The 57016-nt window shown below is 60.0% G+C and carries 53 protein-coding genes, 1 tRNA gene, 2 rRNA genes and 2 pseudogenes; 28 read left to right on the top strand and 30 right to left on the bottom strand.

What is annotated here, in order from left to right:
* The first annotated feature begins 169 nt into the window (after positions 1 to 169).
* From ICY20_RS00280 to ICY20_RS00235, 11 genes are all read left to right on the top strand, one after another.
* Complete coding sequence (locus ICY20_RS00280; protein ID WP_159959020.1) at positions 170 to 1087, top strand: sigma 54-interacting transcriptional regulator; 918 nt, start codon at positions 170 to 172, stop codon at positions 1085 to 1087.
* A gap of 456 nt (positions 1088 to 1543) precedes the next feature.
* A complete protein-coding gene (locus tag ICY20_RS00275; RefSeq protein ID WP_159958877.1) occupies positions 1544 to 1717 on the top strand; it encodes a hypothetical protein in 174 nt (57 codons plus the stop codon).
* Positions 1718 to 1805: 88 nt separating this feature from the next.
* On the top strand, positions 1806 to 2168 hold the full coding sequence (locus ICY20_RS00270; protein ID WP_194936714.1) for a hypothetical protein: 363 nt from the start codon (positions 1806 to 1808) through the stop codon (positions 2166 to 2168).
* A gap of 4 nt (positions 2169 to 2172) precedes the next feature.
* Positions 2173 to 2958 carry a type III secretion system inner membrane ring lipoprotein SctJ gene (gene sctJ / locus ICY20_RS00265; RefSeq protein ID WP_159958873.1) on the top strand — a complete coding sequence of 262 codons (786 nt, stop codon included), beginning with the start codon at positions 2173 to 2175 and terminating at the stop codon, positions 2956 to 2958.
* A complete protein-coding gene (locus tag ICY20_RS00260; protein WP_200846379.1) occupies positions 2951 to 3499 on the top strand; it encodes a hypothetical protein in 549 nt (182 codons plus the stop codon). The genes sctJ and ICY20_RS00260 overlap by 8 nt, the downstream gene beginning before the upstream one ends.
* An 11-nt stretch (positions 3500 to 3510) precedes the next feature.
* Entirely contained in the window at positions 3511 to 4122 is a 612-nt protein-coding gene (gene sctL, locus ICY20_RS00255) for a type III secretion system stator protein SctL (RefSeq protein WP_194936713.1), read from the top strand.
* A gap of 75 nt (positions 4123 to 4197) precedes the next feature.
* Positions 4198 to 4434, top strand: coding sequence for a hypothetical protein (locus ICY20_RS00250; protein ID WP_194936712.1), 237 nt, complete (start codon positions 4198 to 4200; stop codon positions 4432 to 4434).
* Complete coding sequence (locus ICY20_RS00245) at positions 4412 to 4831, top strand: type III secretion protein (protein ID WP_159958867.1); 420 nt, start codon at positions 4412 to 4414, stop codon at positions 4829 to 4831. Before ICY20_RS00250 ends, ICY20_RS00245 begins: the two co-directional genes overlap by 23 nt.
* Before the next feature lie 15 nt (positions 4832 to 4846).
* Positions 4847 to 6982, top strand: a complete 2136-nt coding sequence (sctC, locus tag ICY20_RS00240; protein ID WP_194936711.1) for a type III secretion system outer membrane ring subunit SctC — start codon at positions 4847 to 4849, stop codon at positions 6980 to 6982.
* Complete coding sequence (hrpT, locus tag ICY20_RS28110; RefSeq protein WP_228758247.1) at positions 6979 to 7182, top strand: HrpT family type III secretion system protein; 204 nt, start codon at positions 6979 to 6981, stop codon at positions 7180 to 7182. The genes sctC and hrpT overlap by 4 nt, the downstream gene beginning before the upstream one ends.
* Entirely contained in the window at positions 7179 to 7514 is a 336-nt protein-coding gene (locus ICY20_RS00235) for a transcriptional regulator (protein ID WP_194936710.1), read from the top strand. The genes hrpT and ICY20_RS00235 overlap by 4 nt, the downstream gene beginning before the upstream one ends.
* Here ICY20_RS00235 and sctU read toward each other — a convergent pair.
* From sctU to sctW, 11 genes are read right to left on the bottom strand one after another with little or no spacing between them, the layout of a single operon-like run.
* A complete protein-coding gene (gene sctU, locus ICY20_RS00230; RefSeq protein ID WP_159958861.1) occupies positions 7505 to 8602 on the bottom strand; it encodes a type III secretion system export apparatus subunit SctU in 1098 nt (365 codons plus the stop codon). The genes ICY20_RS00235 and sctU overlap by 10 nt on opposite strands.
* Complete coding sequence (gene sctT / locus ICY20_RS00225; RefSeq protein ID WP_159958859.1) at positions 8599 to 9387, bottom strand: type III secretion system export apparatus subunit SctT; 789 nt, start codon at positions 9385 to 9387, stop codon at positions 8599 to 8601. The genes sctU and sctT overlap by 4 nt, the downstream gene beginning before the upstream one ends.
* A gap of 10 nt (positions 9388 to 9397) precedes the next feature.
* Positions 9398 to 9661 carry a type III secretion system export apparatus subunit SctS gene (sctS, locus tag ICY20_RS00220; RefSeq protein WP_159958857.1) on the bottom strand — a complete coding sequence of 88 codons (264 nt, stop codon included), beginning with the start codon at positions 9659 to 9661 and terminating at the stop codon, positions 9398 to 9400.
* Between the two features lie 7 nt (positions 9662 to 9668).
* The gene (gene sctR, locus ICY20_RS00215; RefSeq protein WP_159958855.1) at positions 9669 to 10322 is read right to left on the bottom strand and encodes a type III secretion system export apparatus subunit SctR; all 654 of its coding nucleotides are present in this window, start codon (positions 10320 to 10322) and stop codon (positions 9669 to 9671) included.
* Positions 10319 to 11350, bottom strand: a complete 1032-nt coding sequence (locus ICY20_RS00210) for a FliM/FliN family flagellar motor switch protein (RefSeq protein WP_194936709.1) — start codon at positions 11348 to 11350, stop codon at positions 10319 to 10321. Before ICY20_RS00210 ends, sctR begins: the two co-directional genes overlap by 4 nt.
* A complete protein-coding gene (locus ICY20_RS00205) occupies positions 11347 to 11805 on the bottom strand; it encodes a type III secretion system HrpP C-terminal domain-containing protein (RefSeq protein WP_194936708.1) in 459 nt (152 codons plus the stop codon). The genes ICY20_RS00210 and ICY20_RS00205 overlap by 4 nt, the downstream gene beginning before the upstream one ends.
* Positions 11802 to 12215 (bottom strand): type III secretion protein, encoded by a 414-nt coding sequence (locus tag ICY20_RS00200; protein ID WP_194936707.1) that lies wholly within the window; start codon positions 12213 to 12215, stop codon positions 11802 to 11804. The genes ICY20_RS00205 and ICY20_RS00200 overlap by 4 nt, the downstream gene beginning before the upstream one ends.
* A complete protein-coding gene (locus tag ICY20_RS00195) occupies positions 12202 to 13560 on the bottom strand; it encodes a FliI/YscN family ATPase (RefSeq protein WP_194936706.1) in 1359 nt (452 codons plus the stop codon). The genes ICY20_RS00200 and ICY20_RS00195 overlap by 14 nt, the downstream gene beginning before the upstream one ends.
* The gene (locus ICY20_RS00190; protein WP_194936705.1) at positions 13557 to 14450 is read right to left on the bottom strand and encodes an FHA domain-containing protein; all 894 of its coding nucleotides are present in this window, start codon (positions 14448 to 14450) and stop codon (positions 13557 to 13559) included. The genes ICY20_RS00195 and ICY20_RS00190 overlap by 4 nt, the downstream gene beginning before the upstream one ends.
* A gap of 48 nt (positions 14451 to 14498) precedes the next feature.
* The gene (gene sctV / locus ICY20_RS00185; RefSeq protein ID WP_194936704.1) at positions 14499 to 16592 is read right to left on the bottom strand and encodes a type III secretion system export apparatus subunit SctV; all 2094 of its coding nucleotides are present in this window, start codon (positions 16590 to 16592) and stop codon (positions 14499 to 14501) included.
* Positions 16589 to 17662 carry a type III secretion system gatekeeper subunit SctW gene (gene sctW, locus ICY20_RS00180; protein ID WP_194936703.1) on the bottom strand — a complete coding sequence of 358 codons (1074 nt, stop codon included), beginning with the start codon at positions 17660 to 17662 and terminating at the stop codon, positions 16589 to 16591. The genes sctV and sctW overlap by 4 nt, the downstream gene beginning before the upstream one ends.
* 261 nt (positions 17663 to 17923) lie before the next feature.
* Here sctW and ICY20_RS00175 point away from each other — a divergent pair, with 261 nt between their 5' ends.
* The 3 genes from ICY20_RS00175 to ggt all read left to right on the top strand — a co-directional run bounded on the left by ICY20_RS00175 (position 17924) and on the right by ggt (position 20743).
* Positions 17924 to 18475: an RNA polymerase sigma factor gene (locus ICY20_RS00175; protein ID WP_159958839.1), complete on the top strand. Its 552-nt coding sequence runs from the start codon at positions 17924 to 17926 to the stop codon at positions 18473 to 18475.
* A gap of 224 nt (positions 18476 to 18699) precedes the next feature.
* Positions 18700 to 18776, top strand: a tRNA-Met gene (locus ICY20_RS00170).
* A 137-nt stretch (positions 18777 to 18913) separates the two neighbouring features.
* Complete coding sequence (ggt, locus tag ICY20_RS00165; RefSeq protein WP_194936702.1) at positions 18914 to 20743, top strand: gamma-glutamyltransferase; 1830 nt, start codon at positions 18914 to 18916, stop codon at positions 20741 to 20743.
* 200 nt (positions 20744 to 20943) lie between these two features.
* On the opposite strand, the gene ddlA is transcribed toward ggt, so the two are convergent.
* Positions 20944 to 22038, bottom strand: coding sequence for a D-alanine--D-alanine ligase (gene ddlA / locus ICY20_RS00160; RefSeq protein ID WP_159958835.1), 1095 nt, complete (start codon positions 22036 to 22038; stop codon positions 20944 to 20946).
* Between the two features lie 44 nt (positions 22039 to 22082).
* Positions 22083 to 22721, bottom strand: coding sequence for a LysE family translocator (locus ICY20_RS00155; protein ID WP_194936701.1), 639 nt, complete (start codon positions 22719 to 22721; stop codon positions 22083 to 22085).
* Between the two features lie 139 nt (positions 22722 to 22860).
* Here ICY20_RS00155 and ICY20_RS00150 point away from each other — a divergent pair, with 139 nt between their 5' ends.
* A complete protein-coding gene (locus tag ICY20_RS00150; RefSeq protein ID WP_194936700.1) occupies positions 22861 to 23670 on the top strand; it encodes an AraC family transcriptional regulator in 810 nt (269 codons plus the stop codon).
* A 119-nt stretch (positions 23671 to 23789) separates the two neighbouring features.
* Here ICY20_RS00150 and ICY20_RS00145 read toward each other — a convergent pair whose 3' ends face one another.
* Positions 23790 to 25133 (bottom strand): MFS transporter, encoded by a 1344-nt coding sequence (locus ICY20_RS00145; RefSeq protein ID WP_194937083.1) that lies wholly within the window; start codon positions 25131 to 25133, stop codon positions 23790 to 23792.
* 122 nt (positions 25134 to 25255) lie between these two features.
* On the opposite strand from ICY20_RS00145, the gene ICY20_RS00140 reads away from it, so the two are divergent.
* On the top strand, positions 25256 to 26140 hold the full coding sequence (locus ICY20_RS00140) for a LysR family transcriptional regulator (RefSeq protein WP_159958829.1): 885 nt from the start codon (positions 25256 to 25258) through the stop codon (positions 26138 to 26140).
* A 4-nt stretch (positions 26141 to 26144) separates the two neighbouring features.
* Here the strand turns inward: ICY20_RS00140 and ICY20_RS00135 are convergent, their stop codons facing one another.
* The 4 genes and pseudogenes from ICY20_RS00135 to ICY20_RS00125 form a co-directional block, all read right to left on the bottom strand.
* On the bottom strand, positions 26145 to 26720 hold the full coding sequence (locus ICY20_RS00135; protein ID WP_194936699.1) for a flavin reductase family protein: 576 nt from the start codon (positions 26718 to 26720) through the stop codon (positions 26145 to 26147).
* A gap of 52 nt (positions 26721 to 26772) precedes the next feature.
* A pseudogene (locus ICY20_RS28335) lies at positions 26773 to 27204 on the bottom strand (methyl-accepting chemotaxis protein); the annotation flags it as partial.
* Positions 27205 to 27312: 108 nt separating this feature from the next.
* Positions 27313 to 27999: pseudogene (locus ICY20_RS28330) on the bottom strand (PAS domain-containing protein); the annotation flags it as partial.
* 195 nt (positions 28000 to 28194) lie between these two features.
* Entirely contained in the window at positions 28195 to 28527 is a 333-nt protein-coding gene (locus ICY20_RS00125) for a DUF2790 domain-containing protein (protein ID WP_159958823.1), read from the bottom strand.
* A 452-nt stretch (positions 28528 to 28979) separates the two neighbouring features.
* On the opposite strand from ICY20_RS00125, the gene ICY20_RS00120 reads away from it, so the two are divergent.
* On the top strand, positions 28980 to 29654 hold the full coding sequence (locus tag ICY20_RS00120) for a heavy metal response regulator transcription factor (protein WP_159958821.1): 675 nt from the start codon (positions 28980 to 28982) through the stop codon (positions 29652 to 29654).
* Complete coding sequence (locus ICY20_RS00115; RefSeq protein WP_194936697.1) at positions 29651 to 31096, top strand: heavy metal sensor histidine kinase; 1446 nt, start codon at positions 29651 to 29653, stop codon at positions 31094 to 31096. The genes ICY20_RS00120 and ICY20_RS00115 overlap by 4 nt, the downstream gene beginning before the upstream one ends.
* Here ICY20_RS00115 and ICY20_RS00110 read toward each other — a convergent pair.
* Genes ICY20_RS00110 through ICY20_RS00100 form a run of 3 tightly spaced genes read right to left on the bottom strand, consistent with a single transcriptional unit; the run spans position 31002 to position 36512 of the window.
* Positions 31002 to 34148 carry a CusA/CzcA family heavy metal efflux RND transporter gene (locus tag ICY20_RS00110; RefSeq protein WP_194936696.1) on the bottom strand — a complete coding sequence of 1049 codons (3147 nt, stop codon included), beginning with the start codon at positions 34146 to 34148 and terminating at the stop codon, positions 31002 to 31004. The two genes, ICY20_RS00115 and ICY20_RS00110, sit on opposite strands and share 95 nt — an antisense overlap.
* 18 nt (positions 34149 to 34166) lie before the next feature.
* Positions 34167 to 35273 carry an efflux RND transporter periplasmic adaptor subunit gene (locus tag ICY20_RS00105; protein ID WP_194936695.1) on the bottom strand — a complete coding sequence of 369 codons (1107 nt, stop codon included), beginning with the start codon at positions 35271 to 35273 and terminating at the stop codon, positions 34167 to 34169.
* 18 nt (positions 35274 to 35291) lie between these two features.
* Positions 35292 to 36512 carry a TolC family protein gene (locus tag ICY20_RS00100; RefSeq protein WP_194936694.1) on the bottom strand — a complete coding sequence of 407 codons (1221 nt, stop codon included), beginning with the start codon at positions 36510 to 36512 and terminating at the stop codon, positions 35292 to 35294.
* Positions 36513 to 36752: 240 nt separating this feature from the next.
* On the opposite strand from ICY20_RS00100, the gene ICY20_RS00095 reads away from it, so the two are divergent.
* A complete protein-coding gene (locus ICY20_RS00095) occupies positions 36753 to 38123 on the top strand; it encodes a GntT/GntP/DsdX family permease (protein ID WP_159958811.1) in 1371 nt (456 codons plus the stop codon).
* Between the two features lie 3 nt (positions 38124 to 38126).
* On the opposite strand, the gene ICY20_RS00090 is transcribed toward ICY20_RS00095, so the two are convergent.
* Positions 38127 to 39416 carry an MFS transporter gene (locus ICY20_RS00090; RefSeq protein ID WP_194936693.1) on the bottom strand — a complete coding sequence of 430 codons (1290 nt, stop codon included), beginning with the start codon at positions 39414 to 39416 and terminating at the stop codon, positions 38127 to 38129.
* A gap of 184 nt (positions 39417 to 39600) precedes the next feature.
* Between ICY20_RS00090 and ICY20_RS00085 the strand changes: the two genes are divergently transcribed.
* The 5 genes from ICY20_RS00085 to ICY20_RS00065 all read left to right on the top strand — a co-directional run bounded on the left by ICY20_RS00085 (position 39601) and on the right by ICY20_RS00065 (position 45260).
* Positions 39601 to 41019 carry a short-chain fatty acid transporter gene (locus ICY20_RS00085; protein ID WP_159958807.1) on the top strand — a complete coding sequence of 473 codons (1419 nt, stop codon included), beginning with the start codon at positions 39601 to 39603 and terminating at the stop codon, positions 41017 to 41019.
* 174 nt (positions 41020 to 41193) lie between these two features.
* Entirely contained in the window at positions 41194 to 41514 is a 321-nt protein-coding gene (locus ICY20_RS00080) for a hypothetical protein (protein WP_159958805.1), read from the top strand.
* A 92-nt stretch (positions 41515 to 41606) separates the two neighbouring features.
* On the top strand, positions 41607 to 43307 hold the full coding sequence (gene acpA / locus ICY20_RS00075) for an acid phosphatase (protein ID WP_194936692.1): 1701 nt from the start codon (positions 41607 to 41609) through the stop codon (positions 43305 to 43307).
* Between the two features lie 121 nt (positions 43308 to 43428).
* Positions 43429 to 44598 (top strand): hypothetical protein, encoded by a 1170-nt coding sequence (locus tag ICY20_RS00070; protein ID WP_194936691.1) that lies wholly within the window; start codon positions 43429 to 43431, stop codon positions 44596 to 44598.
* Between the two features lie 155 nt (positions 44599 to 44753).
* Positions 44754 to 45260, top strand: a complete 507-nt coding sequence (locus tag ICY20_RS00065) for an SET domain-containing protein-lysine N-methyltransferase (RefSeq protein ID WP_159958799.1) — start codon at positions 44754 to 44756, stop codon at positions 45258 to 45260.
* Here the strand turns inward: ICY20_RS00065 and can are convergent.
* Positions 45257 to 45901, bottom strand: a complete 645-nt coding sequence (gene can / locus ICY20_RS00060) for a carbonate dehydratase (protein WP_159958797.1) — start codon at positions 45899 to 45901, stop codon at positions 45257 to 45259. The two genes, ICY20_RS00065 and can, sit on opposite strands and share 4 nt — an antisense overlap.
* A gap of 139 nt (positions 45902 to 46040) precedes the next feature.
* Between can and ICY20_RS00055 the strand changes: the two genes are divergently transcribed.
* Positions 46041 to 46445, top strand: a complete 405-nt coding sequence (locus ICY20_RS00055) for a serine kinase/phosphatase (protein ID WP_122489479.1) — start codon at positions 46041 to 46043, stop codon at positions 46443 to 46445.
* Positions 46446 to 46579: 134 nt separating this feature from the next.
* Here ICY20_RS00055 and rimI read toward each other — a convergent pair whose 3' ends face one another.
* Together rimI and ICY20_RS00045 are read right to left on the bottom strand one after the other, a co-directional pair.
* Positions 46580 to 47032: a ribosomal protein S18-alanine N-acetyltransferase gene (gene rimI / locus ICY20_RS00050; RefSeq protein ID WP_005784514.1), complete on the bottom strand. Its 453-nt coding sequence runs from the start codon at positions 47030 to 47032 to the stop codon at positions 46580 to 46582.
* A complete protein-coding gene (locus ICY20_RS00045; RefSeq protein ID WP_159959016.1) occupies positions 47025 to 47771 on the bottom strand; it encodes an energy transducer TonB in 747 nt (248 codons plus the stop codon). The genes rimI and ICY20_RS00045 overlap by 8 nt, the downstream gene beginning before the upstream one ends.
* Before the next feature lie 187 nt (positions 47772 to 47958).
* Between ICY20_RS00045 and mksB the strand changes: the two genes are divergently transcribed.
* From mksB to mksF, 3 genes are read left to right on the top strand one after another with little or no spacing between them, the layout of a single operon-like run.
* Positions 47959 to 49236 carry an Mks condensin complex protein MksB gene (gene mksB, locus ICY20_RS00040; RefSeq protein WP_159958793.1) on the top strand — a complete coding sequence of 426 codons (1278 nt, stop codon included), beginning with the start codon at positions 47959 to 47961 and terminating at the stop codon, positions 49234 to 49236.
* On the top strand, positions 49226 to 49933 hold the full coding sequence (gene mksE, locus ICY20_RS00035; RefSeq protein WP_048724390.1) for an Mks condensin complex protein MksE: 708 nt from the start codon (positions 49226 to 49228) through the stop codon (positions 49931 to 49933). The genes mksB and mksE overlap by 11 nt, the downstream gene beginning before the upstream one ends.
* On the top strand, positions 49930 to 52770 hold the full coding sequence (mksF, locus tag ICY20_RS00030) for an Mks condensin complex protein MksF (RefSeq protein ID WP_194936690.1): 2841 nt from the start codon (positions 49930 to 49932) through the stop codon (positions 52768 to 52770). Before mksE ends, mksF begins: the two co-directional genes overlap by 4 nt.
* Positions 52771 to 52922: 152 nt before the next feature.
* Here mksF and ICY20_RS00025 read toward each other — a convergent pair whose 3' ends face one another.
* From ICY20_RS00025 to ICY20_RS00005, 5 genes are all read right to left on the bottom strand, one after another.
* Positions 52923 to 55226, bottom strand: a complete 2304-nt coding sequence (locus ICY20_RS00025) for a PqiB family protein (RefSeq protein WP_194936689.1) — start codon at positions 55224 to 55226, stop codon at positions 52923 to 52925.
* A complete protein-coding gene (locus ICY20_RS00020; protein WP_159958787.1) occupies positions 55219 to 55842 on the bottom strand; it encodes a paraquat-inducible protein A in 624 nt (207 codons plus the stop codon). The genes ICY20_RS00025 and ICY20_RS00020 overlap by 8 nt, the downstream gene beginning before the upstream one ends.
* Entirely contained in the window at positions 55829 to 56488 is a 660-nt protein-coding gene (locus ICY20_RS00015; RefSeq protein WP_159958785.1) for a paraquat-inducible protein A, read from the bottom strand. The genes ICY20_RS00020 and ICY20_RS00015 overlap by 14 nt, the downstream gene beginning before the upstream one ends.
* 151 nt (positions 56489 to 56639) lie before the next feature.
* Positions 56640 to 56755 (bottom strand): 5S ribosomal RNA (rrf, locus tag ICY20_RS00010).
* Between the two features lie 155 nt (positions 56756 to 56910).
* Positions 56911 to 57016: ribosomal RNA gene (locus tag ICY20_RS00005) — 23S ribosomal RNA — on the bottom strand; the annotation flags it as partial.

Below are 57016 nucleotides of genomic sequence, written 5' to 3'. Positions count from 1 at the left end.
TACGCTGGATAGCGCATTTACGCCAAAGCATCGCTTGCACTTATTTAAAGTTCCACAACTGAGGTTCATGAGTCTAAAACCCTCGCTGCAAACACGATGACAATGTTGATGTTTTTCGCTTTACTTGGTGCACCCTCTGTAGTGACACTCGTAGTTGAGCGATAACAACATGTCGGCCCTTAATCAAAATATACCCATTACCGATATATCCTTTATCGATTGCCCCTCCATCGAATCTACTGTCAACAATACGGCACCGCTCAATATTGACGTGCTGTTACTCGGAGAAACCGGTACGGGCAAGGACACCTTGGCGCAACGGATACATTGCTTATCCGGGCGCAAAGGAAACTTCGTCGCGGTCAACTGTGCCGCCATACCGGAAACCCTTGCCGAAAGCCAATTGTTCGGCGTCAACAGCGGCGCCTATACCGGCGCGATGCAATCGCGGGCCGGCTTTGTAGAAGCGGCCCACTTGGGCACTTTGTACCTCGATGAAATCGACAGCATGCCGCTGCCGCTGCAAGCCAAATTGTTAAGGGTGTTGGAGTGCCGCGGCATTGAGCGCCTGGGCTCGACGCGGTTTATCCAGGTGGACATGCGCGTCATCGCCTCCGCCCAGCACTCCTTGCACGATATGGTGGAACGGGGGGCCTTTCGGCGTGATCTGTATTTTCGTCTCAATGTTGTCAGCATCCAGCTTCCCCCCTTGCGGGAGCGCCAGGAGCGCATCATTCCGTTGTTCCTCGACATGATCAAACATGAAGCCGACGCCTTTAAATGCCCGGTGTCGAAACCTGCCAGCACGCTGTTGCAGCAACTGCTCTGTCATCGCTGGCATGGCAATGTCCGCGAGCTTCGCTCCGCTGCCAAGCGCTTCGTGCTGGGTTTGCCCCCACTGCCCTTAAGCCCTGCGCCCCATACGGAAATGAACCTGAAGGCGCGCCTACAACACTTAGAGAAAGCCTTGATTGAAGAGTCACTGCATCGCCATGCCTATAAAGTCGACAGTGCGGCAGCAGAGCTTGGCGTCGCCAAGCGCACTCTCTACTACCGGATGAAACAACTGGATATATCACTTGAGTAGCTCATGTGGAACGCGACACAAAAAATACACAACATAGCTTACGTAACAAACTATCTACGTACCCCGAGATCAACAAACGACAGGAAACACCATGTGTATTAAGTCTATCTGCAACCTTATCAGCGCATTCACCCAGGCCAAACAAACCCATCGCCAGCAAGATAACTCCGAACAACAATGCTGCCACAAAAAGCCACCAGAGAGGCCCTGTTACGAAACAACCGAGAGCGCTAAAAAAATAAACTACGAATTCGCCCGCACCGCAATATACAGCCAATAACACTCACCTAAACTCAAAAAAGAAACACTTCCATACAAACACCTTATATACAGGTGGAACGCTCTTCACGCCCATCACCACGCACAAAACGAGCAGCGTCAAGACCGCTCACAACGCTGTCGACGCCTGACAAGCGCTATCAGCATTTCAATCGAGACTTACGCAAAGGTGACCCTATGTCTTCTATCAATTCTTCCGGCGGTTCCAATGTAAGCGCCGCTTCCCAGGCACAACTGGACCAAATCAATGCTGCCAAAGAAAAGCGTGTTGTTGAAGAGGCGGCAAAAACCGCAGAACAAGAGCTCACCACAGCCAAAGCGGGCCGTGTGAAATCTCTGCGATTCGCCTAAGTAAAGCCGGCCTCCTCGGCAGATCAGCTTGAGGAGGTCGTCACGGTCATCAGGCGCAACAACCGACACTTGTTCGAGGAAGGTTCATATGTACATCACCCACACAGGGCTTGCGGAAAACGGGGCCATCGCTACCCAGGCTCAAGTGCCTGCAGCAAACAACGGGACTTCCGACATCAATTTCTTTAACGCGCAACTGAACCCCACCGGCCAGCAAGTCAATGGCGTCGCGCCCTCCACGGCCACGAATCTCTTCAACGTAGGCGCCACTGAGTCTGCAGCAGCCAGGCGCGTAAAAAGAGGGATGCGTGACACGATGCTGAACAAGCAGACCAAGGAAGCCCATGCACTGCCCGAATCACTGGCGGCCGCGAATCTTGATGTGGTTGCACGGGTCAAGATGCTGGGTTTGCTGGTCAAAGGCGTCGACAAAATCGCCACCATGGGATAGCCGCATGCACCGCTATCTATCCATCACACTCTTGTGTTTATCGACGTTGATGCTGGCGGGCTGCAGTGAAAACGTAGAACTCCATCGCCAACTGTCGGAGCAGGAAGCCAACGAAGTGATTGCCGAGCTGGCCGATAAGCAGATCCGCGCCCAAAAGATTCCGGCAAAGGACGGCGTGGTTGTGCGTGTTCGGGCCAATGACATTGGCCGAGCTGTTCGCACGCTGGAGGCCGTCGGCCTGCCCAAGGTGGCCCGCTCCACCTTGGGGGATATCTTTCGCAAGGAAGGGGTGATTTCCACACCGCTGGAAGAGCGTGCACGCTACATCTACGCACTGTCCCAAGAGCTGGAAGCCACCTTGTCGAACATCGATGGCGTCATCGTTGCACGTGTGCACGTTGTGCTGCCTGAGCGGGTGGCGCCTGGCGAGCCAGTGCAACCGGCATCCGCCTCTGTGTTTATCAAGCATGATCCGCGGCTGGACCCGGACAACATCCAACCCCGCGTACGCAGAATGGTAGCCAGCAGCATCCCCGGCATGGCTTCAGCGATCGAGAACACACAGAAGCTGACTGTCGTTTTCGTGCCCGCAACCGCCTATCAAGAGCAACAACAGCTCACTTACCTCGGGCCATTTCTGATACCCGGGCAAGACCTTCGGTTTTGGCGCACCGCGCTTATGGCCCCCCTGATCGCGCTCGTACTGGGCGGCACTGCCTGGTTGTTCTGGCGCCGACGGTCCATGAACACCCCGGCGGTAGAGCCCGCAGTCGTGCACGTCAATGAGTAAAGACCTCACCTGGGTACGATGGTGGGCTTCCCCATGGGAAAGCGCTCACCACGACTGGCGCACGCAAAAGGGCTTTGTGCAAACAGCAGCGCTTTCACGCGCTCATCATCAACAGGTGAGCCGTTTATTCGAGATTGAGCCAGAACTTCCTCCTCACCCATCGGCCCCGGTATTGCAACTGGTGCTGTCCTGTAGCCAACAACAAGATCTCGCTCTTCTGTTAGTCAAAGAGGTATGCAGCCCCAGCCACGACAGCCGCTTGAATGAGGAGCTGCGCCTCTGGTGCCTGCGCCTGACCAAGGCACTTGCTCCCGACCCGATGCTGGTGTTTGTCGACGACCCGCTGCATTGCCTGCGCGCCTGGGTCTCACCTGCGATCTGGCAGCGGTTGCGCTTGAGCTTTGACCGTCACCGAGTGCTTGAGGTTGAAACACACCCAAGGCTGCTCAATACCCATGGCCGCTTGGACACTTTGTGGCAGGCCGCGCTTTGGCGAGCGACATCAACGACCTTCAATGAAACTCCACGCCTGCCCTCGTGAGAACACCCAGCATGTTTTGCGCCCAGAAAATCGAGCTGCATAGCGTCACCGACAAGCCACCGACCACTCTGATTCCTCGGGAAATGCTCGCCGACTACACACAGGCCCGTCAGCTGATCGAGCATGCCCGAGGGCAGGCACGCACGCTCATGCTCCAAGCCGAAGCCCAGTGCGAGCGTGTCCTGGAAAACGCGGGCACTCATTTCTGGCAACGTGCCAACACCCAGTTGCAACACTGGGAGTCGGAGCGCCGGGCGATGCACGACAGCTTGGAACAGGTGGCCACTTCAGTAATCAACATCGCCCTGCGAAGCCTCCTGGACGAGACGCCGCCCGCTCAACGCATCACGGCACTGCTCAACCAACTGTTGGAGGCTCAACTGCCGCCCATCAAAGCGACCCTACTGTGTCACCCACAAGACCGAGAAGCCGTCGAGCAATGGCTCGTACGCCTCGGTGATGTGCCCTGGGTGCTTCGCGTCGAGAACGAAGTCAGTGCCCAATCATTGATGCTCGAAACAGAAGATGGGGGCTTTCATATCAATTGGGTTGAGGCTGTTGAACATCTGATGCCCGATCCGTCCTGCCCCCCTCAAATAACGCCCCCCGTCGCTAAGCATTAACAAATGCGTCAGCCGATGGAACCCGTTACACATCAGTGGCCACACATGAAGTAGCAACCGACTGGAGACAACCCGATGATTGGTGATGACCGCATACTTCCCAGGCTCTACCGGCAGATGGCCCAGGCCGAAAGACGCTTCGATGAGATCAGTGCCGGCGCTCAAGACGCGCATGACAGCGAAGACCGAGCCATGCTGTTTCAACAGATGATCGAGACAAAGTCCAGCCTCGTCTCTGATATGGCGTTGAGTTCTTCCTATCAGAGCTTCCTGCAAGAGACTGTCAAATTTGCACTCACAAACAGCGCCTAGCCGCTGGCTCGAACCGTTGGTCGACTGTCTCAATGGCCATGAACAGCAGGCCCGGCTATATGAAAGCGACGACGAGCTGAGCCTGCACCGCCATGAATTTCACCTGCTGCTGCGCATTCAATTGACGCATCCTGGCCTGCAAACCTACCCGTTGCAGGCCTGGCAACGTCTCGGACACGCCAGCCTGGCGCATTTCAAAGGCGCTCTGGCGCTTTGCCCCGTAACCGGTCATCTCTGGCTGGTGCAGAGCCTGCCACGGGACTGCAGCCAGGATCATCTGTTGAATGCGCTCGAAGCACTTCTCAACCAACGCGACACCTGGCGCTGCGTCATTGCTCGCCAGGCGAAGCCTGGGCGCAAGTTCCAGGCGATTGCGTTACGTCAGCTGCTGCACTGAAACAGAGAACCTGCCATGTATAACAAGACCCGCAAACGCTCGGGCTTGCCCGTTGCGACTACAAAACGTGCCCACTGGCACAGCCTGATCGCCCTACCGCTGTTGATACTGCCACTGCACAGCAGCCTGGCGGCCATCCCCGCCGAATGGAAAAATACCGCCTACGCCTATGAGGCTGAGCACAAGCCGCTGCGCGATGTTCTTGACGATTTCGCCCAGACCTTTGGTACGCAATTGCAGATCGAAGGCCTGCTCGATGGCAACGTCAATGGGAAAATCCGTGCAAGTACCCCGCAGTCGCTGCTCGATCGACTGGGGATGGAGCATCGTTTTCAGTGGTACCTGTACAACAACACGCTTTACATCAGTGCCCTGGACCAACAGGAGTCCGCGCGCCTGGAAGTATCGAGCGATACCGTGGCCGACCTCAAACAGGCCCTCACCGATATAGGCCTGCTCGATAGCCGCTTTGGCTGGGGGGAACTGCCCGAGGACGGTGTGGTGCTGGTCTCCGGCCCAAGGCGTTACATCGAGCAGATCAAGCAATTCAGCAGCCAGCGCCGCTCAGCCGACGAAAAGCAAAGCGTGCTGACCTACCCGCTGAAGTTCGCGAACGCGGCTGATCGGCAGATCGATTACCGGGGCGAAAAGATGCTTATCCCCGGCGTCGCCAGCATGCTGCAGGGGTTACTCGAACCCCGCTCGCCCTCGGCCACCGCATTGGCCACCAAGGGCCCGTCTTCAGGGGCCGCGGTAATTTCGCCCATGGCCCAAGGCTTTCCCCGGCTGGGCAACCCACTTCTGGGCCAGATGCTTAGCCCTCCGTCCGGCCAGGCCCAGCCGAGCGGTGGGATGTCGCTGACGCCCCGCGCCCCGGTATCGGCCGGTCGCATTCGGGTTGAAGCCGATGTGCGTAACAACGCAGTGATGATCTACGATTTGCCGGAACGCCACGGCATGTATCGCGACCTGATCGCCCAGCTCGACATTGCGCGCAAGCTGGTGGAAATCGACGCCATCATTCTTGATATCGAGCGCACTCAACTGCGCGAGTTCGGGGTCAACTGGGGCTTCCAGAATGGTGGTTTCCGCGCAGGTGTAAATAACATTGCACCAGGCACTTCATCACAATTGTCGATATCCAACAGGGACGGTTTTTTCGCCGATGTACGCGCGCTTGAACGCCGCGGCCTGGCGACCCTGGTGTCGAACCCATCGGTGCTGACCCTGGAAAACCAGCCAGCGGTGATTGACTTTAATCGCACGCAATACCTGACAGCGGGCAACGAAGTCGCGACTATCTTGCCGATTACCGTTGGCACCAGTTTCCAGGTGGTACCACGGGTGATCACCTCTCGCGGTAGCCACCAGATCCATCTGGCGGTGGATATCGAAGACGGCAATTTCGATGAGTCCAACCCCAACCGCATCGGCCCGGATGTACGCAAGGGGGCGGTCAGTACTCAGGCGGTCATGGCGGAAAAGCGCTCTCTGGTGGTGGGTGGTTTTCATGTCACGGAAAATGCCGACACGCTCAACAAGATCCCGCTTCTGGGTGACATCCCCTTGTTGGGCAAAGCCCTGTTTTCGTCCACCGAACGCAAAAACAATCGCCGTGAGCGCCTGTTTATCATCACCCCGCGCGTCATCGGTGATCAGGCCGACCCGTCGCGCTACCTACCGCAGGCCGATCAGGCAGAGTTGCAGGCAGCCCTCAAGCCACTGGCCAGGCGCATGGCCCCGCACGCCCCCGAGATCAAGCGTAACGACCTGATCCACGCGTTGGCCACACTGGTCAGCGGTCAGGTGCCCACGGCCTTTAAAACAGCGCCGATGCCACTGGGCCTTAACACCTTGTGTTCGACCCGCGACCTGCTTGCGCTCAACACCGAGCGTAGCCAGTGGTATGCCGGCCCGCAGTTCAATGTCGCGGTCGTGGTGCTGCGCAACCAACACAACCGCCATGTGCGTATCGATGAAAAAGAGTGCAGCAACTCACAAACCCTGGCCGTCACGGCCTGGCCACGCGCCTGGCTCAAGCCAGGTGAAGAAGCCGAAGTGTTTATCGCCATGCGGCCGGTGGTGAAAGACGAACACATCGGCGTTTCGCGCCCCTCCTTGATCGCCCCAACCGGGAAGAAACCAGAATGACCCGATTACTTTCAAGCCTCACACTGATATGCCTGATGCTGGCTATGGCTGGCTGCGCGCCAACCTGCCGGGGTGACTCCTGTTCACGCCCGCAATCTAGCGCCGACAAGATGGTGATCTGGTGGCCAGAACACATGCGCACGCAACCCGGCCCTTCCGGTGAGCGCTCGGACCACCAGACCATCTCGCTTGAACGATGACCTCTGAGCTGAACGATCTGGTGAGTGGCGTCACCACTCACCTGCCCCTGGCAAAAGGGATCGAGCTGCGCACCCTCAACGCCGGGGCGCAGTTGGGCCTGGCGCTGCAGATAAAGCGCGAAGCGTTGCAAGCCAGGCAAGTACAACGCGTGCTGGAACGACGCTTTGAACAGGCACTGGCGTACGACGGCTGCTATGTGTTTTGCAATGGCGACGATGCGCTGGTGCTTTGGCACAGCCTTGAACCCGCCGACGGGTCACTGGTTAAAGTCCAGAGCCGCTTGCTATCGCTGGCAGGGCTTGAGGCGCTGGATCGCGTCGATCAACGCTGATCCAGCTCAGGCATCTCCAGAGTCTCGCGCTTGGCCTCATCATCCAGTTCTCGCAAGGTGCGGTAAATGAAGGCAACCGCTTGCAGCGTATCGCGAGGAATATTCGAGCCCAGTTTATGCGTGTAGAGCGTGCGCGCCAGCCACACACACTGGATCACAGGGATATCTGCCCGTTTGGCTCGGGCGATCAATTCACGGGCCTGGGCATCGGTACCTTTTTCTACCAGCATCGGCAGAGGTGTCTTGCCGGGGCGGTAGTACAGGGCAACCGCGAAGTGAGTCGGGTTGACCACCAACATGTCGGCCTCTTCCAACTTGGGCAGCTTGACCTTAGGCTCCTCGTTGGCCATCTCGTAGGCCAACTGACGACGCTGGCCCTTGACGTGAGGGTCGCCCTCCATGTCTTTGTACTCCTTGACCACCTCCACCTGAGTCATGCGCATGCGCTTGGCAAAGAAGTACTTCTGCAAGGCCAGGTCGATCAACGCCAACACCAACAGCAACCCCAGGCACACATGCAGCAAGTGTCGAAACAACGCAATCAAAGCCCGCACATAGCTTTGTAGATCACTGCTGGCCAGGCTGATCAATGCGCCCAGTGACGGGCCTATCACCACATACAGAATCAGGCTCAGCAGCACAGCCTTGGCCAAACCCATCAGCAGGTTCATCACCGATTGGCCAGAAAACATCTGCTTGGCCTGTTTCAGCGGGTTCAATCGGTTGAAGTCAGGTTTTAAGGTTTCCGGTGCGAACAACAGCCCGAATTGCAGCCAACTGCTGATCAATTTGATCGCAATTGCCACCCCTGCCATCAACAGGGCAAACGAGAAAAAAACCAATAGGCTTTCCAGCAGGACTTCTTCCAATGCGCGCACAAAGGGTTGGTCCATACGCCTCATTGGCAGGGCCATCAACTGTTGAAACCGTTGCATGCTGGGCTCGGCCGTGAACAACGCAATTTCGCTCAGGGCTGTCAGGACCAGCAGCTTGCCAACGTCCTGGCTCTGCGCAACCTGGCCTTTTTTGCGCTGGTCACGCAGCTTTTTGGGGGTTGCCGCGTGTTTTTTCTCGCCGGAGTCACTCAAGGTTCCACACTCCGAAACATCAGGCCCAGGGTATGTTTGAGATCAGCCAGCAGGCTCATCCGGCCGACGATCAAGTCTTGCAGCAACGGCAGATACAGCAGTAGAAACGCCAACCCGGCCAGGCACTTGATTGGCATCGCCAACGACGACACTTGCAACTGCGGGCTGTATAGGCTCAACAGCGCCACGCCAAACTCCAGTAACAGCAACACCGCGATAAAGGGGGCGGCGTACAACATCATGTGGGTAAACGTATCGCCCAACAGCCCCAGGAACACGGTGAAACCATCGGCTGCAGGCAACGGCAACCAGGTGGTGGCCGGCCAGATCAGGTAGCTGTCCCAGATCACCTGGGTCAGCACACCCAGGCCCAGGGTCACCATCAGCAGGAAAATCGCCAACTGCTTGAACATATGCCCGATGGGCGTGGCGTCTGGCCCCAGGGAGGGGTTGATCTGCCCCCCCGTCAACGCGCCGCGCTGGTTGTCCAGCAAGGCCCCTACCGACTCGAACAACCAGAACGGCATGGCCAGCATCACGCCAAGCAGGATACCCAGGGCAGTCTCTTTCAACACCAGCCCGGCGATCATCACTACCGAATGCTCCTGACCCTGCAAGGCGGCATGAATACCCGGTGCAGGCATCAGGGCCATCACCATCACAATGATGTGTCGGGGCAGGCCTCGAATATGCTGAAAACAGAATGCCGGCACCAGAATCGCACAGGGGTAGATACGTGCCATGCCGATCACCAGGCTGGGCAGATACTCAAGATAAACCTGCAAGCGTGTTACCTCAGTTCAATGCCGAGCGGGCAATCATGTCGAAGGTCAGATTGATCAATTGCATCAACTCCACGCCAATCCAGCGACCGGTCAAGACCAAGGTAATGCCCACCGCCACCAGCTTGATACCGAAGGGTAGGGTTTGATCCTGAATCTGCATCAGCGCCTGCACCAGGGAGGTCAATACGCCAACGATCACCGCCACTATCAACGGTGGCGCCGATAGCACGACCACCAACAACATGCCCTGTTTGAACAGCACGATCGGGTCCATAAACGCCTCAGAGGTAAGACAGGAACAGGCTGTCGAGCAGCCGTGACCACCCTGAAACCAGCACGAAGAGCAGCAGCTTGAGGGGCAGTGAAATGGTCATGGGCGAGACCATCTGCATGCCCAGCGCCAGCAGCAGGTTGGAGACGATCAGGTCGATGACGATAAACGGGATATAGATCAGAAACCCAATTTCGAACCCCGACTGCAACTGCGACAGCACGTAGGCGGGAATCAGCAGGATCAGGTCGTCGCGATGGGTGGCCTGGGCCATTTCCGGCGGCCACATACGCACGCTGTTTTCGACCAGGTGCGTAAGAATGTCAGGGTCGGTATTGCGCGACATAAACACACGCAACGGTTGGATCGCATGGCTGCTGGTGTCCTGGAACGCCTGCACGCTGGTCACGTCCACCGGGGTGACCTTGACCACCTGCGCGATTTCATACCCCACCGGAGCCATGATGAACAGCGTAGCCGCCAGGGCAATGCCATTGATCGCCATGCTGGGAGGCACCTGCTGCACGCCAAGGGCATTGCGCGTAATCATCAGCACAATGACGATCTTCAGAAACGCGGTACACACGATCAGCAGCATCGGCATCAACGACACAGCGCCAAGAAACAGCGCCAGCAGAACGGGGTCGATCCCCTGCCAATTCATCGGGAAAAAATCACACGGGACAACTGCAGGCCAAGGCGCCCGTCCACATCCACAAGCTTGCCGTGACCGATGGGCCGGTCACCGTAATACAGGCCCGCCATCCCCGGCGCATACCCCGAGACTCCTACCACCGCACCGGGTGCAAGCTGACGCAACTCCCCCAGGGACAACTGCAGCGTGCCGCAACGCACGGTCAAGCTCATCGCCAACTCGTCGAACGGCTCATGCCCGAATACATCGATGGGTGCCTGATCCTCGGCGACCGAAGAGTCGCTCCAATCGTAGCCCTGGCTTTGGTCAGCTAACACCTCATTCACACACATGTCCTCAATAGAAAAAAGAGTAAAGCGCAAGGTCCCGTTGTCATCGTCAAGACGCCCGTGCAGCTGATGACTGCCCAGGCGCAAGTGCCCCTCACCTTCGGCGTTGAACATCGGTTTTGTCAGCATCAGTACGTCACCCGGCCGTATGCCGCTGACTTCGCTGATAGGCAGCTGCGAACGCCCAAGTAGCAGTGACAGTGACAGCGCAAACGCAGGGGGCAGCGGCGGTGCCAAGGGTTGCCAGGGGCCGGCAGCGCACAGGGTCAGGAAGGTTTCCGGGGTCAGCCTCAGGCAATCGACCACCCGTGACTCACCCAACGTCACCGTCAGTCGACAACTGAACGCGGCGGGTTTCGAGCCCGTCTTCAACCGCAAAAAACCGAGCAGCGATTGCACTTGCGGGCTGAGTTGATGCTGAAATAAAGCCCAGAACCAAGCGTCAGAATCGTTGCCCTGCGGGGCTAACGTCACCGGGCAATCGCCGAGCAAACTGAGCACCGGCCCAGGCTCTGAGAACGCCAGTACGCCCACTGCGGTTTCAAAGCCAACGGCGGTATCCCCGACAGGTGCATGGCCCGGTTCCATGATCAATTCGCCATGCTGACCAGCCACCTGATAAGACAGGCGTAAACCTTTTCCCAACCGACGCAAGGCGTCTACTGTAGCGCTGTCGACCGTAGGTAATATCAGGGGTGAAATCCTCATGGAGAGCCTGAGTCGGCAATGGTCAGATGGATAGGCCGCCCGAGGTCAGTGCTCAAGCGCGCCTGGCAGTGCTGTCGTACGCGGCCCAGCCACAAACGTGTGTCCTCTCTCTCGGCATCCAGCTCAATGTGCAAAGCCCCTTGCTCACGTCGTGCGCTGACGTCAACCCGGCCCAGGCGCGGCAAAAAAAACGCCGCCTGCAGTGGCCACTGGGTTGCCGTGTTGAAGCGTGGCACCAACTGTTCGGCAAAGGCCTCGACCTGTGTCAGGTCGGCGCTGGCCATCGATGGACACTTGGAGTGCTGCAAGCCCTTCCCTTCGCCCTCGCCTTCGCCGCGAAACAGTTGCGAAAAAAGGCGCCCCTGCTCCCACGGCAACACGATCCCTGCCGACGTTTCACGCTCGTCACGCGCGGGGCGTGGGCGTTCAGACTTGCTGGGTGGGACTTGAGTCATGGCATCTCCTGCGCCAACAGGGCTGAAAGCTCCTGGAGTTTTTCTACTTGGCGCAGGCATTGGCTGACCTGTTTTTGCGCGAGTTGCACCTCAATCACGTGTGCCTCCTTCTGCCCGTGCAGAGCCTGCAAACGACCATCGTCACGCAGGGTGTCGGCAGACAGGGTGTGCTCCTTGGCCGCCCAGGACCTGAGCGCCTGCAGCGAAACAACGTGCCCCTGGTGCTCGCTCAACAACTGCGCGCTTTGCAGGGCTTGCTGTTGACGCGACTGCTCCAGCGCGTCCTGAGCCTGGCCTATGTGCGACAACAAGGTTTGTTGTTGCCGCGCCGCCTCACGCAGCGTGCGCTCGGCACGGTCGGCACGGTGCCTGCGCAGGCGCCGCAGGGTTTCCAGCTCAGAAAGGGACATATGCCGTCAGCTCCGTCAGTTGTTCGAGGGTGGAGGCCAGTGGCGAAGGCTCGCGCAAGTCCTGGCGCAGAAAGCCATCCACTGCCTGGCGGCTCTGCACCGCCCGGTCGGTGAGCTCATCGTTGCCGGCCTGGTATTCCCCCAACTTGAGCATCAGCTCAATCTGCTGGTACGCCGACAACAGCCGCCGCAGCGCGGTGCCGGCCTTGATGTGCGCAGGCTCAGCCACATTGCTCAGGATTCGCGAAAGGCTGGCCAGCACGTCTACGGCGGGGTAATGCCCGCGTTCAGCAAGCTTGCGCGACAGTACGATGTGGCCGTCGAGCAGAGAGCGCACTTCATCGGCCACCGGGTCGCTCATGGAGTCTTGTTCGATCAGCACGGTGTAGATCGCGGTGATCGCTCCCTCTTGGGTCAAACCGGCGCGCTCCACCAGCCGTGGCAGCAAGCTATAGACCGACGGCGGCAAACCACCCCGGCCCAACGGCTCACCCGCCGCCAGGCCGATTTCACGCTGGGCGCGTGCAAAACGGGTCAGGGAGTCAATCAGCAGCAACACCTTCTTCCCCTTACGGCGGAACCCTTCAGCCAAGGCCGTGGCAGTGAATGCAGCACGCGCCCGCTCCATGCTGGAGCGGTCCGAGGTGGCACACACCAACACCGCCTTGGCGCGCAATTGGTCATCCAACTCATGATCAAGAAACTCACGCAGCTCGCGCCCGCGCTCACCAATCAGGCCGAACACGATCACATCGCACGCCACGTTACGGGCGATCTCGGCCAGCAAGGTGGTCTTGCCGCAACCCGCGCCGGCAAACAGCCCCACGCGCTGACCTTCACCCAGCGTCAGCAACCCATCAATCGAGCGCACGCCGGTGGCCAGTGCCTGACTGATGCGCGGGCGCTCGGTGGGCAGCGGCGCTTCACACAGTACGTTGGTCGCCTCCTGGGTGTCGGTATCGACAAACGCACCAGGCCCGTCCCCCACAATCGGCCGCCCGAAACCATCGAGCACCTGCCCCAGTAGGTCATCGCCTACGCACACGCGATGGGGCACGCCCAGGCGCTCAACGCTGGCACCCACCTGCACCCCTTCAAGGTTGCCCAAGGCACTGAGTACCGCGTCCTGGTGGTCGAAGCCAATGATCTCGGCGAGCATGCTGTCACCGCCGGTTTTGTCGACCTTGCACAAGTCACCGATGCGCGCCTGCGGTAACCGGCATTGCAGCAACATACCGTTGACGCGCTGGATACGACCGCGCACCCCCACTGGCGCAAAGGCTGCCAGATGACCGGCCTGGCGCTGTTGCCAAGCGTCGAGACGAGCCTGCAAGTCTTGAGTCACCAGCGCACCTCATAGCGGTGCAGGCCATCGAAAACCAGCCGACCGTTATCAATGGAAACCAGACGAACCCCATCCACCTCATCCCCAAGAAACAGACGCTGCCCGCCCTCCAGAACGACATGCCCGTTCGGGCCGCCGATGATCTGCACGATCTTGAACGGCGGCTGGCTGCTGCCTTCGCGCACCCGACTCATCACCGGCACCGAGCTGTCGAACTGTTCGGCAAAGCGCACGAGCATGCGCGACAGCAATGCCATCTGCTCTTGGGAGACCTCACCACTGAGCGACACCTGCCCATTAACCACTTGCAAGGTGACTCGCTGCGCCAAGTCGCGCTCATTGAGCATCTTGAGCAATTGCTGACGCACTTCGGGGGCAGAGACCAGCTCGATTTTTTGCGTTGAGGCCTGCAGCAGTGAGGCTTCGGGCTGGCTGTCTTCGCCGGTCATCATGCCCACCGCCATCACCAGAACGGCAACCATCAGCAGCCCCCCCATCCAGCGTTTCTGTGTCGATTTGGGCATCGTGCTCAGCGGGAGCTCTTGCGGTGTATCGTGGGGCACCTCCTGCTCCACCGGCTCAGGTTCAGTGGGCCACGGCTGATCCGCAAGGGACACGCAGAGTCGAATACCGCTGATGGAAAACGGCAGGTCCGCAGCCAGGTCGGCAATTTGCGCAACCAACGTCCCAAACGCATCCTGCATCAGCCCCGCTTCGGCCTGTACAGACCAGCGATCGCCCGCCCGGCGGACCCACACATGGCGTTGCGCAATGGCGGGATCGTAAAGCACCAGATCGGCTTCAGTGCTGGCGCCGACACACCATTGCTCACCAAACAGCGGCAAGGCAGCGCCCTGCTGTGAACCATTGAGCACCCGCAACTCAAACATCGTCAGCCCTCATCGGGGCTGACGCCCAGCGGGCGTGGCGCCGTGCATTCATGCCACAGCCTCATGCAGATGCCCGTCACCGTCCAGATCAAAACGCCCCAGCACTTTCACCTTTGAGGCACTGCCCAGTTCGGCAAACGACAGCACGGGCACATGGTTGAACTCTTCAATCAACAAGGTTCGCAATGGGCTGCGCAGGTCTTGCGCCACCAGCAGCACGCGCTTGCTTTTGGCGCGCAGTGGGAAGGCTTGTTTGAGCAGCTCGATCAGCACCGCGCTGCTGTCATTGTCGAGGGCGAAGAACACCCCCGTCTGAGTCTGGCGCAGGGCTTCACGCAGGACGTTTTCGGTCTGGGGCGACAGCAACCAGGCATGCAGGCCATCGACTTCGCTGTGCTGGTGAAAAATATGTGCCTTGAGGGCAATGCGTGCATAGTCGGCCAGCGCCTCCGGCTCACGTTCATGTTGGCCGTACTCAACCAGCGACTCGACAATCAAGCGCACGGCACGCAGCGGTACACCCTCACTCGCCAGGCGTTGCAATACGGCCGAAAAACGTGACAGCGGCATGATGCGTTGCACTTCTTGCACCAACTCGGGCTGGCTGGCCTCCAGCCAACTGAGGATCGACTTGCTCTCCTGCACGCCCAAGAACTGCGGGCCGCTGAGCATCATCGCCCGGCTCATGCGCTCAATAACCAAGGCCTGGGCCGTGAAGCGCTCCAGTTGCTCGTCATCGAGCAATGGATGATCCGGCGCCAGCCACACCCACGCCTCTTCTTCCCGTGCCACCCGGCCTTCTACGCCGTCCTCAACGTGCGCCGTCAGGCCGACACGTTCCACCGCCATCCAAGAACCGATAGTCGCCCTGAGCACTGGTATTTCATGGACGCAGAAGCGCAGCTCATCGTCCTCAAGCGTTGGCACAAACTCGACTTCAAATGCCGGGAGGGTCAAGCCCAGGTTGGCCACCAGCCCGTTACGGGTCTGGCGAATGCGTTGCATCAACTCCGTGGCGAAGAGACTGCTCTGCAAATGCGAAGGAAACTGCAGCAGGTAAGGGCGTGAAGGGTCGAACGCACGCAGGTCTTCATCGCCGTTGTCGTGCGCAGCGGTGATGTCGCTGTCGCCCCCCTCGGGCTGGCTTTGTCGCTTTCGCTCTTTCGCCAGGTAATACCCCAGAGAACCGGTTGCCAGCGCAATCAGGATAAATACCACCGTCGGCATTCCGGGCAACGCGGCAAACGCCAGCATGCCCACCGAGGCGATCATCCAGCTCTTGGGCTCGCTGGTCATTTGCCGGGCAATTTCGGCGCCCATGTTGGTCACGCCCCGGCGCGCATCCGGCGCAACGCGGGTAATGATCATGCCGGCGGTCAGAGAGATCAGCAGCGCGGGGATCTGTGCGATCAGGCCGTCACCGATGGTCAGCACCGAGTACAACGCCATGGAGTCGGCGGCGCTCATGCCGTGCTGGAACATACCGGTAGAGAAGCCGCCCAACAGGTTGATCAGCACGATCACCAGGCCCGCAATCGCATCGCCCTTGACGAATTTCATCGCCCCATCCATGGCGCCGAACAGCTGACTCTCGCGCGATAGCTGCTCGCGTTTGTCCCGCGCCTGCGCGCCGTCGATCAGGCCGGCACGCAGATCGCTGTCGATGGACATCTGCTTGCCGGGCATTGCATCCAGACTGAACCGCGCAGCGACCTCAGCGACCCTCTCCGAGCCTTTGGTGATCACCAGGAAGTTGACGATGGTGAGGATCATAAAGATCACCAGGCCCACCGCCAGGTTGCCGCCCACTACAAAATTGCCGAATGCCTCGACTATGTCACCGGCATCCTGCTCCAACAGAATCAAGCGCGTGGTGGCAATCGACAACGCGAGGCGAAACATGGTGGTCAGCAGCAAAATCGACGGGAACGAGGAGAACGCCAACGGCCCGGGCAGGTACAGCGCCAGCACGATCAACAAACAGGAAATACAGATATTCAGCGCGATCAGGATGTCGACCAGCCAGGTCGGCAGCGGCACTATGAAGATAAACACAATCGCCATGACCACTACAGCGCCCAGCACTTCGGCACGTTGCGCGACCTTGAGCAGTATCCGATTGACGCTCGCCAACGCAGTCACGTCAGGCCCCTCGAATCATCACTCGGGCGCGGGGGCAGTTTCTCCAGGCGCGTCAGCTCGTCCATCACCACCAGCACGTTATGCAAGCCCTCCTGACGCCCGCGGCTGTCGCGCCACAACGGCAGCGGCAAGCTTTTGAGCATCGGGTAAATCCCGTTCAACGTGGTCAACTGGCCGCCGGACGATGCCCCAGTCAAGTCCCCCGCCAGCCGCTGAACCTCGGCAGGCGCGATACCACCGCTGGCATACCCGAGCAAACGTTGAAGCAGCACCACCGCGTCGTGTTCAACCTTCAGGCGTTGGATCAACTGCACACAATGGCTCAACGTACCGCCCAATTGACCGCAGCTTTGCAGCCCGAGCAGGAGTGTGCGCAATTTGGCAGACGGGATTGATGACGCCTGCGCCGCAATATCATCTGCCAGCGCTCGGCGCATCACATTGAGGCCGGCCGCGAACTGCTCGCCGCCGTATATGCCCAGCAGAGACTGCATCATGGTCGCCAAGGATTGGCGCACCACCACGGTCGCGTAGTAAAGCGCACGCATTGCCTGGCGCTCTTGAGGATCGTCAGTGGCGACATGCAACGCCATCGCGATGTTCAGGCCGGCCTGGATTTCCCGCTGATAGCGCAGCTCCAGCTTGGCTAGCGCATCGCGCGCCAACGCCGCTTCGGTCTTGCGCACCTCAGCCTCTGCCTGGGCCGTCACCTGGCGCAGAACCACATAGGTACGGGCCGGATCATTGCCGGTGAGCTCCAGCAGCTTATCGATGCCAGGCTGTTGCAAGAGTTGCAGGCGCACGCGGCGCGAAATAGCAGCCAGATTCGCTTGGGCAGGGTGCCCCAACTGGTCATAAAGCTGCGACAGCTGCTCGACCGGGGTCACTCGAGCGCCCAACGCGCGCTGGTTCAAAGCCTTGCTGTTAAATGCCACTTCCTGACTGAAAAGATTGGCAAGGTCGTCCGCCGCCGGCGCTGCGACAGATGCCTGAGCATGCGCCGTGCTGACAGCAGCAGGCCTATCCAGGCTTTGAAGTGCTTGCACGTCGGGAATGGATTCAACTTTCATGGACAGGCCGGTGCAGAGAGTGTGTGCTTGTGTGGCAAACCTCCCCGGTTCGGTTCCATGGAATTCAACATCACCCCGTATTTTGAAAAGACCCGCACGCCCCTAGGCCGCTTTGTGCAAACAACTGCACGAAAACAGTCGATTTCAAGATATTTATCTATATAAATCAAATAGTTATGTGATTTTTCCGCTTGGCACATCCAGTGCTAAAGGGCTTTGCGTCGACTCCATTTCGATCGCGTCTACCCTGAGGAAAAAATCATGGATATCCCTATTGGTGCATTGGCTCACCTTGTTGGCGGCTCGCCTCAATTCATGCTCCACCTGACGGACGACCATCAGAAAAAACTCCGACGTTTTATTCACAAGCGTGTATTGAACCCCGAGGATGCCGACGACATCCTGCAACTGACCTACCTCGAAGCCTGGCGCAACCGGGACCGCTTCAGCGGCCAGGCCACTCTCAGCACCTGGATGTGCGGGATTGCACAGAACCTGATTCGCAACCACTTCCGGCGCCTGTACGCCAAACCGGTGCATTGCGAATTTGATGAAGCTCTGTGGCATGGACAAGAGGAGAACAACAACCTGGATTGGGAGTTCGAAATCAACCGGCGGCTGGAAAAAACCCTGATTGCCATCAAGGACCTGCCGGTGGAAATGCGCAAAACGCTATACGCATCCCTTGAGACCGACGGCAGCTACCAAGACACTGCCGACGCGCTGGATATCCCCATTGGCACTGTGAGGTCCCGCCTGTCGCGGGCTCGCGAACAACTGAAGCGCGTCACCCACAACCCGCTGTATCCGTAAGCCCGGCCAATTAGCCGTTGTTGGGCGGCAGGGATATCTGCCCAACTTTCGAGCGCCGCAGCCACCGCACGCCCACCTCAGGTCGCCCTCACCGCAACGCCCACGTACACCCCACCACTCGTCGCCGAATTAGCTGCTTTTTCTTAAACAGTTGAAAGCGTAGATAAAAATTCAAAATAAATGCTTGACGCATTGCCGTTCTGAGCGAATAATGCGCGCCACTTGGCTACATAGCTCAGTTGGTTAGAGCATAGCATTCATAATGCTGGGGTCCGGGGTTCAAGTCCCTGTGTAGCCACCAAGTACTAAAAACGGCTTACCGAAAGGTAGGCCGTTTTTTTATGCCCGCAAAAAAGTACCGACCACCCGCAGCTCTATCCGCAGGGTCCGACTTACCTGTAAAAAGTACAGCCCCAAGGACAACAGATCATTCTCAAAATGAACGGAGTTCAGCGCGTGCTTTTGATTTCCCGCCGGCAGCTGTTTGTGATTGCGACAGCCCTCACCCTGGCCGCCTGTCATACCCCAGTCAACGAACAACCACCGGCACCAGAGCTGGGGTCGGGCTACCGCACCGACCTCACTACCCGCCACGCCGAACGCCATATGGCCGCCGCCGCCAACCCACTGGCGGCCCAAGCCGGGCGTGAAATGTTGCGCCAGGGCGGCTCAGCGATTGATGCGGCGATTGCGATGCAGGCCGTGTTGACCTTGGTAGAACCGCAATCGTCGGGCATCGGTGGCGGTGCTTTCATCATGCTGTGGGACGGCAAAAACGTGCACGCGTACGACGGCCGCGAAACCGCACCGGCCGGTGCGACTGAGCGATTGTTCCTCAACGCGGACGGCACGCCGATGGCCTTTGCCCAGGCGCAGATCGGTGGGCGTTCGGTGGGTACACCGGGCGTGTTGCGGGCGCTGGAGATGGCTCATAAGCAAACCGGGCGCCTGCCATGGGCCAAGCTGTTTGAGCCGGCGATTCGCTTGTCGGAACAAGGCTTCGCGATTTCCCCACGCCTGCATGCGCTGATCGCCGCTGACCGATACATCCCAAATTCGCCAGACATGGCGGTGTACTTTTTAAACACCGATGGCACGCCCAAGGCCACGGGTACGTTGTTGAAAAACCCGGCGCTGGCCACGGTGTTCAAGCGCATCGCCAAAGAAGGGCCGGACGCGCTGTACCGCGGGCCGATTGCCGATGAAATTGCGCGCAAGGTTCAGGGCCATCGCAATCCGGGCAGCCTCTCCCAAGCCGATCTCGGCAGCTACACCGCCAAGCAGCGCACGCCGCTGTGCACCGACTACAAACGATGGAAAGTGTGCGGCATGCCGCCACCGTCATCGGGCGGGATTGCCATTGCGCAGATCCTGGGTACGTTGCAGGCGCTGGAAGCCCGCGACCCACAGCTCGCCATCGCGCCGATGAAACCCCGGAAAAGCGCATCGCCGGCAGGCCAGGAGCCGACGCCCGAAGCCGTCCACCTGCTCGCCGAAGCGGGTCGCCTGGCCTTCGCCGACCGTGCGTTGTACGTGGCCGATGCCGATTTTGTACCGGTGCCGGTCGCCGGTCTCGTCGCCCCGGACTATCTCGCCAAACGTGCTGCGTTGATTGGCGAGCGCAGCATGGGCACCGCCAAGCCGGGCACACCTGCGGGAGTCCAGTTGGCCTACGCGCCGGACCGTTCACCGCTGCGCATCTCCACCTCGCAAGTGGTGGCAGTGGATGACCTGGGTGGCGCCGTGTCGATGACCACCACGGTGGAGGCAGCATTCGGCGCCCATGTGATGGTTCAGGGCTTTTTGCTCAACAACCAGATGACCGACTTCTCGTTCATCCCCGAAGAAAACGGCCAGCCGGTGGCCAACCGCGTCGAGCCCGGCAAGCGCCCGCGCTCGGCCATGGCGCCGACACTGGTGTTTGACCGCAACAGCGGCGAGCTGCTTGCTACCGTGGGCTCGCCAGGCGGATCGCAAATTATCGAGTATGTGAGCAAGTCCCTAGTGGCGATGCTCGACTGGAACCTTGACCCGCAAGCCGCCATCAACCTGCCCAACTTCGGCAGCCGCAACGGCGCGACCGAGCTGGAACACGGGTTGTTCAGCCCGGCCTTGAAACAGACGCTCAAGGACAAGGGCCATGCGCTGAGCGAGATCGATATGACCAGCGGCGTCCAGGCCATCGTTCGCACGCGTGATGCCCAGGGCAAGGTGAGGCTGGAAGGTGGCGCAGACCCTCGGCGTGAGGGCGAAGCGGTCGGTGACTGACAACTTGGCTATCGCCGAAGCCCGCCCCTCTGCGAGGAGGGATTGTGGCGAGGGAGCTTGCTCCCGCTGGGCTGCGCAGCAGCCCCAAAACCGGCCGCAGCGTTTTTTACTCAAAGAACGCGTCAAGCTGACCAGGGGGGCTTCGCCCCCGACGGGAGCAAGCTCCCTCGCCACAGGGGTCACGTTCATACCGGGAAATCTCAGCGACTAATCTTGAGCGTCCTGCGCCCCGCATGCCGCTCCAGCGCCAACTCAATCAGCCGAGTGACCAGCTCGCTGTAGCTCATCCCCGCTGCCTGCCACAGCTTGGGGTACATGCTGATGCGGGTGAAGCCTGGCAGTGAGTTGATCTCGTTGATCAGCACTTGGCCGTCCTCGGTCAGAAACACATCGACCCGCGCCAGACCCGCGCAGCCCAGCACTTCAAACGCCTCGATGGCCAAGCCACGAATACGCTCGCTTGCCTCAGTGCTGATCGCCGCCGGCACCACCACCTGGGCCGCCTGGCCGTCGATGTATTTGCTGTCATAGGAATAGAAGCCGTTGCTCACCACGATCTCACCGCAGCCGCTGGCGATGGGGTCGTCATTGCCCAGTACGGCACATTCGATTTCACGGCCTTTGACGGCAGACTCCACCAGCACTTTTTCATCAAAGCCCAGAGCCAGTTCGATGGCAGCGTGGTATTCGACTTCATCGGCAACTCTGCTTACACCTACCGATGAGCCCTGGTTGGCCGGCTTGACGAACATTGGCAGGCCCAGCGTGCTCACCGCAGTCTCAAAGGAAGTGCGTGCGGCGTTGCGACGCGTAAGGGTGATGAACGGCGTAACGGCGATGCCCGCATCGCGCAGCAGGCGCTTGCTGATGTCCTTGTCCATGCACATCGCCGAGCCCAGCACGTCGGAGCCGACGAAGGGCAGGTCCGCCATGCGCAAAAGGCCTTGCAGGCAACCGTCTTCGCCGAGGGTGCCGTGGACGATGGGGAAGATCACATCGATGTGTTCCAGCAGGCCGCTGCCGGTGGTTTCCACCACTTGCTGGCTGGCCTTGCCGGGCACGACGGCCAGCTCACGGTTGGATTGATTGAGGGCGATCAGGGCCGGGTTTTCCTGGTTGATCAGGAAGTTGGAAGTGTCGTTGAGGTGCCAGTGACCGGCCTTGTCGATGCCGATCAGCACGGGCTCAAAACGCGTGCGGTCCAGCGCATCGACAATGTTGCGCGCCGACTGCAACGAGACTTCGTGCTCCGCCGAACGGCCACCAAAAATAATACCTACCCGCACCTTGCTCATGACCCTGCCTCACTGTTGAACGTAAGGCTTCTTACCACGACCCGTCAGCGATTCGCTACCAGATGTGCGCCGAACAGCACGTAGCAGCCGCCAGCGAAACGGTCGAGCCACTTGCGGGAACGGCTGTAGAGGCTGGCCATGCGCTCGCTGGAAAACACTAGGGCGACGCAGGTGTACCAACTGAAGGACAAGGTCGCCATGGTGATCACTGCCAGGGTCAACAGCATCGGCGACGGCGACGGCGGCATGGTGGAGGCGAAGATGGTGGCGACGAACAGCGCAGCCTTGGGGTTGGACAAGTTACCCAGCAGCCCCAGGCGCCACGCCGAGAACAGCGAGCGCCGAGGCTCGACCGGCAACAGGTTCTGGCCCAAGGCTGGCGCCGAGCGCTTGAACAGTTTCAGCCCCAGGTAGATGAGGTAACAGCCACCGATGATCTTGAAGGCCAGGTACAGCATCGGTGCGGCGGTAAACAGCGACTTGATCCCCAGGCCACCCGCCAGCCCCCACATGATCGTGCCAGTGGCCACGCCAGACGAGGCCACCACGCCGTGGCGGCGCGAGCAACTGGCCGCCAGTTGCGCGGTGTTGAAGAAGTTGGGGCCCGGCGTCACCACCGCCACGGTCCACAGCAGGGCCAACGAAACCAAGGGCGCCACGTAGGCGGGGTTTACGATATCCATGGGCGGCAGCTCCATCAGCGCAGGTCACGAATGGCGATCATAGGCCTCGCCTCCGCCCTGCACAATCGTACAAGACCTCGGCAGACAAGGGATGCAGACTGGGTTAACGTGTTTCCACCTCTTTTTGTGACAAGTCACCATGGGCAACCCCACCCGCACCCTCGACTGGCTGCACCGCGCCCCGCATGCCAGTGGCCTGGACCGTATCGAGGCGTACTTTGCTGGCTTCGCCTTCGACCCTCATCGCCATGACACCTATGCCATTGGCCGGACCTTGTCGGGCGTGCAGAGCTTTCATTATCGCGGTGAGATGATCCACAGCCTGCCAGGCACGACCATGGTGCTTCACCCCGATGAAACCCACGACGGCCATGCTGGCAGTGAGGAGGGCTTCAAGTACCGGATGATTTATGTGGAGCCGGCGCTGATCCAGCAGATCCTCGGCGGTAAACCGTTGCCGTTTATCCCCGGTGGCTTGTCCACAGACACACGGTTGTTCCGCGCCAGCGAAGTGCTGCTGCAAAATCTGGACTGCCCCATAGACCCGCTACAGGAACAGGATGCGATGTTCGACCTGGCCCTGGCACTGAGCAGCGCCTCGGGCGAAATCATCAGCCGCAAGACCTTCGATTATGTGGCCGCCGAACGCGCGCGGGAATTTATCCACAGCGCCTTGGGCCGCAGCATCACCCTGGATGAAATGGCCGACCACGCCGGGCGCGATCGCTGGGCGTTGTCGCGGGACTTTCGCCTGTTGTTTGGTACCAGCCCTTATCGCTACCTGACGATGCGCCGGTTGGACCTGGTGCGCAGCCTGCTGGATCAGGGTCAGTCACTAGTGGACGCCGCGATGATTGCCGGGTTCACCGACCAGAGCCACATGACCCGGCAATTTCGCAGCACTTACGGCATGCCGCCGTCGCGTTGGGTGAAGATGCTGGGGCGCTGATTCCCCAGCATTGAAATGCAGTCAATGTGGGAGGTGGCTTGCCTGCGATGGCGGCGGGTCAGCTACAAAAGTGATGACTGATACACCGTTATCGCAGGTAAGCCAGCTCCCACATTTTTTTATGTTGTTTCCAAAATCGAGTTCGGCTTAACGCCGCTCTCCTTCAGCCTCAGCGCAACCACCGCCCCCAACAACGCCACCGCCGCACTCCACCACAACGCCAACTCAATCCCCCCGGCACTCGCCACCGACACCAGCACCGCCAACCCCAACGCCCCACCAATCTGCTGACTGGTAGATGCCATCCCCGCTGCCACACCCTGCTCTCCCGGCCGGATACCCAGGCCCGCAGCCACCCACATCGCCGTCCAAGTCATGCCCTGGCCGATACTCAGGATAAAAATCCCCGGCAACAACGACCAGAACCCTACCCCTGTGGGCAACGCCCAACACACCAGCGCAATACCCACGGCGCCCGCCAGTTGCCCGCTGACCAGCGTGTTGCGCAGCCCGATCCGGGCCAACGAACGCTCCGCCAGCCAGATGCCGAATGTGCACACCAAGGTCGCCGGCAAAAACGCCAACCCTGCCTGCAACACGCTGTAGCCGTAGACCTGTTGGTAATACAGCGCAAGGAAGTAGTACTGCACGCCAAAGCTGCTCATAAACACGGCCGTAAGCACCATGGCCATGCGCAGCTCGGGGTAGGCAAGCAAGCGCAGCGGCATCAGCGGGTCGCGGCCGCGATGTTCGATCCAGGCGAACAACCCCAGCAAGGCTACTGCCAAGGCAATGCAGCCCAGGGTCGGCGGTGCCGTCCAACCCCATTCCGGGCCCTGTACCAGCGCGAACACCAGCAAAGTGCCGCCGACGGTCACGGTCAATGCACCGCTGATATCGAAGTTGCGCCCGCGCGCCCGCTCGCCATCGGCCGGAATCCAATAACGCGCCGCCCACGCACACCCGCCCGCCAACGGCACATTCACCAGAAACACCGCTTCCCAGCCCCACACTTGGGTCAATACACCCCCGAGCAACGCGCCCAATGCCAGGCCGGCCGCCGACGCCGCGCTCCACACTGCAAACGCACGGTTACGTTCAGGCCCTTCGGCGTAGTGGGTGTTAATGAGCGCCAAGGTCGCCGGAAACAACAACGCCCCGCCCACACCCTGCACCGCCCGCGCCAGCACCAGCAATACCGCGCTGCCACCGAGCACCGCCGCCAGGGACGCCAGTGCATACAGCGACTGCCCTACCCGATACAACCGTCGCTTGCCGAGCAAGTCCGTAGCCCTGCCGCCCAGCAGCAGGAAGCCGCCAAAGGCCACGCTGTAGGCGCTCACCACCCACTGCAATTGTTGCGAAGAAAAATCCAGGTGAGTGCCGATCTGCGGCAGGGCGACAAACACGATGGTCGCATCAAGGGCGATGATCAGTTGGGCAGTGGCCAGCAGCGCCAGCATCCAGCCTGAAGGTCGTGAGGAAGGCATCACAGCGTCCTGTCCGAAAATGAAGTCCGGCCAGTGTCTTTTATGCGCGTCAGATGATAAATACCGCTATCACTCTTTCAGTAATGACTTTAATCATGGATCTGAACGCTGTTCGCCTGTTGGTCCGCGTTGCCGAAACCCGCAGCTTTACCCGTGCCGCTGGCGATCTGGGGCTGACTCAATCCGGCCTTTCACGGGCAATTTCGCGCTTGGAGAGCGAGTTGGGCGTGCGCCTGCTGCAGCGCAACACCCGCAGCGTCAGCCTCACGCCGGATGGGCAAATGCTGTACGAGCGCAGCGCACCCTTGCTGGCGGAACTCGCCGAAGCCGAAAAGCTTTTGATCGACCGCCGCAGCACCCCGTCCGGCCTGTTGAAAATCAGCACGCCGTCACTGTTCGGGCGCAAGGTGGTGATGCCAGTGATTGGCGAACTCACGTTACGCTACCCCGAGCTGCGCATCGAAGCGGTGATGACCGACCGCTTGGTGGATATCGTCGACGAAGGCTTCGACGCCCTGCTGCGCACCGGTGAGATTCAGGACCAACGCCTGATCGCCCGTGCATTGACGCCATTGCGTTGGGTCACCGTGGCCTCGCCCGCCTACCTCGCCCGTTTCGGCACGCCGCACAGCGTCGATGACTTGAAGCACCACCACTGCCTCACCGTGCGTAACCTGCGCAGCGGGCGCATGGTGGATTGGCAGTTCATGCTCGATGGCAAAGTGCAGGACGTGAGCGTCGAAGGGCGACTGATCTTCGATATCGGCGATGCGCTGGTGGACGGCGCCGTGGGCGGGTTTGGTATCGCACAGGTGATGGACTTCGCGGTGCGCGACGACCTGGCTGCCGGGCGCCTGGTGCCGGTGCTGGACGCCTTCGCCGGGCGCAGTCGGGCGATCGCGTTGGTGTACCCACCGTCGCGCCAATATTCACCGAAGCTGATGGCGTTTGCCGAAGCCTTGGCAAACGCCCGCTGGTAGCGGCTTAGAGCTGACGCCCGGTAATCGGCTCGCCGATGGTCAGGAAGTTACCGCCGGCAATGTGGTGCAAGGTGCGCAGTTGATCCTGACCTTCGAAGTGCCAATGCCCTTCGCTGAACACGCGCTCGTCGGCATAGGCCGCGACCACTTCGCCCAAAAACAAATCGTAGGTTTGCTGGTTGTGGGGTTCGGGCAACAGGCGGCATTCAAGCCAGGCTACGCAACCTTCGAGCAGCGGTGCTTCGGTGTGTTCACCGTTGAAGGTTTGCAGGCCGTAAGTGGCAAATTTGTCCATCTCGGCGCCGCTGGTGTTGCCAAGCGTTTGCACCAGATCGGCCTGGGCCACGCACGGCACTTGCAGCACGAAGGTGCCGCTGCCTTCCAGCAGTTGGCGGGTCCACGTGGCCTTGTCCAGCACCACTGCGACTTTCGGCGGCTCGAAATCCAGGGGCATGGCCCAGGCAGCGGCCATGATATTGCGTCGACCGTTGTGTGCAGCGCTCACCAGCACGGTAGGCCCGTGATTGAGCAAGCGGTAGGCCTTGGACAACGGAACGGGGCGACGGTGAATAGGGCTCATGGACGGTCGGCTCTTCAAGCAAGAAAGCGCCTACGATACCTGAGCCCCCGGCTCAGCTCGACAGTTGGTTGGCGAACTGTCCGACGGCGCTGACCACTTTTTGCGCACCGTCCTGAATCTCCACGATCACCGTGCCCGCCTCTGCCGCCAGGGCCAGGCCTTGCTCGGCTTGCAGGCGCCCGTCGGTCATCAGGGCGACCGCATCGCGGGCCATGTCCTGGTTCTGACGCACCACGCCGACAATCTCCTCGGTGGCCTTGCTGGTGCGCGATGCCAACTGGCGTACCTCATCGGCCACTACCGCAAAGCCCCGGCCCTGCTCGCCCGCACGCGCCGCTTCAATGGCTGCGTTGAGCGCCAGCAGGTTGGTTTGTTCGGCGATGCCGCTGATGGTCTTGACGATGCTGCCGATCACTTGGGATTGGGCGTTCAGCGCCTCGATGCCCTCACCGGCTTGCTGCATGTGGGTAGCGAGGTCGCGCATCACGTCCACAGCCTGGGTCACCACCGTAGTGCCACGTTGGGCACTGTTGTCGGTTTGCAGGGAAGTGCTGTAGGCAATGTTGGCGGCCTCGGCGACGGCCTGCTCCCGGTTGACCTGGTCGGTAATCACCGTGGCGAACTTGACCACTTTGTACAGGCGGTCGGTGGCGTCCAGCACTGGGTTGTAGGTGGCTTCCAGCCACACCACGCGGCCATGGCTGTCCACTCGCTTGAAGCGCGCCGCCACGAACTCACCGTTGTTCAGGCGTTTCCAGAAGTCCTGGTACTCGGCGCTGTTGTGCTCCTGCGGTTCGCAGAACATACGGTGATGTTTGCCCTGGATCTGCGCCAGGCTGTAACCCATGCCGCCGAGGAAGCGGTCATTGGCGGTCAGCACGTGCCCGCCCAGGTCGAACTCGATCACGGCCGTGGAGCGCACGAGAGCGGTGATCAGGTTTTCATGCTCGCGGGAGCCCTCGATGGTGCGGGTGAGGTCGCTGGAGTAAATCGAGAAATGCTTGATACGCCCGTCCGGGCCACGTACTGGCTGCACAATCGAGCGCAACCACGCTTCCTGCCCGTTGCCGCGCATCAAGCGCACGGTGCCCGCAAAATGCTCACCACGCACCAGCGCATTCTTGAAGCGCAACTGAAACTCATCCTTGCGCGCATGCGCCGGTACCAGCTCTTCAATAGCACGCCCCTGCAACTGGGTGCCCTGATAGACCAACTCCTGCAAAAAGTTGGTATTGGCCCATTCAACCCGGCCTTCGGCATCCAGCGTCAGACACAGCATTTCACTTTCCAGGCTCTCCTTAACCTGTTGCAAGCTGGACAATTCTTCGCGAAGAGCCGACAGCTCCTGCTTCAAACGGGTGTTGAACATTGGGCACCGATGGTCAATTGGAGAGAATGATCTGACCTGCATCGGCCCTGCGAGCGTTTTCTGAAGAGGACTTTAGCGCTGCACCCAACTCTTTTTTTGGATCCATTAACCCTCCTTGCTTCGGCAGACGCCCATCACCTGATACTCCAAGGTATTGAGCTTGCCGCTGGAGTCTTCATAGGTCATGCGCGACGGCACCGGATTGCATGAGCGAATCGGTGGGGTGACGTTGACCACCTTGGCAATGTCCAGCTTCATACCGTAGCGAAACACCTGGACTTCGGGTGCCGGTTTTCCGTTCTTTTCGGCATACACAACCATCGCTTGTTGATTACGCTCCATCATCAGCGCAAACGTGCGGTCCCCACCGCGTTCGGCCAATGCATCGAATGACAGGACTGCTGCTAATACACCCAGGGTCAGTTTATAAAAGTTCATCGCCGTTTCCTCGACTGAAAGATCAGTACCGAGATTAACCAACCAACCCTGACGCAATGTTCACCAGAACATTACGTATTTGTTAGGCGACCAGGGCATGGCGGTGCGTTGAGTCATTACATTCAATCGCGTTTAACTAACACCTGTTCACAACTAGTTATTTATCAAAACCGTAATCTGGGCCTCAGCTTCTCGTTACGTTGAACTTTGTACGCTGGCTTTAACGTACAACACCGAGCACATTCATCTCTGAAGCTTTTGTGTAGCTCCTTTGGAAAGAGATGATTTTTTAACGCCCCCTTGGGGCGTTTTTTTTGTGCGCGCGTTAATTGCGGCCGATGGTCGCAGTTGACTCTGAAGCCACTTCATATCTCAGAATTTTCCTACATCCCTTTCACAAGCCTCCATAAGGAAATGGATTCCCCCTTTCTTTTCAAAAAAGGTAAATCCCCATGCGTATCCTTGTGGTCGAGGACGAGCAAAAAACCGCCGCCTACCTGCAACAAGGCCTCAGTGAAAGCGGCTACGTGGTCGACTGTGCCGCCAACGGCATCGACGGCCTGCACCTGTCCATGCAACACGCCTATGAGTTGGTGATCCTCGACGTCAACCTGCCCGGCAAAGATGGCTGGGAGGTACTGGAGCACTTGCGCCGCAACGGCACCCAGCGGGTGATGATGCTCACGGCACGCGGCCGACTGGACGACAAGATCAAGGGCTTGGACATGGGCGCCGACGATTACTTGGTCAAACCTTTCGAGTTTCCCGAATTGCTCGCAAGGGTGCGCACCCTGTTGCGACGCAGCGAGCATATCCCGCAACCGGAGGTGTTCCGTGTCTCGGACCTGGAGCTCGACCCGCGCCGCCATCGCGCCTATCGCGGCAGCCGGCGTATCGACCTGACCACCAAGGAATTCGCCCTGCTCCTGGTGTTGATGCGCCAAACCGGTGATGTGATGACCCGCACGCAAATCATTTCCCTGGTGTGGGACATGAATTTCGATTGCGACACCAATGTGGTGGAAGTCTCCATAAGCCGCCTACGGGCCAAGGTGGATGACCAGAGCGAGGTCAAGTTGATCCACACCATTCGCGGCGTGGGTTATGTGCTGGAGGCCCGCCCATGAAAACCGGCAGTTTGTCGATGCGCCTGGGGCTGACCGTCAGCCTGATGGGCGCCGGCCTGGTGGTGTTGCTGGCGACCTTGGCCTATCTGGCGCTGACCTTTGAGCTGGAAAAACTGGCGCGCAAGGGCCTGGAAAGCAAAATGGAGCAGATCCAGCACAGCTTGGCGCAAGGCTTGGACACCCGCACTATTCGCGACCGCCCCCATTCGCTGATGGACCTGGTGATGGGCCATGACAATTTCTACCTGACCATCATCGCCACCGCACCCGATAACCGGGTATTGCTGAGCATCGGTGCAAAACCCCAAGAGCCATTACTTACCCACTATGCCCACCGGGAAACCCTGGGCTACCTCAACTGGCAGGACAGTTTCGGCAACCAGGTGCTCAGCGCGTCCAGCCTGATGCGCCTGGCCAGTGGCGAGCGGGTACGCGTGTTGCTGTCCCTGGACCGTATGGACGACCAAGCATTGCTCAGTGCTTACCTGCGGGCCACGGTGATCGCGTTGCCGATGCTGCTGATCCTGATCGGCATGGGCGCCTGGTGGCTGGTGCAGCGCGGCTTGGCACCGTTGAAACAGTTCAGCCAAGTGGCGGCCAAAGTCACCACCCAGGACCTGACCCATCGTTTGACCCTCGACAACCTGCCCTTTGAGCTCGGCGAGTTGGCGCAGGCTTTCAACGTGATGCTCACTCGCCTCGATGCGGGGGTGCAGCAGCTCTCGCAGTTTTCCGACGACCTCGCCCATGAATTGCGCGCCCCCCTGACCAACCTGATGGGCAAGGCCCAGGTGACGCTGTCGCGCCAGCGCCCGCCAGACGAATACAAGGCCGTGCTGGAGTCCAACACCGAGGAGCTGGAGCGCCTGGCGCGCATCGTCAGCGACATGCTGTTTCTGGCTCAGGTCAGCCACCCGGCGGCGCGAGCGTCGTTTACGACGGTGTCACTGGCGGATGAAGCGCATCGGGTGATGGAGCTGTTCGCCCTGAGCGCCGAAGACAAACACCTGAACCTGACCCTCAGCGGCGAGGCCCAGGTACAAGGTGACCGCCTGATGATCCAGAGAGCCCTCTCCAACCTGCTGTCCAATGCCATCCGTCACAGCCCACCGGGCGCACATATTTCGCTGTTGGTGGAGACCTATGGAGACAAAGCATCGGTATCGGTAAGCAACCCCGGCGCGGGTATCGAGGCGCAACACCTGCAGCATCTGTTCGAGCGCTTCTACCGTGTAGACAGCAGCCGCGCCCGCACCGAAGGCGGCACCGGCCTGGGGCTGGCCATCGTGCGGTCGATCATGACCTTGCACCAGGGGCAAGCCGAAGTAGTCAGCCTGCCCGGCGGGTTCACACGGTTTCGGTTGGTGTTTGCTCTTCCTTGCGATGTGCCCATTGATACAGCGCCGGCAACACCAGCAAGGTCAGTAACGTCGAAGAAATAATCCCGCCGATCACCACTGTCGCCAACGGCCGTTGTACCTCGGCGCCAGTGCCGGTGGCGAGCGCCATGGGGATGAACCCCAGGGAGGCCACCAGTGCCGTCATCAGCACCGGACGCAGTCGCGTCAGTGCGCCTTCGTTGATCGCTTGCGCCAAAGAACGCCCTTCTTCGCGCAGGTTGCGGATAAAGGCGATCATCACCAGCCCGTTGAGCACCGCCACGCCGGACAAGGCAATAAACCCAACCCCCGCCGAGATCGACAGTGGAATATCCCGCAACCACAGCGCCATGATCCCACCGGTCAACGCGAATGGAATCCCGGTAAACACCAGCAGCCCATCCTTGAGGTTGTTGAACATCATGAACAACAGCCCGAACACCAGCAGCAATGCCACCGGCACCACGATGCGCAGGCGCTCGGAGGCTTCCTTCAACTGCTCGAACTGGCCACCCCAGGTGGTCCAGTAACCGGCCGGCACGTTCACCTGGGCGATGATGGCGGCCTCGGCCTCCTCCACGAACGAGCCGATGTCACGCCCACGCACGTTGGCGCTGACGATCACCAAGCGCTTGCCGTTTTCGCGGCTGATCTGGTTCGGGCCGAGCACCAAGTCGAGGCTGGCTACTTGCGACAAGGCGATAAAGCCCAACTGGTCGGACGCGTTACCCGGCACCGGGATCAAAAGACGCGACAGCCCTTCGATATCGGTACGCAATGCGTCAGACAAACGCACGACCATATCGAAACGCCGGTCGCCTTCATACAACGTGCCCGCCTGGCGCCCCCCCACCGCGACGGCAATGGTGTCCTGCACATCGCCCACATTCAGCCCAAAGCGTGCGGCCTTGTCGCGATCGATATTGATGGTCAGCACCGGCAGGCCGGAAGTCTGCTCCACCTTCACTTCCGACGCGCCGTTGAGCTTTTTAAGGGTCTCGGCGATCTCCCCGGCAGTCGTGTTGAGCACCGCCATGTCATCGCCGAACACCTTCACCGCCACATCGCTGCGCACCCCGGAAATCAGCTCATTGAAGCGCAGCTGGATCGGTTGCGACAGCTCGTACGCGCTGCCCGGCACAATCGCACTGACGCGCTGGATATCGGCGATCAACGTCTCACGAGATTTGTTCGGATCAGGCCATTGGCCCGTCGGTTTGAGCATCACGTAGCTGTCGGAGATATTGGGCGGCATGGGGTCGGACGCAATCTCCGCGGTGCCAGTACGGGCGAACACCCGTTGGATTTCCGGCACCTGGGCCATCAAGGTTTTTTCCAACTGCTGCTGCATCTGCACCGATTGCGTCAGGCTGGTGCCGGGTACGCGTAACGCCTGCTGAGCGAAGTCACCTTCACTCAGGCTCGGGATAAATTCGCTGCCCATGCGGCTGGCGACCACACCCGAGCCGAGGATGGTCAAGAGTGCCAGCCCAAACACTAGCGCTCGCCGCGCCATCACCCAATCCAGCACCGGCGCATAGGCCCGACGTGCCGTGCGCATCACCAGGTTTTCTTCCTCCTTGACCCTGCCGGTCACAAACAGCGCAATGGCCGCCGGCACAAAGGTGACCGACAAGATCATCGCCCCGAGCAAGGCAATCACCACGGTGAACGCCATCGGGTGGAACATCTTCCCGGCGACCCCGGTGAGGGCGAAGATCGGCAGGTACACCACCATGATGATCAGTTGCCCGAAAATCAGCGCCCGTCGTGCCTCCTTGGCGGCCGAGAACACTTCGTGCAAGCGCTCGCTGCGGGTTAACAATCGACCGTGACGCTGTTGCGCATGGGCCAGGCGGCGAATAGCGTTCTCGACGATCACCACGGCGCCGTCAACGATAATGCCGAAGTCCAGCGCGCCCAGACTCATCAGGTTGGCGCTGACCTTATTGGTGAACATGCCGGTAAAGGTGAACAGCATCGCCAGCGGAATCACCATCGCCGTGATCAATGCCGCGCGGATATTGCCAAGGAACAGGAACAGCACCGCGACCACCAGCAATGCGCCTTCAAAGAGGTTTTTCTTGACGGTGGCGATGGCTTTTTCAACCAGATTGGTGCGGTCGTAAACCGTGACCGCCACCACGCCCATGGGCAGCGTGCGGTTGATCTCCTCAAGTTTTTTCGCCACGGCCTGAGACACGCTGCGGCTGTTTTCACCGATCAACATGAAGACGGTCCCCAGCACCACTTCACGGCCGTTTTCCGTGGCCGCGCCGGTACGCAACTCACGCCCGATCTCGACCTGGGCAACATTGCGAACACGGATCGGCGTACCGTCCGAGGTGGTGATGACAATATTGGCGATGTCGTCGATAGACGCCACCTGCCCCGGTGCGCGGATCAGCAACTGTTCACCACTGCGCTCGATATAACCGGCACCCACGTTGGCATTGTTACGCTCCAGCGCCGTGACCAAGTCATTCAACGTCAGCTTGTAGGCCGCAAGACGCTTGGGGTCTGGGGCTATCTGGTATTCCTTGGCAAAGCCGCCGATGGTGTTGATTTCGGCCACGCCCGGCACGTTGCGTAGCTGCGGCTTGATGATCCAGTCCTGAATCACACGCAGGTCGGTGGGCGTGTAGGGCGTGCCGTCCTCCTTGAGCGCGCCGTCTTCGGCCTCGACGACCCACAAGAAAATTTCCCCAAGGCCGGTGGAGATCGGTCCCATCGCGGTTTCGATACCGGCGGGTAATTGTTCACGGGCGCCTTGCAGGCGTTCGTTAACCAATTGGCGGGCGAAGAACAGGTCGGTGCCGTCCTTGAAGATCACCGTCACCTGGGACAACCCGGAGCGTGACAACGATCGGGTCTGCTGCAGCCCCGGCAGCCCGGCCATTGCGGTTTCGATGGGAAAGGTGATGCGCTGCTCGGTTTCCAGCGGCGAAAAACCGGCCGCTGCCGAGTTGATCTGTACCTGCACATTGGTGATGTCGGGCACCGCATCGATAGGCAGTTTCTGATAGCTGGCGATGCCGATTGCAGCCATCAACAGCACCGCCAGCAGCACGATGATGCGCTGCTCGATGGCGAATTGGATAAGGCGCTCAAACATGGGGAATCACTCGCAGGATCAATGGGCGTGCTCGGCCGAGCCTTTGCCCAGCTCGGACTTGAGGATGAAGCTGCCAACCGTCGCCACCTGCGCGCCGGCGTCGAGACCTTTGCGCACTTCGACATAGCCGTCCTGGCTAATGCCCAATTCAAGGTGACGCGTGACAAAGCCGTGCTCCGTGCGCTCGAACACCGAAGGCTTGTCCTCGACGGTCTGAATCGCTTCCTGGGGCACGGTGACCTTGGCCGTGTAGGTCTCGGTGGCCAACTGAACGCTGACAAACAAACCTGGGCGCCAGGCATCATCAGGGTTGGGTACCGTCACACGCACAGTGGCGGTGCGCGTCTGCTCACCCAGCAGGCTGCCGACGTAGGCGACGTTACCGAGCACTTCGTTGCCCATTTCGGTGGAGCTGACGTTTACCGGTGTGCCGACTCGAACCTTGTTCAAGTCCTTGGGAAACACACCGAAGGTCACCCACACCTGGGACAGGTCCGAGAGGGTGAAAGCGTTGCTGGTTTCGCTGACCACTTCACCCACGCCGAGGTGTTTTTCCACCACCACACCGGCGAACGGCGCACGCAGCTCGTAGCGGTTGCCGCCGGCCAATACCGCGCTGCCACTCAGTGCGGTCATCTTTTGACGGGCGTTGTTTCGCGCGATTTCGGCCTCTTGCAAGGTTTGGCGCGCTAGCAGGTAATCCTGCTCGGCAGAGATTTTGTCCTGCCACAATTGGCGCTCGCGCTGCAATGTGGTGCGGGCCAGTTCGACGCGGCGTTCGCTGGCAGCCAGCTCACTGCGCTGGTCGGAAATCTGCTGGCTGGCGATCACCGCCAACAGCTCACCTTTTTTTACCGACTGGCCGAGGTTGACCTTCACCGACTCCACCACGCCCGCGGTACGCGGGACGATGTGCGAGGTGCGGTCTTCGTCGAAACGCACCTCAGCCGGCAACGTCAACAGGGTGCTGAGCGAACGTGACTGGGCCTGTGCCAATTGAATACCGGCCACCTGGATTTGCTGCTCGGTAAGTTCGAGGGCACCTTCTTCTTCGTCGGCTTTTGCTAAACCGGACAGCATCAGGCCCAAGGCGACGGCAAGCGCCAAGCCGTATTGTTTGTTCATCGGTCACTCCTGGAGAAATCAAAACCGGGCGAGGTCGCCGTAGATCCGTTCGATGCGCACCCAGGCGTCGGTGGCCTGGGCGGTCGCCGCTAGGTACTGGGTACGTGCTGCGATCAGGGTGCGCTGGGCGTCGAGCACTTCGAGGAAGTTGAATTTGCCCATCTCGAAGCCACGGGTGGCGCTGTCCACCGCGTTTTGTGCGGCGGGCAAAATCTGCTCGTTGAACCCGCGCACTTCGGTATTGGCGGTTTGCCACAGGTCCAAAGCCTGCCGGGTTTCAGTGCGCAGGCGCAGCTCGACGGCGTTGCGCAGGTCGCGAGCCTGGTCCGCGCGACGGCTAGCGGCGAGTACGTTGCCCTGATTGCGGTTGAACAACGGGATAGGCATCGATACCCCCAACACGTTCACGCGCTCGCGTGCACTGGCGTCGTATTGGCTGCCGATAGACACATCGAGATCGGGAACCCGCTGGGCTTTCTCCAACCCCGCGCTGGCCTCGCTTTGCAGGATTTGCAGTTCGGCCAGGCGCAACTCGGCCGTTTGCTCAAGGCGCGCCAGTAACTGTGTCGCTGATGGCAGGGGTGGAGCCGATTGGCTTTGTGCGGCAACTGCCTGGAAGTCCGGCGTGGCGCTACCGGTACTGGTGGCCAGGCGACGGTAGGCATCGGTAAGGCCAATCTGCGCGCGATTCAACTCCAGCCGTATTTCCGAAAGCTGCACCTGAGCGCGAGTGGCCTCCACGGGCGATGATTTACCTGCGCTAACCCGACCGTTGGCGACGATCAGGCCGCGCTCGGCCAACGTTAGAGAGCGTTGCGCCAGATCGAGGCGCTCTTGGGCACGCAGGGCCGCATAGTAACGGTCGATCACATCGGCGCGCAGACCGTTGCGGCGCTGTTCCAGAGTCAGCGCGGCCGCCTCCTGAGCGCGTGTGGCGACGTCGATACGCGCCCCCCGTTTGCCGCCCAGTTCAAGCGTCTGACTGAGTTTGATCGTGGTAGTACGGGTATCGCGGCGGGTGTCTTCGGCATCCCAGGAAGCAACCGGGTTGGGGATCAAACCGGCCTGTTGGCGACCGCCCTCGGCGATATCGATTTCCCACCGGGCAGCCGCCAAATCGGGGTTGTTGGCAAATGCGCTTTGCAGGGCGGAATCGAAGTTAAGGGTTTGTGCCGAGACGGCACTTGCGGTCGCCCACAACAGCGTCGCCCCCAAGAGGTTTTTAACGGAAATTGCCATAACGAGAGTTCCACGCCCATGAAGTCAAAGCTGCAGCAATGTAGCGCTCGCGACTTATCAGGGCGGTGGAGGGAAAATTACAAATACGACAGCAATGGCTCTACAGCGGGCGTTGACGACGACTACCACTGATCGCACCAAAACAGTACACCAGCACTTGGCCAGCGCGGCATCAGGTATGCTTTTCGGACAGAAACAAAAAGTAACAATTTCTCAATCTGTTCGATAAGGAGTCCCGTTTTGGAGTTATCGACTGCCGCGTGGATGGTTCACGACACCCGCCTGATGTTTTGCGTGCTGCTGGCCATCGCCAGCATCATTGTGCTGATCAGCGCCACCAAGCTACCGCCCTTCCTGTCGATCCTGATCGGCACCTTCATCGCCGGGGTCGGCGCCGGGTTGCCACCGGAAGAAGTGGCCAAGGCGTTCAGCAAGGGTGCCGGGGCGATTCTTGGCGAAGCCGGGATCATCATTGCCTTGGGTTCGATGCTGGGCGCGCTGATGGCTGAGTCCGGCGCGGCAGACCGAATTGCCACCACCCTGCTCGGGCTGGGCAAGGGCAAGTCTCTGCCCTGGGTGATGGCGCTGGTCGCGATGGTGATCGGCTTGCCGCTGTTCTTCGAGGTAGGCCTGGTGATGATGGTGCCGATCATCTTCGTGATGGCCAAACGTTCGAACCAGCCGCTGCTGAAAATCGCTATTCCGGCGCTCGCGGGCATGACCACCTTACACGCCCTGATGCCACCGCATCCGGGGCCGCTGATTGCGGTGGGCGCGCTGCACGCCGACCTGGGGCTGACCATGTTGCTGGGGTTTTGCCTGGCGGTGCCGGCGGTGATCCTCGCGGGCCCGATCTACGGCAACTGGCTGTCCAAGCGCCTGCACGTGGATGAGCCGGCGGATATCGGCGCGCTCTTCAGCGCACCGCCCAAGGCACCGCGCCAGCCGAGCTTTGCGGTGTCATTGCTGATCATTTTGTTGCCGGTGATTTTGATGCTAGGCAGCACCTTGGCCAAAGTCGCGCTGCCGGCAGAGAGCACCATCGGCCTGACCCTGAAATTCATGGGTGAACCGCTGATCGCCCTCGGTTTGGCCGTGATCGCCGCCGTGATCTGCCTGGGCTGGGCCGCCGGCATGCCGCGAGCTGAAGTCGGTAACACCCTGCGCAAAGCCCTCGCCCCCATCGCCGTGTTACTGCTGACCATCGGCGCCGGCGGCGGCCTCAAGCAAACCCTGCTGGACGCCGGCGTCAGCCAGACCATCAGCAAGGTCGCCGAAGGCGCCCACATGCCATACCTGCTACTCGCGTGGTTGATCGCCGTGGCATTGCGCCAGGCCACCGGCTCGGCGACCGTTGCCACCACCACGACGGCCGGCATCCTGGCGCCGATGATGGCGGGGTTGGCGGCGACACAAAGCTCGTTGGTAGCGTTGGCGATTGGCGCCGGCTCAGTGTTCTTCTGCCACGTCAACGACGCCGGGTTCTGGATGGTGCGCGAGTACTTTGGCTTGCAGTTGAAGCAGACGATCTGGGTGTGGTCGGTGTTGCAGACGATTGTGTCGGTGGTCGGGCTGGTAGGTACGCTGTTGCTCTGGCACTTCCTGACCTGACGCTCAGGTCGCCAAGGTGTGGCGCTTGCCAAACAGCGCCACACTCACCACCCCCACCGCACCCATCACCACGCAATAGCCCACGCAAATCCACGGGCTCGTTGGCATCAACGCAATCAGCATCAACGGCGTCGTACTCGCCCACAACGCGTAGGCAATGTTGTAGGTAAACGAAATCCCCGACACCCGTACCTGGGCCGGAAACAAACCGACCATCACCGACGGTACCGCACCGACCACGCCGCAACTCAGGCCCGCCACGGCGTACGCCGCGCCCAGCCAGATACCGCCGTTGATCAAACTGGCATACAGCAGCGCAATCCCCACCGGCAGCAGCAGGCTGTAGACCAACACCGCGCGCCAAGCGCCGATGCGGTCTACCAACAGGCCGGCCAGCACACAGCCGATGTTCAAGAAGACGATGCCCAGCGCACTCAACGCAAAGGTGTGGCTAGGGGTCATGCCAAAGGTTTTTTGCATCATCGTCGGGGTGATAACGACGAGGACCACCACGGCCGACGTGAGTACGCACGTGAGGATCATCGCCGGTAGCAACACCGCCCGATGGTCACGCAATACGGTGCGTAGGGGCAGCTCAGCGCCAGCCTGGCGGCGGGCCTGCATTTCGAGGAACACTGGGGTTTCGCTGAGCCAGCGGCGCAGCCAAACACCGATCACACCGAAGACCCCACCCAATAGGAAGGGGAAACGCCAGGCGTAGTCGAGGATCTCGGCCGGGGTAAAAACCTGCGCCAGCAAGGTCGCGGTGAGTGCGCCGAGCAGGTAGCCAAAGGTCAGGCCCGCCTGCAGGAACCCCAAGGCGTAGCCGCGATGATTCGTCGGTGCGTGTTCGGCGACAAAGGTCCACGCGCTAGGCACCTCGCCCCCCACGGCCGCGCCTTGAAGCACCCGCAGCACCAGCAGGATCAGCGGTGCGAAATAACCGATTTGCGCGTAGGTCGGCATGATGCCGATCAGCAGGCAGGGCAATGCCATCATCAGGATGCTCAGGCTGAATACGCGCTTGCGCCCCAGGTGATCGGCGAAGTGCGCCATGAGGATGCCGCCCAGCGGGCGTGCCAGATAGCCGGTGACGAAGATGCCAAAGCTTTGCAGCAGGCGCAGCCATTCAGGCATTTCCGGGGGGAAGAACAATTGGCTGAGGGTCAGCGCAAAGAACACGAAAATGATGAAGTCGTAGATTTCCAACGCGCCACCCAAGGCGGCCAGGCCCAGGGTTTTGTAGTCGGAGCGGGAAAAACGCTGCGCCTGTGGAGAGAAGGTGGCAGTCATGATGAGGCTCGGCAGACAAACAAAATGGCGTGCAGGTTATGAGTTGAGCCGGATGATGGCAATCGCGACAGATATATTTGTTTTCCTCATGGATCGATGAAGATAACTGCATTCCCATATCAATGGCCGTAGCGGAACATGCCGAAAAATTGCCTCCCCATAATAAGTACAAGAGGAATGACTCGTGGCCGATGCTATCGAAGAAAGCCGCTATGCCCGCTTTGCCCTGCGCTGTTCCAGCTTCGCCGAGCGCTGGTTCCCCGACTCGTGGGTGTTTGCCGCCCTCGCCGTGATCATCGTTGCGGTGGCGACCCTGGGCATGGGCGCGGCACCGACCGAGGCGGCCAAGGCGTTTGGTGACGGCTTCTGGAGCTTGATCCCGTTCACCATGCAGATGGCCTTTGTGGTGATCGGCGGTTATGTGGTGGCCAGTTCGCCGCCTGCGGTGAAGTTGATCGACCGCCTGGCGCGTATTCCAAAAAACGGCCGCTCAGCCGTGGCCTGGGTGGCGTTGATCTCTATGGTTGCATCCTTGTTGAACTGGGGCCTGTCCCTGGTGTTCGGCGGTTTGCTGGTGCGGGCGCTGGCGCGTCGTACGGATTTGCGCATGGATTACCGCGCGGCCGGTGCGGCGGCTTATCTGGGGCTTGGCGCCGTGTGGGCGCTGGGGCTGTCGTCGTCGGCGGCGCAGTTGCAGGCCAACCCGGCCAGTTTGCCGCCGTCGATTTTGTCGATCACCGGGGTGATTCCGTTCACCGACACGATCTTCTTGTGGCAATCGGGTGTGCTCTTGCTGGCGCTGATCGTGGTGTCGCTGATCATCGCCTACGCCACTGCGCCCGGCCCGAACAGTGCGCGTGATGCCAAGGCGTGTGGCGTTGACCCGGCGTTCAACCTGCCCAAGATCCAAGCACCGACCCGCCCGGGAGAGTGGCTGGAACACAGCCCGTTGCTGACGATCCTGCTGGCGTTGCTGGCGGCCGGCTGGCTGTTTCATGAGTTCTCGACCAAGCCGGCGATCAGCGCGATTTCAGGGCTGAACACCTATAACTTCCTGTTCATCATGGCCGGCGCACTCTTGCACTGGCGCCCACGCAGTTTCCTCGATGCGGTGGCCCGTGCGGTGCCAACCACCACCGGTGTGTTGATCCAGTTTCCGCTGTATGGCTCGATTGCCGCGCTGATGACGGTGGTCAAGGGCGGCGACGGCCAGACCCTGGCGCACCATATCTCTACCTTCTTCACCTCCATCGCCTCCCACGACACCTATGCGCTGTTGATGGGCGTGTACTCGGCGGTGCTGGGCTTCTTTATCCCGTCGGGCGGCGGCAAGTGGATCATCGAAGCGCCTTACGTGATGCAAGTGGCCAATGACCTGCAATACCACCTCGGCTGGGCGGTGCAGATCTACAACGCGGCCGAAGCGCTGCCCAACCTGATCAACCCGTTCTATATGCTGCCGCTGCTGGGGGTGCTGGGGTTGAAGGCGCGGGATTTGATTGGGTTTTCGTTTGTGCAGTTGCTGGTGCACACGCCGCTGGTGTTGTTTCTGTTATGGGCGCTGGGGACGACGCTGAAGTATTTACCGCCGGTAATGCCTTAAAAACAGCAGCGCGCTTTAAGTGGCCAGCAGCACGCTTGCCACTTAAGGCCGCCTTTTCTGGTGAAGTGCGCGGCCTTGTCCCACCCACGACAAAGGTTAGCCCTGACTTCGCGCGCCAACGTCTTTGATTAACCTGATTCGGATTACCGCTCACACACCGCCAAGGACAATCCGATGACGCCGCTATCCAAATCACTGGAAGAGTTGATCAATGCAATCTACAAGGACGATACCGTGTCGTTCGTCGAGTACAGGGCCTTGCGAGACGATGCCGATCGCCGCATGGCAGCCGTTATCAGGGAGTTCGGGCTGCATAACAATGTGACAGCCTTCCAGAAAGCCGTGGACGTGGTCATGCAACTCTTGCAGACCAGCGTCATCGATGCAAAAAAAGCCAAGCTGACTGACTTGGGTGAGGCCATCGTCAAAGATGCACTGACGGCCCAGGTGGAATACCTGCGCGCCGGCAGCCAGATGGCACTGCGCCTGCTATGACTTGCTGATTCAAATCTCTGTCTTCGTTCCGTCACACTGCATTGCTACCGTCCTGCGAAATATCTTGCAACATCTCGCTTGGGATTCCCGCAATGACCGATGAGCACGAAGACCGCCCTTCTCCCGATTCCATCACTCAAGCGCCGGTCGACACCAGCCGCCGGCGCTTCCTGGGGGGCGCGGCCGTTTTGGGAGTCGGTGCGACCTTGAGCGCCTGCGGCAATACCAGCGAAACACCCGTCAAGCCGGTGGCGAAGCCGCTCACGCCCCAAGAGTTGGACAAGGCCCTGCAAGATCAGGTGAAAACCGTGGTGGTGATCTATGCCGAGAACCGCAGCTTCAACAATCTATTTGCGGATTTCCCTGGCGTAGAGAAACCACTGTCGGCACTTTCTGCCGCAGACACTCAACAACGCGACCGCGACGGCAGCCTGCTGACCACCCTGCCCCCGGCCTGGGGCGGCGTACTGCAAGTCGGCCCGCAAAGCGTGGACGGCGTGACCTACCCCAGCGAAGTGCAATTCCAGCAAAACCTGCCAAACGCGCCGTTCGCCCTCAAAGGCCCGAACGCCGAAGACCTGCCCTTGAGCCTGGTCACCCGCGACTTGTGGCACGTGTTCTATCAAAACCAAATGCAGATCAACGGCGGCAAGAATGACAATTTCGTCGCGTGGGCCGATTCAGGCGGCCTGGTGATGGGTTATTACGCTCAGAGCCGTTATGCCCTGCGCCTGTGGGATGTGGCCAAGGAGTTTGTGCTCTGCGATAACTTCTTCCAGGGCGCTTTCGGTGGCTCGTTTCTCAACCACCAGTACCTGATCAGCGCCACCGCGCCGTTTTACCCGAATGCCGCGCAGTCGGTGGCCAAGGCGCAGATCGCCACCCTGCAAAGTGATGACCCTACCGACCCGCGCCTCAAGCCGCTGGAAAAGTCCCCGGCCAGCGCCATGACCGGCGCGCCGCAGTTCGGCCCCAGTGCCCTGACGCCGGACGGTTTCGCCGTAAACACCCTCGCCCCGCCCTACTGGCCGACCTGGATTCGCGACCCGCAAAACCCCGATTACTCCAAGCCCGACCTGCCCAACGTGCTGGTGCCGCAAACCCACGAGCATATTGGCGACAAGCTGTCGAAAAAGAACGTCGACTGGGCCTGGTATGCCGGCGCCTGGCAAGCCACGTTGGATCAATTCAAGGATTCGGGTGGCATTCCGAAAATCCCGAACTTCCAGTACCACCACCAACCCTTCAACTACTTCAAGCAACAGGGCCCCGAGAACCGCGCCGAGCGTGATAAACGCCTGCGCGATGGCGGTTTGGGCGATGAGTCCAGTACCAACCGGTTTTTCGCCGATGCCCAGGCCGGTAAGTTGCCTGCGGTGAGCTTCTACAAGCCCCAAGGCAACCTGAACATGCACGCCGGTTACGCCGACGTGGCCTCGGGCGACCGCCATATCGCCCGCGCCTTGAAGGTGCTGCAAGAGAGCCCGCAGTGGAAAAACATGGTGGTCGTGGTGACCGTCGATGAAAACGGCGGCTGGTGGGACCACGTGGCACCGCCCAAAGGCGACCGCTGGGGCCCTGGCACGCGGATTCCCGCGCTGGTGGTGTCGCCCTTTGCGCGCAAAGGCACGGTGGACCATACGGTGTATGACACCGCATCGATCCTGCGCTTGATCACGCGGGTATTTCAGTTGGAAAAACTCGACGGCCTCAAGCAGCGCGATGACGCAATGATCGCCCGTGGCCAGAAACCCATGGGCGACCTGAGCAATGCCTTGCAGTTCGACGTGTAGGTTTTCTTATCCAATAGCGACACGCCGGGTGATTTAACACGCGGCCTTGCTGGTCAGCCGCTACTGTGAGGGAAGGGTTTTCACCCCGCGCAGACGGGCTTTCGCTGACAAGGAACCACGCATGTTTAGACCTACCAGGCTGTCCTACACCTTGGCCGCACTGATGGCCAGTGCGGTCGTACAGGCCGATATCGAGGTGCCACTGGGGAGCACGCAACGTGTCACCCAGTTGTTCGCGTTCCCCAATAACTGCAATGTGATCTGCTTTCGGCCATGGACGCTGGAACAGACTGCCGAGCATTATCTGGTTCAAAGCCTGCAACGGGACGGCTACAACCGCGCCAAGGTCAGTGTGAAGAGCCAGGAGGGGCAACTCTCGGCAATTTTTACCGGCGTTCCCGACAGCTACGGCCAGCCCCTCACCACGTTACTCAATACCGCCGATTTGGCGTACGAGGGCGCCAGCAAGCTCAACCTTGATGGCAAGTGGGCCTATAACTGGTACCTGTTCCTGCCGCTGGGCATGGCGTTGCAAAACCGTAAGAGCATCGAGCTGCTGCACTTCCCGCCGGATTATTCACTGACCCAGGCCCAGGACTACCTGGAATCGGCCACCACTGACCGCTGGGCCAGCCTGCTGACCGACAACGGCATCCCAGCCACTGAGACGCCGGCCTACCAGACCATTATCGATATCGCGCCCATCGCTGCGCCTTCCAATGCGGGCAAGGACCTGGAAAACGTCTACAGCTACTTCACCCATTACCAAACGCGCATGGTCAAGGAATTGAGCCTGTTACCCAACGGCTCTTTGCCGATGGTGGCGTTCGGCTCACCGGTACGCAGTTGGATCAAACAGCAATACGGGCAGAGCGTGGGCGTACTGGGGTTGGCGAAAATCAGCCCCGAGGCGGGTAAAACCGTATCGGTATTGGGCGCCAATCACCCGAGTTACATCTGGTATGCCGCCGACCCCGCGAGCTACGACGGTAACGAGCAGCAAGCCGACGAAGCGGGCCTGAAGGTCATGGGCCAGGACCTGAGCGCCGCCTGTTGGCAAGCGGGCATGGGGCAAAAACCTGCGAGCGACCCAAATGTGCAGCTCAAGGCCTGTATGAACACCTGGCAGGTCACGCGCAAAGAGCAGACCTGCGAGTTGTTTTACACCTCGGTTCGCAACCTGACGCCAGATCAGGCCAATGCCAAATGCGCCACGCCGGCCATCAAGGCCCAGTTGAAACAACTGAAAAATGAAACCCCGACGCCCTCTGTTGCGGCTCCAGCCCTGTGACCTGGGGGGGCAGCGCAAAAAAAGCCGATTTCTACTGTCAACTTTGACAGTAGAAATCGGCCACGACATCAGTAAGTCTTGGGCGGCGTCCATTTGCTGCAAGACTGGCAGTCAGATCACATCCGCAGGTCGTTGCAGCCGAACCAAGGAGAGTTATGAAAACTCAAGCCATGGATAAGGCTAAAACCATCACGCCTGCATGCCTTTACCCATTCAAGTCCCTGACCGTTGAACAGGGCTACCCCTCGACCCGTCAATTCCAGGTGGAGAACAATGGCCTCAAGGCACGCACACCCTTCGACAGCCGTGTACGTATTGCCAGGATTTCAGGCTGGGCGGTGAGCGAACGACGCTCGCAGACTGTGCAGCTGTCTTCACGCATTCATCTTTACGATTGCTGGTTCTGCGGCCTGCTACAGCATTCGTGCAACCCGAACGTGTTTGTCGATACGACCTACCTGGAGCTCTGGACCCTGCGCCCCATTTCGCCTGGCGACGTACTCACGATGGATTACGCCGTCACCGAAGACGTATTGTCCCGACAGTTTGCGTGCGAATGCCACGAGCTGTGCTGCCGGCACTGGATCACCGGCCGGCAGCAACAACTGAACGCCGAGGGCCAGGCGTTCATGGCCCAGTGGCAGGCACGCAAACCGTCTTAGGCTTCGCCCAGCGGACGCAGGCGATATTGCGGTGGCAACTGCTCAAAACCACTGATCGTGGTGTTCAAGCTCTTCCAACGGCCATCCTTGATGCCGTAGATGCAGCCGTGGATCGACAGGTTCTGCCCACGGTGCCAAGCGTTTTGCACAATGCTGGTGTGGCCAACGTTGGCCACCTGCTGGATCACGTTGAGCTCGCACATGCGGTCGACACGTTCTTCTTCGGTCGGCAACTGGGCGAGTACGTCACGGTTTTCGTAGTAGAGGTCACGAATGGTGCGCAGCCAACCGTCGATCAGGCCGAACTGGCGGTCCTGCATCGAGGCGCGCACGCCGCCACAACCATAGTGGCCGGTGACCAGAATGTGTTTGACCTTGAGCACGTCGACCGCGTACTGGATCACCGACAGGCAATTGAGGTCGGTGTGCAGCACCACGTTGGCCACGTTGCGGTGCACAAACAGGTCACCCGGCAGCATGCCAACAATCTCGTTGGCCGGCACGCGGGCGTCGGAGCAGCCTATCCAGAGGTACTCGGGGGTTTGCTGGCGGGCGAGCTTGGCGAAGAATTCGGGATCTTCCTGTTTGATCGCATCCGCCCAGCGTTCGTTGTTATCAAGCAGGTCTTGTAATTCGTTCATCAGGGAAAGCCTCAGGAATGATGCGCAGTTTTGTGACTGACCAGCCCTCGTCCAGGTCACGCCGAGCGCAAATAAGCTTGAATCTTTAGGGCGCCGCGCCTGTCCACACACTATAAGCCCCACAGTATGAGGATTGGCCATGACTGAATCACGACGCCCCTACGGCGCTACGCAGCCCGAACCCATTGATGACAACGAAGACCGCATGGGGTCGATGCGCGAGCTGGATTTTGACGAGCAGGAGCCCACTGCTGAGATTGGCGATGAGATCCCCCGCCGTGAACGCGAACACCTGATGCCCGACGAACGGGTGCGCGAAGCGGGGCTAACCGGCGCGTCAACGGATGATCATGAGCCGACCGACGATGATATGAGCCCTGAAACCCTGATCCATGAAGATGGGGCGCGGGATGCACGGGAGGAAGGCGAAGATAATCCGGCGGATTATGATTTGAGTATTGTGGATGAAGATGAGATTGGCGGCGGGAATGGGTTGGATGAGGCCGAGTTGGCCGATATTGACCCGGTAGACGGCAACCGCTGATTCACCGCACAACTCATTGTGAAACTGGCCCTTGTGGGAGCTGGCTTGCCTGCGATAGCGGTGGTGCATGAAACACCGTCATCGCGGACAAGCCCGGCTCCCACAGGGAACGGTGTTCACATTGGATCGTGTGTTTAGTCGACGAGCGTGCAGGCCATCACCACGGCATCTTCGCGCCCGCCGACGGCCGGGTAGTAATCGCGCCGACGGCCAATCTCGTTGAAACCGTAGCGTTCATACAAACGAAACGCCCCGGTGTTGCTATCACGCACCTCCAGGAAACACTCCCGCGCACTGGCGGCATACGCTCGGGACATCAGGTGTTCAAGCAACGCCAACCCCAAACCGCGCCCCTGGTTTTCCGGCTTGACGGTGATGTTCAGCAAATGCGCCTCATCGAGGATGATTTGCACCACCCCGTGGCCCACCTGCTGCTCACCTTCAAACATCAGCCAAATTTGGTACTTGCCCAGCCCGTCGAGAAAAATCCCACGGGTCCAGGGGTGGCTGAACGCCGCGTATTCGATTTTCAGCACGGCATCGAGGTCGGCCTCGGTCATCGGGCGGAAGGATAAAGCCTCACTCATCGGTTGTTTTCCAGCGCGCCATCAGCCGGCGCATGGCTTGCCAGACATCAGCCTTACGCTGTGGCTCTTCCATTAATAATTCCAGGCCCGGCAGGGCCCATACCGAGCCCAGGCCTTCGACCTGTAGCTCGCGGTACCAGGCTTCGGCGTTGGCCTCACCGGCAAAGCGCACGGCGGGCAGGCCAATCAGCCACAGGCACACGCAGGGTTCGTCTTCCAGGCGGGCCGAGACAAACCCTTGCACAAAATCACGCGCAGCTTCGGGGCCCTGGTCCATGTTGCCGCGCACCAGCAGAGGCCAACGCACGGGATCACCGATAATCTGCGGGCTGTCGGGCAGGCCGGCGGCGCGCAGCATGTCTTTGAGCAGCATGTAGGCCGGGTCGCGGGTCTGGAAGCGTTCGCCGGTAGGTAGTTCCACCAATAGCAGGCAACGCCCGGCACGCAGCAATTGCAGGGCAAAACGCGGTGGCTGGACGACAGGCGCCTTGACCACCGGGGCAGCCTGGTCGGCCACCTTGGCCGCCTTGGTCACCGGCGATGGCCGAGGCACTTCAATCTTGGCCCGCTCCACCACTGGCCGCACGGGCGCCTCAGCCTTGACCACCGCCACCGGCGCAGCCGCTTCTTCACCCGAAGCCTCGAATGCCTCATAGGGCTCAAGCGCCTCCAGCAGCTCGGGCCGTGACGGCGCGGCAAACGGCAGTTCGGTGCGGGGCAGCCAGTTGACCACCTGCATGGCAGTCAAGTAAGCGCGACGTCGGGACTCGATAAGCACAGCTCGGCCACTTGTGGATAACTAAAGAGCGGGGATTCTACCGCTGTTCGGCAACAATCGCCCACTGCGCACTGACCGGCTGTGGATAAAACCCGGGCCTGATGCAGTACAATCGCGACTTTTCAACGCCAACCAACCGGCCATTCCCATGATCGAACCCAAGCGCGTCCTACGCGCCCTCGCCGAACACTGGGCCTTACTTGAGCCACTGTGCGAACACTTCGACCAAGGCACCTTGAGCCTTGGCGAGCTGCGCGCGCAACTGGCCGCCCAACAACTGGACAGCACGCCCCAGGACATCACCAGCCTGCTGGACGTGTGGATTCGCCTGGATATCCTGGTACCTGTCGCCAAGAGCCCGAACCGTTTCGAGCTCAATGCGCAGATCCACGACTTCCTGGCTTATCTTCGCAAGGAGCACCGGCTTGGCCTGTGCCTGGAAATCGAAGCCTACCTGCGTCACCTTGAGCGCTTGGCCGGTTATATCCAGGACGCTTTCGACATTCGTGATGGCCACGACCTCGCCCGCCAACTGCGCTTGCTGGATATGCGCGTACGGGACGTGCTGAAAAAACTCGCCAACGATGAACAAGCCCTCGCCGCCGTGGCCGATCGCGCCAAGACCAGCGACCGGCAGATCCCGTTGCGCCAGCGTTATGCCGAGGTACTGGCAACCTGGGACGAATACGTTGAGCCGATGATCCAACTGGTGAACGCCGACGGCGCCTTCGAACAAGGCGTGCGCAAGGTCGAAAATGTGCTGCTACGCATGCTCACCGAGCAACAGCGCCTCGGCCACCTGGTGGACGACGACATGCTGCTGCGCACCCACGCACGCATCCTCGAAATGCAGACCAGCGCCCAGCTGACCTTGCGCCATGCCCGTGAATTGCTGTTGCCGCTGCGTGAAGAAGCGCGCCGGCACAACGCCGTGACCCGTGGCGCGGCGTTGGCCCTGTCGGCCATTCGCCGTAAGGGTTTGGACGCCGTGCCGCAAGCGGCGATGCCGATGTTTACGCGCCCACAAAGCACCTTTCTGGGCAGCGCGAGCCAGGTGGAAGCCTATGTGTACGCACTGGCGAACTTCGAGCCGAAACCGGCGCGATTCCCCAAGGCGCATAAATCCCACAAGGGCGACGCCCAGCGTGCACCGCGCACGGTCAAGGAAATGCTCGAACGCTGCGAAGACGCGCTGCCGATGCCAGACCTGATGACCTGGCTGCTGGAGCAAGAGCCGGACGGCGCCACCGACGAATTGCTGTACTGGTTCTCGCGCCTGTCACGCGAAAAGCGCTTCAAGCGCGAACGCCTGGAACGCCGCGATTACCACACACACGAGCACCAGGTCAGCCTGCGCTCCTTCGCCCTGCTCCCGGCCTCCTCTGATGCGGCCGAGCATTCTGCGAGTACACCCAATGCATCTTGATCTATCCGAACTGTCCCAGCTGGCGCCGATCTTTCGCGAGCTGTTCAAGGGTTATCACGTCAGCCGCCGCGACCCGGAGCTGTACGCCCAGCTGTCGAACTTCCAGGACCAATACCGCACGCTGTTCAAGGCCCTGGGCTTTGAGCTGGTGTGCGATACGCGCGGTTTCTACTACTTCGTGCCGGACTCGGCCATCGCCAGCGCGCAGGTGAACAAGACGGCGCAGCGCTTGGCGTTGTTCACCTTCATCATCGTCGAACACTTGGCCGACCAGGGCCGCGACCCGATCGCCGTGCTCGACGGCGGCAGCCTGGGCCGCGATGAGCTGCCGTCGCTGCTGGAGAAGTACCGCGACCTGTTTATCCAGGCCGAAGTGCAGACTCAGGAAGAACTTGAAGAAAAAATCATGCGCCGCATGACCCAACTCGGGTTTGCCAGCGAAGACAACGGTATCTATCGCTTCCTGCCGCCGATGCACCGCTTCCTCGATGTGTGCTTGTCAGTGCAGCAAGATCGCGATCTGGCGGCCAGCGTACACAGCGTGTTGCCATTGCCGGCGCCAGTGATCATCGACGAAGACAGCGATGAAAAATTGCTGAAAACCGATGACCCGCTCGATCTGAGTGACTTCGAAGAAGAAAGCGAAGAAGACGCCATGGCCCGCGCCATTGCCGAAGAACAGGAGACCGACGCATGAGCAAGGAACGCTACGGCATCCGCCGCTTCGCCCTATTGAACACCGCCGGCTACAGCCTGGGTTTGTTCCCGCTGGAAGAACCGCTGTCGGTGTATGGCGCGAACAACCTGGGTAAATCCGCGTCGATCAACGCCTTGCAGTTCCCGATTTTGGCGCGCATGTCGGACATGAGTTTCGGCAAGTACACCCTGGAACAGTCGCGTCGCTTTTACTTCGCCACTGACACCAGCTACATCCTCGTGGAAGTCTCCCTGCCCCACGGCCCGCACGTTATTGGTGTGGTCGGTCGCGGCCCTGGCGGTGGTTTCGGCCACCAGTTCTTTGCCTACGCCGGCAAGCTGGACTTGGCCCACTACCAGAAGAACGACACCTGCCTGCGTCAGAAAGAGCTGTTCACCAACCTGGAGCGCGAAGGCCTGAAGGCCTACGAGCTCAAGCCGGACGAATTGCGCCGTTTGTTGGTGGGCGGCCATACGTCGATCCCGCTGGACCTGACGCTGATCCCGCTGCGCTCCACCAGCGAGCAGAGCCTGAAGACCTTCCGTGCGCTGTTTATCAACCTGCTGCACATGCGTGAAATCACCGCGGCCAAGCTCAAGCAATTGTTCCTGGATGCGTTCGAACACAGCCTGCGTTCCGGCAGTGTGGATTACATCGCGGCGTGCGAAGAAGCTTTCCGCGATGTGCGACGCATGGAACAGGACTACAACTCGTTGGTGGCCGCTGGGCCACTGGTTGAGGCGCTGGCCAATGGCGTGCGCCTGCGCGATGTATTGCGTGGCAAGTTGCATCGCCTGTCGCCACTGCTGGATTCGTTGCTGGGCACCTGGTCGGACTACGCCAGCGCGCGCAAGGAAGAGCTGACCATCCAGGCCGAGCACTACCGCGGCGAGCAAGACGCACTGCAAAACGACCAGCGCGGCGGCACCCAGGAGCTGATGCGCCTGGAGCGTGAGATCAGCGGCATCCAGCGTTGGCTGGGTGAGTTGTCCGTACTCAAGCATCGCTTTGCGCTGGTGGATGACGTGAAGGTGCTGGAGCAGCAGTTGCTGGCCGCCAAGGACGCTCACGATGAGCTGGCGGGTGCCCTGGCACAGTCGCGGCAGTTCAGCGCCGAGGACTTGGACGAGCGTCTGCGCGAGCTGGAAAAACGTTTGAAGTCGGTCAAGCAGCAGCTGGATCACGCGGACAACAACAGCTACGCCAAACTGCGTGAGGAATTCTCACAGCAGGATGTCGAGCGTCTGATGCGCTTGTTCAACAGTTCGCTGTTCAGCCTGCCGCTGGGCGAGCATGGCATCACGCTGGATGAGGAAGGCCAGTGGGTTAAATCCCTGGAGCAGATCCTTGATGGCTTCAAAGGCGAGCGTTTTGAAGTGCCGGGGCTGTCCATCGACATCTCCCACATTGAGCCGCCAGCGTTGCAGGCCCTGGCGGATCGTGCCGCGTTGCGCGACCAGAAAGAGCGTCTGGAAAAAGAGCTTAAGCAACTCAAGACCCAGCAGGCCGTAGCCTCTGATCGGGCGGCGAGCAAGACCCAGACCGAAGCGCTGTATCAACAGGTGCTGGATGCACAGAAGGCTTTGGAAGACTTCCGCCGTGCGCAAACCCTGAGCGCCGAAGAAGGCGAGAAACTGGAAAACCTGGCGCAGATGGAAGCGGCGCAGGATGAGTTGAAACGCTCCAGTGATGCGTTTACCGAACGCGTCCAGCAACTGTCCGCCAAGCTGCAACTGGTGGGCCGTCAGATTGGCGATATGGAAGCCAAGCAACGCACGCTGGATGACGCACTGCGCCGTCGTCAGCTGTTGCCGGCAGACCTTCCGTTCGGCACGCCGTTCATGGACCCGGTCGATGATTCCATGGACAACCTGCTGCCGTTGCTCAATGACTATCAGGACAGCTGGCAAGGTTTGCTGCGCGCTGATGGCCAGATTGAGGCGCTTTACGCTCAGGTTCGCCTCAAGGGCGTGGCCAAGTTCGACAGCGAAGATGATGTCGAGCGTCGTCTACAACTGCTGATCAACGCCTATGCGCACCGTACCGATGAAGCGCTGACGTTGGGCAAGGCGCGTCGTGCCGCGGTCACCGATATCGCACGTACTTTGCGCAATATTCGCAGCGACTACGACAGCCTTGAGCATCAGTTGGCGCTGTTCAACCGCGAGATCAACAAGCGTCAGGTCTCCAACTTGCAAAGCTTCCGTATCGTGCTGGCGCCGAACAAGGAAGCCCTCAAGCATATCGACCAGATCATCCACAGTGCCGGTCAATATGAAGAGGGCGAAACCCTGTCGGTCTTCGACCTGAGCCAGAGCGCCGAGCAAGACAACAAGAACGAAGAGGCCAAGGAATACCTGGCCCGTTTGGTGGCCGCCAACCATAACCAGTTGGGCCTCAAGGATTTGTTCGAGCTGGCGTTCGAGATCACCAAGGTGCATGGCCAACCGGTGATTCATACCGACATCGATGGCGCCGCGTCCAACGGCACCACCATGACCATCAAGGCGCTGACCAACATGTACTTGTTGCTGCACCTGATGGACCGCGACCAGGCCGGGCGCGTGCGTTTGCCGTACTACCTCGACGAGGCGGCGGACATCGATGAGAAAAACCAGGCGGCGCTGCTGGAGACCAGCTTGCAGCTGGGTTTTGTACCGATTCTGGCCAGTGTGAAGCCGCAGGTGTCCGCCCAGGTGGCGATCGACCTGGAGGGTGGAAGCGGGCCGAACGGGATCTATATCGATGAGGCGGATTGGAAGTACATCCGCCGTCATGATGGGGTGAAGGCGACGGTGAATGTGCAGGCGGATGAGCCGGAGCTGGATGAGGTCTGATTGGCTGGACTGAAATGAAAAAGGCCCCTGGATGTGAATCCAGGGGCCTTTTTTGTTGCCTGCTCAGGCCTCTTCGCGGGCAAGCCCGCTCCCACAGGGGTACGCATTCCAACTGTGGGAGCCGGGCTTGCCCGCGATGGCCGCGCCTCGGTCTACTTGCCGAGCGGGATCTTAGGCGCCCAGGTCAACCATTCCTCTTCAAACTTATCGAACAACGGGAACGTCTGCTGCGACCGTGCGGCATTGCCCATGCGCTCCCCGTCGGGTGTAGCGAAGGCAATCCCACCAGAGACGAGGGTTTCCAGCGATTCGGTGCGAACTGTCGCACCTTTAAACAGGCCGAAGTCCAGGCCAAACCCGCTGGTGTTCCAGAAGCGGCTGCCGCCACGCACCAACGGCGCATATTTAGGCTCGATCAGAATATGGATCAGCACGCGGTCGGCGGTCTGGCCCAGTTCGTAGCCGATGACTTTACCGACGGTGACCTCACGGTAGGTTACGGGCACACCTTCCTTCAACGAACCACGGCGTGCCGCACTGAGTGTCAGGCTCAGGCCTTCCTCGCGGTGGACGGCCTCTGGCGGCTGGTCCAGCGCAACGAAGTTCTTTTGCGGGCCGGCGTTTTTCGCAGCAGGTTGCACTTCGATGTACTGGCCGGTGACCAAGGTTTCCAGGTTCGAGGTTTTCATCAGGCCCAACTCCGGCTTGACCACCCAGAACTGGCTACCGGTGCGGGCGATGCGGTCCGCCACTTGGGTGATGCGCGCACTGAGCAGCACCGATTGCATGTCGGCACTGAGGTCGACGCTTTCGATCGTGCCTACATCCAGGCCTTTGAAGCGTACCGGCGTGCCGGGGCGCATGCCGTCAGCGCGGTCGACCTTGATGGTCACCAGGGTGCCATGTTGGTTGGCCGCTTCACGGTCGGCGAAGAGGCGGAAACGCGGGATGCGCTTTTTCAGCGGTACATTCTGCTCAGGGGTTTCGAACGCAATACCGCCGGCCATCAAGCTGGCCAGGGACTCACTCTTGACCTGGATGCCACCGGTGAGGCCGCCGGTCAGGGTGACGCCACTGGCATTCCAGAAGCGTGTCGAACCGTTGACCAGGTTTTCGTATTCCTTCTCGATATGGACGCCTATCACCAGTTGCTTCTTCTTGCGTGAGAACTGGTAGCTCTGTACCGAGCCGACCTTGACCTGTTTGTAGAGGATGGGGCTGCCCACATCCAGAGAGCCCAGGTTGTCGGTGAGCAACACCATGTGCAGGCCTGGGGAGCGTAGGTCCAAGGGCGGCGCCTTGGCGCGGGCGACGTACTCACGTTGAGGTGGGGTGCCTTTGTCGCCGGGGCGGATGGCGATGTAGTTACCTTTTACCAAGGCCTCAAGCCCGGTAATACCGGCCAGGGAGATGGACGGTTTGACCACCCAGAACTGGGTGTCCTGCACCAGGTAGTCTTCCGCCAAGGGGTCGAGGGTCAGCTCAGCGTTGGCGCTGGAAAGGTCCGGGTTGATTTTCAGGGTTTTCAGGCTGCCGACCTGGATGCCTTTGTACATCACCGGGGTGCGCCCGGCTTGCAGGCCTTCAAAATCGCTCAGCTTGACCTTGACCTTGATGCCAGCCGCGGCGGCATCAAAGTCTTCGTACAGGCGGAAAGGCAGGCTCGGGTCTGTCGGCGGGCTGTCCTTGCGGTTCTCTGGCGTGGCGAAGGCGATGCCGCCGGCGACGATGCTGGAAAGGGACTCGCTGCGCACTTTCACGCCGGAAAGATTGGCGTCGATGCTGATGCCGCTGGCGTTCCAGAAACGTGTGTGTTTACGCACCAGGTTGGCGTAGGTGGGTTCGATATAGACCTTGATCTCGACAGTGCTCTGATCCTCGGAAAGCAGGTAGCTTTTGACCTGGCCGACTTGGATCTGCTTGTAGAAGACCGGGCTGCCACGGTTAAGCGAGCCCAGGCGATCAGCCTTGAGCGTCACGTGCAGGCCTGGCTTGGCGTCGGAAAGCGGTGGTTCTTCGGAGAGCGCCTTGAATTTGCGCGTGGGTTCGCCATCACCTGGGCTGGCAGCGATGTAGTTACCGGAGACCAACGTTTCCAACCCGGTGATACCGGCAAGGCTGACGCTCGGCTTGACCAACCAGAAGCGCGTATTGGTCTTGAGGTATTGATCGACGTCCTTGTTCATCTCGATGGTGGCAATCACCCCGCGGTTACTGCCCTCGTCGTCCAGCGCCAGGGCTTTGACCTTGCCCACGGGCATGCCTTTGTAGACTACTTCGGTCTTGTTGACCTGGATACCTTCGCCGCTTTCAAAGCGTACCTGGATCTCGATGCCTTGCTGGGAATAGGCACGCCACCCCAACCATCCACCGATGATCAAGGCAATCAGGGGCAATACCCAAATGGCCGACCAGTTGGACGCTGGGCGGGTCTTGGCTTTAGGCAAATCACTCATGGTCGTCGTCCGACTCCGTGTTATCCCAAATCAGTCGGGGATCAAAAGTTACTGCGGCAAGCATCGTCAAGATCACCACACTGGCGAACGCCGCAGCGCCGAGGTTGGCCTCGACACTGGCAAGCCGCCCAAAGTTTACAACCGCTACCAGGATGGCGATCACGAAGATATCCAGCATGGACCAGCGGCCAATGAATTCAATAAAACGGTACATCACAATACGTTGCTGCGCGGACAACGGCTGGTGGCGCTGCACCGAGAACAGTAGCAGACCAATGCCTACCAGCTTGAATGTCGGCACCAGGATACTGGCGATGAACACCACCGCCGCGATGGGAAACATGCCGTGCTGAACCAGTTGGATCACGCCGGCCATGATCGTGCTGGGATCGCCCTGACCGAGGGTGTTGATAGTCATGATCGGCAACAGGTTGGCGGGAATGTACAAGATCGCGGCGGTGATCAACAGTGCCCAAGTACGCGCAAGACTGTTGGGGCGACGGGCATGTATCAGTGCACCGCAACGGGTGCACATTTGCTCGTCGGTGTCCGATTCTTGCTTGTTTAACTCGTGGCATTCGGTACAAATCAGAATGCCTGCATCAATCGCCCGCATGATCATCCTCTCCTGACAACGCCTGCCAAATCTGGTGGGGCGACATGACCACCTCAAGCAATACCTGAACCATCAATAGGCTTACGAAGCAGACCAGGCCCAGACCGATGGTGATAGACGCCATGTCCGCCAGCTTTACGATCGCGACCAGTACGCCCATCAGGTAGACCTCCAGCATTCCCCAATCTTTCATGTGGTGGTAGATGCGGTAGAGCAGCAGTCCGTAGCTGCGGCCGACCTTCCAGCGAATGCTGAGCAACACTGCCAATTGGCAAAGCAGCTTAAGTAGGGGGATGCCCATGCTGCAGAGGAACACTACAACGGCAACGCCTTGCATGCCGGTATCGAACAGGGCGACGACACCACTCCACACGGTATCTTCAGACGACTGCCCAAGCAGATTGAGCTGCATGATAGGTAAAAAGTTCGCTGGGATGTACAGCAGCAATGCTGCGATTACCAAGGCGAGACTTCGCTCCACGACGTTATGGCGATGAGCGTACAGCTCGTAACCACAGCGGGGGCATTGGGCTTTTTCGCCGAGGGCGAGCACGGGTTTGCGCATCAGCAAGTCGCACTCATGGCATGCCACCAGGTCGTCCAGTGGTAAATCTGACGCCTCGTGGGCATCAACCGGATCGGGCATAAATAGGGCTCGGGCTCTAAAAAAGGTTAGGTTGCTATTCTAGTGGTCTGGTTCAGAAATAACTGTGCAAATTTGTCAGTCGTTGGTGGGACTTTTCTCGCGCCCAAAACAAAACCCCATCTGCTTTCGCAAATGGGGTTTCGGAATTTAATCTTGACGATGACCTACTCTCACATGGGGAAACCCCACACTACCATCGGCGATGCATCGTTTCACTGCTGAGTTCGGGATGGGATCAGGTGGTTCCAATGCTCTATGGTCGTCAAGAAATTCGGGTACTGAGTCGTGACCAGTTGGCCTCGCTTCAGCAAATTGGGTATGTGATAGCTTTCGGTGTTTTGTGAGCATCGAACTTTCGGTTCTATCGTCTTCACACACCGCAATCTGATGCTCTTTCGAGAAGCAAATTGCTTGGGTGTTATATGGTCAAGCCTCACGGGCAATTAGTATTGGTTAGCTCAACGCCTCACAGCGCTTACACACCCAACCTATCAACGTCGTAGTCTTCGACGGCCCTTCAGGGAACTC

Origin of the sequence: Pseudomonas pisciculturae (genome assembly GCF_015461805.1) — a bacterium.
Lineage (GTDB): Bacteria > Pseudomonadota > Gammaproteobacteria > Pseudomonadales > Pseudomonadaceae > Aquipseudomonas > Aquipseudomonas pisciculturae.
Note: the sequence above shows the minus strand (reverse complement) of the source record. Positions and strands in the feature narration are given on the sequence as shown.

Coding starts and splice junctions, on each gene's coding strand:
- ICY20_RS00280 (WP_159959020.1), top strand. CDS start 170: ATGTCGGCCCTTAATCAAAATATACCCATTACCGATATATCCTTTATC.
- ICY20_RS00275 (WP_159958877.1), top strand. CDS start 1,544: ATGTCTTCTATCAATTCTTCCGGCGGTTCCAATGTAAGCGCCGCTTCC.
- ICY20_RS00270 (WP_194936714.1), top strand. CDS start 1,806: ATGTACATCACCCACACAGGGCTTGCGGAAAACGGGGCCATCGCTACC.
- sctJ (WP_159958873.1), top strand. CDS start 2,173: ATGCACCGCTATCTATCCATCACACTCTTGTGTTTATCGACGTTGATG.
- ICY20_RS00260 (WP_200846379.1), top strand. CDS start 2,951: ATGAGTAAAGACCTCACCTGGGTACGATGGTGGGCTTCCCCATGGGAA.
- sctL (WP_194936713.1), top strand. CDS start 3,511: ATGTTTTGCGCCCAGAAAATCGAGCTGCATAGCGTCACCGACAAGCCA.
- ICY20_RS00250 (WP_194936712.1), top strand. CDS start 4,198: ATGATTGGTGATGACCGCATACTTCCCAGGCTCTACCGGCAGATGGCC.
- sctC (WP_194936711.1), top strand. CDS start 4,847: ATGTATAACAAGACCCGCAAACGCTCGGGCTTGCCCGTTGCGACTACA.
- hrpT (WP_228758247.1), top strand. CDS start 6,979: ATGACCCGATTACTTTCAAGCCTCACACTGATATGCCTGATGCTGGCT.
- ICY20_RS00235 (WP_194936710.1), top strand. CDS start 7,179: ATGACCTCTGAGCTGAACGATCTGGTGAGTGGCGTCACCACTCACCTG.
- sctS (WP_159958857.1), bottom strand. CDS start 9,661: ATGGACCCGATCGTGCTGTTCAAACAGGGCATGTTGTTGGTGGTCGTG.
- sctR (WP_159958855.1), bottom strand. CDS start 10,322: ATGAATTGGCAGGGGATCGACCCCGTTCTGCTGGCGCTGTTTCTTGGC.
- ICY20_RS00210 (WP_194936709.1), bottom strand. CDS start 11,350: ATGAGGATTTCACCCCTGATATTACCTACGGTCGACAGCGCTACAGTA.
- ICY20_RS00205 (WP_194936708.1), bottom strand. CDS start 11,805: ATGACTCAAGTCCCACCCAGCAAGTCTGAACGCCCACGCCCCGCGCGT.
- ICY20_RS00200 (WP_194936707.1), bottom strand. CDS start 12,215: ATGTCCCTTTCTGAGCTGGAAACCCTGCGGCGCCTGCGCAGGCACCGT.
- ICY20_RS00190 (WP_194936705.1), bottom strand. CDS start 14,450: ATGTTTGAGTTGCGGGTGCTCAATGGTTCACAGCAGGGCGCTGCCTTG.
- sctW (WP_194936703.1), bottom strand. CDS start 17,662: ATGAAAGTTGAATCCATTCCCGACGTGCAAGCACTTCAAAGCCTGGAT.
- ICY20_RS00175 (WP_159958839.1), top strand. CDS start 17,924: ATGGATATCCCTATTGGTGCATTGGCTCACCTTGTTGGCGGCTCGCCT.
- ggt (WP_194936702.1), top strand. CDS start 18,914: ATGAACGGAGTTCAGCGCGTGCTTTTGATTTCCCGCCGGCAGCTGTTT.
- ddlA (WP_159958835.1), bottom strand. CDS start 22,038: ATGAGCAAGGTGCGGGTAGGTATTATTTTTGGTGGCCGTTCGGCGGAG.
- ICY20_RS00155 (WP_194936701.1), bottom strand. CDS start 22,721: ATGGATATCGTAAACCCCGCCTACGTGGCGCCCTTGGTTTCGTTGGCC.
- ICY20_RS00150 (WP_194936700.1), top strand. CDS start 22,861: ATGGGCAACCCCACCCGCACCCTCGACTGGCTGCACCGCGCCCCGCAT.
- ICY20_RS00145 (WP_194937083.1), bottom strand. CDS start 25,133: ATGCTGGCGCTGCTGGCCACTGCCCAACTGATCATCGCCCTTGATGCG.
- ICY20_RS00140 (WP_159958829.1), top strand. CDS start 25,256: ATGGATCTGAACGCTGTTCGCCTGTTGGTCCGCGTTGCCGAAACCCGC.
- ICY20_RS00135 (WP_194936699.1), bottom strand. CDS start 26,720: ATGAGCCCTATTCACCGTCGCCCCGTTCCGTTGTCCAAGGCCTACCGC.
- ICY20_RS00125 (WP_159958823.1), bottom strand. CDS start 28,527: ATGAACTTTTATAAACTGACCCTGGGTGTATTAGCAGCAGTCCTGTCA.
- ICY20_RS00120 (WP_159958821.1), top strand. CDS start 28,980: ATGCGTATCCTTGTGGTCGAGGACGAGCAAAAAACCGCCGCCTACCTG.
- ICY20_RS00115 (WP_194936697.1), top strand. CDS start 29,651: ATGAAAACCGGCAGTTTGTCGATGCGCCTGGGGCTGACCGTCAGCCTG.
- ICY20_RS00110 (WP_194936696.1), bottom strand. CDS start 34,148: ATGTTTGAGCGCCTTATCCAATTCGCCATCGAGCAGCGCATCATCGTG.
- ICY20_RS00105 (WP_194936695.1), bottom strand. CDS start 35,273: ATGAACAAACAATACGGCTTGGCGCTTGCCGTCGCCTTGGGCCTGATG.
- ICY20_RS00100 (WP_194936694.1), bottom strand. CDS start 36,512: ATGGCAATTTCCGTTAAAAACCTCTTGGGGGCGACGCTGTTGTGGGCG.
- ICY20_RS00090 (WP_194936693.1), bottom strand. CDS start 39,416: ATGACTGCCACCTTCTCTCCACAGGCGCAGCGTTTTTCCCGCTCCGAC.
- ICY20_RS00080 (WP_159958805.1), top strand. CDS start 41,194: ATGACGCCGCTATCCAAATCACTGGAAGAGTTGATCAATGCAATCTAC.
- acpA (WP_194936692.1), top strand. CDS start 41,607: ATGACCGATGAGCACGAAGACCGCCCTTCTCCCGATTCCATCACTCAA.
- ICY20_RS00070 (WP_194936691.1), top strand. CDS start 43,429: ATGTTTAGACCTACCAGGCTGTCCTACACCTTGGCCGCACTGATGGCC.
- ICY20_RS00065 (WP_159958799.1), top strand. CDS start 44,754: ATGAAAACTCAAGCCATGGATAAGGCTAAAACCATCACGCCTGCATGC.
- can (WP_159958797.1), bottom strand. CDS start 45,901: ATGAACGAATTACAAGACCTGCTTGATAACAACGAACGCTGGGCGGAT.
- ICY20_RS00055 (WP_122489479.1), top strand. CDS start 46,041: ATGACTGAATCACGACGCCCCTACGGCGCTACGCAGCCCGAACCCATT.
- rimI (WP_005784514.1), bottom strand. CDS start 47,032: ATGAGTGAGGCTTTATCCTTCCGCCCGATGACCGAGGCCGACCTCGAT.
- ICY20_RS00045 (WP_159959016.1), bottom strand. CDS start 47,771: ATGCAGGTGGTCAACTGGCTGCCCCGCACCGAACTGCCGTTTGCCGCG.
- mksB (WP_159958793.1), top strand. CDS start 47,959: ATGATCGAACCCAAGCGCGTCCTACGCGCCCTCGCCGAACACTGGGCC.
- mksE (WP_048724390.1), top strand. CDS start 49,226: ATGCATCTTGATCTATCCGAACTGTCCCAGCTGGCGCCGATCTTTCGC.
- mksF (WP_194936690.1), top strand. CDS start 49,930: ATGAGCAAGGAACGCTACGGCATCCGCCGCTTCGCCCTATTGAACACC.
- ICY20_RS00025 (WP_194936689.1), bottom strand. CDS start 55,226: ATGAGTGATTTGCCTAAAGCCAAGACCCGCCCAGCGTCCAACTGGTCG.
- ICY20_RS00020 (WP_159958787.1), bottom strand. CDS start 55,842: ATGCGGGCGATTGATGCAGGCATTCTGATTTGTACCGAATGCCACGAG.
- ICY20_RS00015 (WP_159958785.1), bottom strand. CDS start 56,488: ATGCCCGATCCGGTTGATGCCCACGAGGCGTCAGATTTACCACTGGAC.